The following is a 57,671-nucleotide window of genomic DNA, read 5'->3' as shown; positions in this document are numbered from 1 at the left end:
CATTCGCCGAGAAGCCCTGGTCCACGAACAGGGCGGCGAGGTGCTCGTAGATCTCGAGCGTCGCGTGGTCCGTCACGGCCTCGCCCACGAGCAGCGGGATGCACTTCGCGTGCTGCCCCAGCGCCCTACGGTAGCTCCGCGCCCACGCCGCCGCCCTGCCCTGCCAGTCCGGGCCCGCCGTGAAGAAGTCGCCCGACGCGAGGGCGTCGGCGCCGATAACCGACCGGATCCCGTTGATGATCTCCGGACGACCCTGCACATGGTGGTAGATCGATGACGGACTCACCGAGAGCCGCTTGGCGAGCCCGGGCAGGGTGAAGTCCCCGAACTCGTCGACCAGCTCCAACGCCGCCCGATAGATCTTCTCCGGCGACAGAATCGCCTGGCGTGGCCGCCCCATGCTCCCCCTGACCTCAGCGGCTGTGCCGCACCCGGTGTTGCTGACGGTGCGCCGTCGCAGTCGCGCGGCGTCGTGCGCGCCGTCGTCGCCCGACAAGCCACCGCTAGAAGATGATCACGCTGCGCGCCCGCTCTCCCCGCCTCATCGCCGCGAAGGCCTCGTTGACGTCGTCGAGCCCGATGCGATGCGAGATGAGCTGATCGACCGGGAGGCGCCCCGCCAGGTACAGCGCGGCCAGGCGCGGGAAATCGCGACCGGGCACGGTGGAGCCGTAGTTGGAGCCGATCAGCGACTTGCCGCTCTCCGCGAGCGCCAGCGCGTCGATGGACACGGGACTGTCCTCCGGCGGCAGACCCACGATCACGGCCTTGCCTCCCCCGGCGATGAGCGAGGGCAGGGACTCGATGGTCTGGACCCGCCCGATCGCCTCGAATGCGTAGGCTGCACCGCCCTGCGTGATGGCGGCGATCCTCTCCGCGAGGTCCGCCGAGGGCGTCAGCGTATGCGTGGCACCGAGGGCCCGCGCGGCTTCCAGCTTCTCCTCGCTCAGGTCCACCGCGATGATCGGGTTCGCGCCGACCAGCTGCAGCGCCATGATGATCGAGAGCCCCACGCCGCCGGCCCCCACGACGACGGCGGAGGTTCCCGCCTCCACCCCGGCGTCGTTCACGACAGCCCCGAATCCCGTGGCGATGGAGCAGCCGATCAGGCTCGCGACGTCGAACGGTACCTCCCGGGGTATCAGGATGGCTCCGGCCTCGGGGACCACCGCGTACTCGCTCATCGAGCCGACGGTCAGGTAGGGGAAGACCCTCTCGCCGTCGAGCGTGAGGGGGCTGCTGCCGTCCGGCAGGACACATTCCTCGGACCGGCTGCCCATACAGACGTAGGACCGTCCGGACAGGCACGCCGTGCACCGCCGGCACGGGTAGAACCACGAGAGGATCACGTGATCGCCCACTCCGACGTCGGTCACGCCGTCGCCGATCGCCTCGACGGTCCCCGCACCCTCGTGACCCATCACGGTGGGCGACGGCAGGGTCCAGTCGCCGTCGAGGACGTGGCGGTCGGACCCGCACACCCCGGAGGCACCCATGCGGACGAGCACCGTACCCGGCGCGGGGTCCGCCACCTCGACGACGGTCAGGTCCAGCTCGCGGGCACCGCTACGATGGACGGCTGCGCGTGACGGGCGGCTCATGCCCCGCCCCCGACCTGCTGCGCGGCTGTGGAGTAATCCCCGATGCCGCGGCGGACGTAGAGAACCTGGGCGAGCACGTAGTAGACGAGCGCTCCGACGACGGCCGACGGGAAGGAGGCCGTGATGTACCCGAAGATCGGCTGGGCCGTCAGGGTGACCGGGTTGTAGATCAGCAGGTAGAAGACAGCTCCGACCACGACGGCGCCCAACCCTGCCCAGTTCACTCCCCCGTGGAAGTGGTAGGCACTGTCGCTTCGGTGGCTGTAGAGGTCTCCCAGCGAGACGCGCTGGCGGCGCAGCAGGAAGTAGTCCGCGATGATCGCCCCGCACATCGGGGCCAGGAAGGCGCCGCTGAGGGTCACGAAGGTCATGAACCGCTGGTACATGAAGCCCGGGAAGAAGGCGAGCACGGCAGGCAGGACGAAGAAGGCAGCGCAGAGCCACGCCCAGCGGACACCGGAGAGCAGATTGCCGCTGGCCTGGCGGATGGCGAGCACCGTGGAGTAGACGATGGAGGAGGTGCTGGTGATATTGGCGAAGGCGATGAACAGCAGGATGAACGCGCCGATGACCGGTCCGCCGAACGGCAGCATCCACACCGTGGGATCCGAGTCACCGAGCGTCAGGGCAGCAGCCATGCCGACGACCTGCGCGATCAGGGTTGCGCCGAGCAGCCCGCCGTACGAGGGCCACAGCGCTGCCCTCGGTGTCTTCGTCAGCCGGGCGAGCGAGCCCATGACGGGGTACCAGGAGACGCCCACTCCCACATTGAATTCGACGGCCAGGGCGAAGTTGAGCCGCTCGTCCTCGAAGGGAGCCAACGGTGCAGCACTGAACAGCGTTTCCCACGAGGTGTTCAGGACGAGGAAGACCATCAGGGCGACGGTGACCACGATGAGGCCGGGTGCGATGAACTTGTTGAACCGGCCGATGGTGACAGGACCCCGGGAGAGGATCCACCAGGCGACCGCGATGGCCACCAGCGCGAAGAAGGTGACCATGAGACTCTCCGGCCCGAAGTCCGTACCGAGAGCGGAGTTGGACACCTGCGTGACCGCCCTGCCCACCATGATCGCCAGCAGCGAGGACCACCCCATCTCGGTGATGAGGATGACGGTGAAGACGAGGATCCCGACGCCGACGAGCCCGAAGACCGGGCGGAGGATCGTGTACTGCTCCACCCCGTACCGCTGGCTCGCAACGACGCTCGCCAGGATCATGAAGCCGAGCCCGATCGCGTTGCCGATGACCATTGCCGCAATACCCTGCTGGAAGCCGACGAGGAGCGCCGTCGAGCCCCCGACGAGGAAGGCCCACGTGGCGATCGCCAGGCTGATGTTGACGCCTGTGAAGTCGCCTGCGTTCCAGATGCGTTCGCCACGGAGCAGGGGCAGGGATCCCAGTGAGCCCCGCCCTGCGTCGACGGCCGATTCCCCGCTCCTGGCGCGGTCCGTACTCACAGTGCCAGCACCAGGAATCCGAGCAGGGTGATCCCGAGGGTCACGAGAGTGAACACGGCGAGGTCCCGGCCCGAGAGCGCGGCCCTCGAAGGATCCCGGTCCTCGTGCGCGGAAATGTCGTCGAGCCTCCGCTGGAGATCCGCTGCTGTCGTGGCGTCCGCTGAATCCATCGTGTCCTTCTCCAATAAACGAATGTCGTTCGGTTGGGTACATCGTTGTGCCTATCATGGGGACTGTCAATGGGTCTGCCCGGCCGACCCGCACTCGTGACGTGGTGGCTCTGCTGCCGTTCTGGAGGGAGAAACGGTGCCCGGACTGGCCGTGATGCAGGCTGCGGGGGTGGTCGGCGCGGAGGACGAGAACCTGCGGCGGATCGACGACTTCGCCGCGCGCGCTGTGGCACAGGGAGCCCAGATCCTCGTGACCCCCGAACTCTTCGCGACCGGCTATGCCCCGGCTCGTGTCGCAGTCTCCGACGGTGCAGGACTCCGGACCGCACTAGGTGGCATCGCGAAGCGCCACGGTATTGCCCTGGTCGGTTCCACGGTGGAGGACGGGCGGCACATCAGCGCCTCGCTGTTCGACCGCCAGGGCGCCGAGCTTGCCCGCTACCGGAAGTCGCACCTGTTCGGGGCGGAGGAGCAGGCGGTCTTCCTTCCCGGTGACGAGCTTCCGGAGCTGGTGCCGCTCGTGGGCCTGAGCGTCGCCCTCGGTATCTGCTACGACATCGAGTTCCCGGAATTCGCGCGGAGTGCGGCGCAGCGAGGTGCTGACGCACTCCTCATCCCGACTGCCGTCCCTGCAACGGGCGATGTGGGCGGTCGCCCACCGGAGCACACCTACAACGCGGAGCGCATCTCCACTCTGCTCGTCCCTGCGCGCGCCCTCGAGAACGGCGTGTACATCGCCTACGCGAACCACACCACCCCCGGGTTCACGGGTCTCAGCAGCATCACCAGCCCTTACGGGACCTTCCTCGCCCTCGCCGGATCCGGAGAGGAGCTTCTCGTCGCCGATGTCGATCAGCGGGAAGTGGGGCGCGCACGCGGGCTCAACACCTACCTGACCTGTCGACGACCGGAGCTGTTCGGCTGAGCCGATCACTACGGTCCCCAGTTGTGATCGGCATCAAAACACGAAGCTTCGTGTACTCCAGCCAGAGGAGTTCGCGCGCGCCTTCACCTCATCACGCAGAGGAGCTCCAGCGCTTGCGGTCGCGCCCTGACTCAGGATTCTGATGACGCATGGAGGAAACCGGCGTCGTCGGTGTGGAGCCGGCCGGAGTGCTCCGCGTACCGCACTGCCGAATCCAGCCGCTCGCCTATGCCAACGGTCACCCGCTTGCCACCGAACACCCGTATCACTCTCCGCTTGAGTTCCTCCGGCTCGACGCCGTGGGCCTCGCGGCATACAGCCACCATGGCGTTAATGATTTCCACTGGGCTGATGTGCTCGATCTTCCGATCGATCTCCGGTCCATTCTCGCGATACCCACGCCACCTGTCGGAGTAGAGCCCGATGGGCCACACGAAGCCATCGTCGTCGATCCGGTACTTCTGCTGGTCGACCAGCCGAAGGACCGCCTGGGCGCGTTGGCTGCTCATCTTGTTCAGCGAAAATTCGGCGCACGCGAGCTTCGCGAGGCGACCCCTATGGATCGGCCCTTCCGCATCGATGATCTGGCCGAGAGCGACGACAACTAGCGCCCTGGACTGTGCTGACGACGACAGCGCATCCAGCACCTCCACCCCTCCCAGCACCCGCGGGGTCCATGCTCGGTAGGTAGTGGCACCGGACGTCGGACGTGCGGCAATTTCTTGCGCCCGAACCGGCCCGAGATCCTCGATATCGAGTGTCTGCTCCATCTCAGGACCGGGCACCGGTACATCAGTGAGGCGTTCGGGTAAGGAACCGATCGATGGTGCTTCATGGCCCTTACCGAAGGTATCGTCGGGCCCGGTCTCCAGCTCCGACTCGGGGCGCTCCTCACCACGGTGTTGTGCGGACGCCATCGTGGTGCGGAGTCGCTCGACTACCGCTGCGGAATCGAGCAACCATTCGGGAAGCCAGATTCGCTCCACTGCCGGCCATCTCAGCATTCTGGAGAGCACATCGGACGGGAGGCCGTCCCGGTCCCCCACGGTCGCACGAGCAGCCCAGGCCGGAGAGTCCAGAAGCACCGCCATCAACGGCTTGTCAGGCTCCTCCGCGGTCGCCACACTAAGATCCACTTTGAAGTCCGAGAGCCCGACGTCCGTGGTGACGAAAAACCCATGTTCACGCAAGGCGCTGGCAATCTGTTCCCGATGACGGTCGACTGCAGGCCTTCGACGTCCGTCGAACGGCAACGCGGTGGGACCGTGCGCCGCGATCTCGAGGTAAGTCCGGAGGTGCTTGACGCCGACCGACGAGGTGTCCTCCGCCCGCAGGTCGGTCGGGTCAAAGCTGGAGAACACGACCACCTGACGTCGAGCACGAGTCACAGCGACATTGAGCCTGCGCTCACCACCACTGCGGTTCAGCGGACCGAAGTTCAGTGGCAGATATCCGCGGTCATTTTTGCTGAAGCCCGTCGAGAACAGGATAGTGTCCCGCTCGTCGCCCTGGACGTTCTCGAGATTCTTCACGAACAGCCCATCGGGAACATCGAGCGCATCGACGATTCGAGGGTCCTCCGAGTCACGCAAAAGCGCCTCAATGTGGGCCCGCTGCTGCAGGTTAAAGGTGACCACCCCTACAGAGGGTGCCACGGACGGCGAATCAAGGAAGCGACGCTTGATCTCCTCCACTACGGCGGCGGCCTCGACGGGGTTGGTGCGGAGGAGTTTGCCGGCCCCGGACCGGTGGAAATGCCCGTCCACGCGGACGAAGTTGATGCCGAAGCCTCCGGGGCCGGCGCTCGCCGGGCCATGGACCGGCGCGGGAAAGGACGACAGCTTATTGTCGTAGTACTGCTGGTTGCTGAATGCGATGAGCGATTCGTCCTGACTTCGGTAGTGCCAGGACAACCACTGCCGAGGGACTCGTGCCAGCACACATTCGGACAGGATCGATTCCTCGTCCTCCACTGTCTCGTTGACCAGCTCGGTCTCCTCATCGCGGTCCGTCGTGGTCTCCGCGAAGGACGTCGGTGGCATCTGCTTGCTGTCGCCCACGACGACGACGGCCCGGCCACGACCCATAGCACCCACGGCGTCCGCGACGCGGATCTGCGACGCCTCGTCGAAGACCACCAGATCGAAGAGCTCCGACGTAGCGGGGAAGAACCGTGCCACCGAGTCAGGGCTGACGAGCACGCAAGGCATGATCCTTGTGATGAGGTCACCATGCGTCTCCAGCAGTGCACGGACGCGCAGTCCGCCGGTCTTGTAGTTTAACTGGCGTTGCAGCAGACCCATGCGGCCTGCACTGGAATTCGCTCCGAAGGTGCGCGCTTTTAGCACGTCATCGGGCAACGCCGTCCTCAATTCCTGCCGCACCTGAGCCGACCGGGTTGTGAAGCGGTTGATCATCCGCTCGTGAGTACGGGGCTCGAAGCTGCTCAAACCCTTCGCCGCGCCCCGTTCACGTTGCGATGCTTCGGCGAGTCCACGCTCGAAGGCGCGAGCGGCGTCATCGGCATCCAGGCGGCCGAGCCTCAACTCCTCCCGTGCTTGAAGGAGACCTTCTACGCGCAACGGTTCTAACGCTTGCAGGAAGACGAGCCAGCGGCGGAGAGACGGCGACTCTGAGCCCTCGGCACCTCGATTCTGCGCGGTCTGCTCCCATCGAATGAGGAACGGCAGGCCGCTCAGCCACCTTCCTAGACCGGGCTCGTCCAACCCTGCCGCTGACACCAGATCGCGGACCGCACGGGACAGTGAGCCGACGACGTCGACCGTCGGCTGGTCCACGGCAGACCCGCGACGGAAGAAGGCCCGCATGGTTTGGACGAAGTCCTCCTCAGCGTGGGCAGGAGGAGCCTTGACCAATTGTGATGCCCACTCGAGCCACTGCACATTGCGTGCGAGGTATTGCTGTCCCTCAACTGTGAAGGGACTCCAGGAGGGCGGCAGTTCGATTCCGGGGATGGTGTTTGCACCTGACGCCAGTCCCCGGACAGCGCCCTGAACTGCCATCAGCGCACCGGTCAGCTCGGGCAGCGTGCTGGGCTTGACTTCCACGCCGGGCCGGATGTGGGGCGCGATCTTCTCGCGGACGTCGACGAGCCGTTTCTTCCGACCGAAGACGCTCGACGCGGCCGCCGCAACCGCTTCCGCATGGATGTCGGCGATCGGCAGGTCGAGGACCTCGGGTACCACCCTGTCAAGGCCCGGGTGTGACGCCGCGAGGAATACACTCAGGTAGGCCTGGAGATCCTTGGTGGCCGTGGCCCATCGTTCCGTCCCCGCTTCATCGAGCACGTCGAGGTCCACCGTCCGGGCAGGCAGCAGGGACGCGAATTTTTCGAAGTCACTCGCGTCTCGGGCAGCCCGGAGCACAGCAAGGAGCGGATCGGACACGGGCAACCTGTCCACTGCCGCTTGCAACCGCCGGGCAGCGTCGAGCACTGCTGCTCCCTCATCCTCGTCCAGCGGGGAGTCGAGGAAACCCCAGGGATGATCCTCGCTCAAGTGGGCCGGTTCTGCAGCGTCGGGTAGTTCCGCCAAGACGGTTCGGAGCTGCTGTAGTTTCCCCAGGGACACTGCCTCCACGAAGGCTTCGGGAACAGGAAGGGCGTGGATCTCATCGCCGATGGTGAGCTCCTGCGTCCGGGCTGAGTACAGCGAGAGCTCGGCACCGTTCTCCTCATGCAGCCGCGCCGCATAGCGCACCAGACCTCGACGCGCATTGTTGAGCTCGCCGAGCGCCGCACCAAGACCCTGGCGGTCCGGATGCGCTGTGTGGTCCAGGGCCTGCCGGATCTGACGGCGCACGGCTGCGGGCTTACTTCCCTTGTCGTGCAGGTCGAGCGAGAAGACCCCCATGCCGACCTCGTCAAGGCGTTTCTGCACGACGTCGAGCGCTGCCCGCTTCTCGGCGACGAACAGGACGCGCTTGCCGTCGGCGATCGCACGAGTGAGCAGATTCGTGATCGTCTGTGATTTTCCGGTTCCGGGAGGGCCTTCCAGAACGAAGGTCTTCCCGGCAACCGCCTCGGCGATGGCGAGCAATTGGGACGAGTCCGCCGGAATCGGCACCTTGGTGGCGAGGAGGTCGAGATCGTCGGCGGAGGCTGTGTGCACCGGATCGGTGAACGATTCCGTCGGTGAGTGGATCAGGTGGTGCACCAGCGGGTTCTTACCCAGTTCTCCCCACTGCTCGTCGAGATCCTTCCACAATCTGAACTTGGCGAACTGGAGGATGGACAGGTCCACCGTCGGCTCGACGCGGAACGGTAGACCCTTCTCCGCGACGGCTATCCGCACCGCTTCGAACGCCTTGTGCAGGTCGATGCCGGCATCGTCCTCCACTGGTTCGGCGAGTCCGGGGATCTCCAGACCCAGCGCGAGCCGGAGCTTCTCGAGGAGGCAGTAGTTAGGGGTGGAGGTGCCGGCGTCGTCGATACTGATCTGGTACGGGCCCTGCTTGGAGGTGGGGCGGAGCCGGACCGGCATAAGGACCAATGGCGATCGCAGCTCGCGTCCATCAAGATTCCAGACGAGCGAACCCAGTGCCAGGTAGAGGTTGTTGGCACCCGTTTCCTCGATCAGGGTCTTCGCCTTGTACGCGAGGTTGCGCATGCGGGTCTGATAAGCGCCTCGGGTGACGTCAGCGAACACCGCCTGATCGCTCGCGAGCACATCGGCGAGTTCGTCCTGGGGCAGGTCCCGCCCGAAGCGGACGCCGCGCTCGGCCTGCATTGCCGAGACGTCGTCGGAGGGCATCAACACGATGTCCTTGCCGCGGTTGATCATGTCCTCGAACTCGCCCACCTGCGCGTCAGGCACGGCGAGTGGGAATCGAGCTGTTGCGGTGAAGTTGATGAGGCGGTTTCTTAGGCTCAGGTCGAGGAGCGTGTTCTTCCACTGTGTGACTCGGCTGGGCGGTTCGGGCCGTTGCGTACGCCGACGATCCGTCTGCTCCTGCGCAGGCACTACAACGCGCTTCTCCCGGCGTGGTGGCGTGTACTCGATGACTGCGACAGTTCCGGAATCGTCAGTGAACCGGACGGGAATCGGGCGGATGCCGGAGTGCCTGGCCGCGTAGAGATCCACCACCCCCTCCACCTCGTCCAGTTCGCCGGTCAGCCACCGCGAGTAGGGCCGATCGTGCAGTTCCTGCATGCTGTGCTGTTTTCCATCGGTCAGCAGCGTGGTCTCGATGAGCCGGATCCGGTCGAGGTCGATCGCGTTGATCAACGACGCGGGGTCCTCGACGGCCGGCGTCTTGAAGTTGGCCTCGTCCCTCCAGTAGCCGAGGAAGATGTGCCCCTGCACGAGCCAGAGATTTGCTTGGAGTCCTGCGAACTCCATCGCTGCGGCCAGCACGACGACGGTATCGAGGCAGGTGCCGAAGCGGCCGTTGAGGACCTCGTCGGCTGTGCGGACACGCTGTGCGTCCTGGCCCCATGATGCGGGTGGCTCGCTATAACGGATATTGCGATTCCGCAGAGCGTGCGCGAGCGCTTCCGCGATCTGGTCAGCGCGCTGTGGCCCGGCCTGGTACCCCTCCAGCGAACCGCTGCCCGTCGCCGCAACCAGAAGGTCCGAGGCCTCCGAACAGACTGCCGTGATGGCCGGGTGATTCGGCTGGACGAAGGCGGCGAGGGATTCCAGAGTGAGCAGGCCGGAGTGGTGGCGCCAGTGATGCGCTGCTAGCAGTTCGATGGACCCAGTGTGATGGGCCAGGTGTTGACCGTCGACCTCGAGATCGGCTCGAATCACCCCCTGCTGTCGGTCCTGGAGTTGCAGCAGCACAGCAGGATCTGCACGTATCTCGGGTTCGGCGATCATGATCGTCTGCTGCCGTGGTAGGTCGAGGTAATGCTCCGACGGCTGTGTCACGAGACCCGAGTCTCCTATGACACTCAGCTTGAGAACCGCTCCCCTGATGTCGGCGCCGATATTGGTGATGGTGAGCCTGCTGATGATGCGTTGACCGTTCTAGGCCATGGCGTAGCTCAGCTCGGGGGCGGAGTCGAACGTGAGGGCGAGCGGTGCGTCGTGTCGCTCAGGCTCGGGCATCGACGGTAAATCATCGACTGCGCTCGGCTCGGCGTCTCGATCTTCGCTCTGGGTCATCGCCGGTGCACGATGGTCTGGGTCCTGCTCCGTCACCCGCCCTCTGAATTCGGCCAGGAGCGACCGGGCCTGGTCCACCTCGGTATCCAATGCCCCGAGAAGTCTGCAGGTCGTATCGAGGTACCGCTGCACGTCGTCGTCGGTGAACGGCTCGTTGTGCGCCCACAGATTGCGCACCTGGCGCATTTCACCTGCATAGGCGCGACCTTCCGGCGACAGATTGAAGGGGTAGCCCAGCTCACCGAGACGCTCGGTGAGCATCCGCAGTTGGACCTGCGGATCGGTGGCCTTGAGCTGCTTGGGCTCCCGGTGCTGAAGTTCGTCCTTGTGTTCCAAAATCCGCGGCCACTCCAAGCCTGGGACCACCTGCTCGATCGTCCGACCAATGACCGGTTCAAGCCCGTCGGCCATGATGTCGAGCGCGCGCCCGATGAACTCCCGATTTGATAGCCCCATGATGTCCCCTATTTCCCCAGCGGTGGCGTTCGTCACGTCACTGGGGAAAGCGTAGTACGAGGTCGTGACAGACCACACCGAAGCGTCGACATCGCAGCAATTGACGTCGCTTGTGCCGCTGGTTCTGTTTGACTTCGATATCGAATGTACGTAATGTGACTTCGATATCAGCTTCAAACAGGATGACTCCACTATCGATATCACTGAGGTGGGCCAGAATGACACTGCGAGGACAGGTCCGAAATGCCGAAGCCCTGGGCCGCATGCTCCAGCAGGGACGCATGCTCCACGGAATGAGCCAGCGGCAATTGGCCGAGCAGCTCGGCATCGGCCAGAAATGGGTATGGGAGATGGAGCAGGGGAAGCCCGGCCTGCTCACTGAACGACTCTTCGAGATGCTGCGCGCCACCGGCGTGCGCCTCTATGCAGAAGTCGACGAGCCGGAAGAGGATGCACATCCGTCGGAGCTTTCGAGCGATGAGTGAGCTACGCGTCGAGCTGTACGGGATCCTGGTGGGCCGGTTGACGGGCACGGACTGGCGGACCTTCGATTTCCGCGCCGACCGTTCATGCTTCGACCACTTCGACCTCGGCAGTACTGTTTTGTCCGAATCCGTTCCGCTCGAGCTCTCGGCGAACCGCACCCGAGCCTCACGCCGTCGAAATTTCTTCACAGAGCTGCTCCCCGAAGGGCGCATCCTCTCGAATCTCGCAGCACGGGTGGGAAGCCAGGAGTACGACACCCCCACGCTGCTCACCCACTTCGGACGCGATGTCGCGGGCGCCCTGCAGATCTGGGATCCCGAACGCCCAGGCGAGCCGCGCCGTCCCCGGACCGAGCGCCTGACGCCCGAGGGCATCAGGGAGTTGTTGCAGTCGACCTCGGCGCAGCCGTTGGCCAACAGTCCCCTCTCGGGGAAGACCTCCCTCGCAGGGGTACAGGACAAGATCGTCCTGGCACGGGTCGACGACGCTTGGCACCGCGTTCACGACGGATATCCGTCAACGCACATCATCAAACCTGCCCCACGCGATCACGCGACGATCATCTACGACGAGGAGTACGGCGCCCGAGCGGCCCGCGCGCTGGGGCTGTCCCGTAGCCGGACGTGGCTGGACGACTTCGCGGGCACCCCCGCCCTCGTCATCGAGCGCTTCGATCGATCAGCCTCCGCTCCCACGGGACGCATTCACCAGGAGGACATGAACCAGGTCCTCGGGGCCCACGGTAACGAGAAGTACCAGGAGCACGGCGGCAAGGTCAGTTTGCGGCGCATCGCGGACGTATTCCGCCGCGGTGGGGACAACGAGTCCCTCGAGCGCCTCCTCACGACGACCGTCCTCGCCGTCGCCCTCGGCAACCTCGATCTGCATGCGAAGAACCTGTCCCTGCTCCACCACCCCGACGGCCGCTCCGAACTCGCCCCCGCATACGACGTCGTGCCCATGCGCCACCAGCCCACGGACGGGCGGATGGCCATGTCCGTCAACGGCACCTACCGTCACACGGAGCTCACGCGTGCGGACCTCGTCGAGGAGGCAACCTCCTGGCGCCTCCGCTCGCCGGAGCCGCTCATCTCACGGGCGCTGGAGGCGCTGGAGACTTTCGCATCCTCCACCGAACCCGATCCGCGAGCGCACCCCGGGCTTCAGGAGGACGTGTTGGGCTTCACCCGGAACCTCCTCGCCGGGAAGCCGGTGGGCTAGCACACGCTATCGGGACGTCAGGGTTCCCCAGAGCCGTGAAGTCTTCGAGGGAGGCACTGAGGGCGATGCGAGCCCCGACCAGATCCGCCCGCTTACCCTCATGCTGAGCGCAGAACCTCGACCTCGCAGCGAAGCCCCGGAGCACGAGATAGCCGAGCGTCGGTGGTCAGCAGGAGAACATTCAACTCCTTGGCAAGCACCACGTAGGAGGCGTCGTACGTGGTCAGATTCTGCCGGAGCTCCCAGCATCGCGCCAGAAGTGGCAGGTGAGGGGCGCGACGGAGAGTAATCCCCCCCCAACACGAGGCGCCGCAGCACCGACAGCGCCTCGAGATCCACCAACTCGGGAGCACTCAGCACCTCGTGCCGCAGACGCTTCCGCGCGTGATCGCCGTCAGGTCCCTGATCCACGAGGGCTACGACGAGTACTCCGGCGTCAACGACTATCACGGTCAGCGCGCAATGCCTCGACCATCGCAGAGATCGGTGCGGAGCCGCCGTCGCCTTGCCCTGCCCGATCGAGAACTTCCTCCAGCGTGCGGCTCCCGGCCTCCTCGATGAGGCGTGAACGGAGGTACTCCTGCAGGGACTGGTGTGCTGCGCGTGCACGACGGCGAAGAACGGCGTGAGTCTCGGCCGGAACGTCCCTGATCTGGATGCTGGGCATGGCACCATTGTGGCGCCAAGGCGCTGGGGAGTAAACGCAAACGATGCCGAATCGAGGGAGTTCGAGCGTCGCGACACCGTGTCGCGGCACGTCACACCGGTCTACGGCAGGACCCGACGGGCAAAGACCCCGGATCCGAACACGCCGGGCCACCGAGACCGACGTAGCCGGCTCGAAATCCGTACTCAACCGCCCAGGATCGCGTCCAGTCCCACGACCTCGGCGTACTTCGCCTGCAGGTCGTACAGCGCCGACCGCTGTACGGCGTCGTCGCGATCGCCGACAGCCTCGCGCACCACGAGCGGCACGAAGTTGTGCTGCACGGCGTCCACCGCCGTCGCCCGGACGCAGCCGCTGGTACTCACGCCGACGATGATCACCGTGTCCACCTCCGCCGCGCGCAGTTGGTCGGCCAGATCCGTGCCGAAGAACGCGCTGGCCGACTGCTTCACCACCACAGTCTCCCCCGCAATCGGTGCAACCTGGGACATCAGCTCCCCCAGCGACGGAGTCTCCCCCGGTGAGGGACTGATCAAGAGGCGCAGCGCCGGGACCTTCCGCAGGAAGACGCCACCATGCTCGGCGTCGTCGAACCGGACCACCGTGTGGAACACCGGATATCCGGCCGCACGGGCCGAGGCGAGGACGGCCGCAGCGCCGGCCAGGCAGTCGTTCGACGGCAGGCACAGCGGACTCTCCTCGTCGAAGTACGCCCGCATCAGGTCCACGGCGATCACCGCCCGCCGCGGACCCGGTGTCAGTGCGCCGTCGAACCCTGACGAGAACCCACCCGAGGACTCAGCTGAGGACGCCGCATCAGGAGCAGCCACTACACCGCCAGCGGGGGCATCGGAGCCGGCAGTCCGGTCTCGGCGAGGCTGTTGGCCAGCAGATTCTCCATGGTGTCGCCCCGGTTGAACAGCGGCAGCGGCTCCTCGCGACCCTCACGCAGCGCATCACGCAATGCGGAGGTGGCTGCAGCGTCGAGGTCGCCGTCGTCGTCGCACACCACCCCATACGTGCGCGCACCCGCCTGCGTGACCAGGCCGCGCCGCACCTCCTTGCACACCAGCTCGGGGTCACGGGCCAACGGATCGCCCCAGCCGCCGCCACCCCACGTCACGAAGTGGAGGACGTCGTCCTTGCCGACGGCGACGTCGTGCACCTTGGACGGCAGTACCTCCCGGCTACCGTCCGCGCGGTCGATCCACTTGGTGCCGCGTGTTCCGGGCTCGCCGCCCTTCACACCCCACGGGTAGGTGAGCCAGCGGTCGTCGTGGATGGCGATGGTCCCGGCCTCCAGGAAGCGGTACGCGACGTCGACGCCGTTACCGCCGCGATGCAGGCCCGCGCCGCCGGTGTCCGGGATGGTCTCCCAGCAGTCGATGATCAGCGGATAGTAGCTCTCCAGGTACTCGCACGGGATGTTGACGAACGAGGGCCACAGCGAGTGGCCGTCCGGCCCGTCGCCCACCGGCCGGCCCGGGATACCGCCGAAGCCGATCGAGTAGAGCTGGAACCACTCGCCCTTCCGCTCGCCGGCGCTGTAATTCCCCGAGTACATGAAGTGCGGTGAGGAGGAGAAGCCGGCGGCGTTGAGCAGATCCGGGTTGGCCTGGCCGAGGAGCCCGCCGAAGAGGTCGAAGAGCCGGCCGATGCCGTGGTTGCGCCCGTTGAGGGCCGCCGGGTACGCCGGCTTCCAGAAGGAGTTCTCCGGAATCTCCACGTCCACCAGCGGGTAGAAACCGTCGTTCCAGAGGATCTGCGGATCGGCGACGGTGATCATGTAGATGCCGAAGAACATCCGGATCAGATTCTCGTTGATGTAGTAGTTGATGGGTCCCTGCGCCTGCGGAGCACTGCCCGTGAGGTCGATCAGCACCTTGTCGCCCGTACGCGTGAGCGTCATGGTCAGCTCGTACGGTCCGTAACCGCGGCCGTCGTCGTCGATGTAGTCGGTGAAGGAGAGCGGCTTGCCCTCCTCGAACACCATGGCCAGCAGCGCCTTCATGGCCCGGTAGTTGCGGTCCAGCAGGGCGTTCAGGGCGGAGGTGTAGGTGTCCACGCCGAACCGCGCGCACATCTCCTGCACGCGGCGCGACGCCGTGCGGCAGGCGGCCACGATCCCGTTGAGATCCGCCCGGTTCCAGTCGGGCTTGCGCACCTGGTTGAGGATGATCCCCAGCGAGGTGTCGTCGCGCTCGCCCTTCCGGTACAGCTTGAAGGGCGGGATGATCACGCCCTCCTCGAAGATGGTCCGCGCGTCCGTGGGCATGGACGCCGGGGTCTTGCCGCCGACGTCGGTCATGTGCCCGAACTGGGACGCCCAGCCCACGATCCGCCCGTCGAAGAAGATGGGCATCACCACCAGCCAGTCGTTCGCATGGCTGATCGCCGCTCCGCAGGAGTACGGGTCCGAGGTCATCAGGACATCGCCCTCCTCGATGGTCCCGTTGAAGTTGGCCAGGAAGTCCGGGATGGAGAGCCCGAACTGACCCACGATCATCTTTCCCTCAGGATCGGCGATCAGCGGGAACTCGTCATGCTGTTCCCGGATGCCCGGGGAGAGCGCCGTGCGGAAGAGTGTCTCGTCCATCTCGTAGCGGGCGCTGCGCAGGGCGTTCTCGATCAGGTCGAGGGTCACCACGTCCACGTCCACGGCGGTGAGCTCGGAGGTGGTGGTTTCGATCAGCTGTGCCATGGATCAGTCCTCACTGGTGGTGGACGAGGTGGTGGACGCAGTGGTGGTCTCGTCGAGGGGCCGGATGAGCAGGCTCCCGTGCTGGTGCACGGTGGCGGTGTGGCCCGGGAGCACCAGCGTGGTGGAGTCCATCTCCGCGATGACCGCGGGACCAGTGACCACATTCCCTGCGAGCAGCAGCTCACGGTCGTAGATGGACGCCTCCACCCGCTCCCCGGCCACGAAAATGCTGTAAGTAGTGCGCAGCGCCGCCTGCGGATCAGGGATGCCGGTCTCCAGGGTGACCGCCGCGACCTCGGGGCGGGGGCCGCTCACCGTGGCGCGGGCAGTGACGAGCTCGTGCTCGTTGTCCAGCAGGAACGCGAACAGCCGCTCGTGCTCGGCGTCGAAGCTGGAGCGCAGGGCCGCCAGGCCACCGTCGTCCGTGAAGGTTGCCAGGTCCACCCCGATGGGGATCTCGAAGCCCTGCCCGTGATACCGCAGATCCGCCGAGTAGGTGACGGTCAGCTCGTCCTCGCGCAGACCGGCGGCCAGCAACGACTCGCGCGCGGTGGCGGCCAGTTCCTCCAGGACCGCACGCACCTCGGCGTCGCCCAGCTCGCTGAAGCGCTTCACGAGGGTCCGGGCCGATTCGTCGCGCAGGCTCGTGGTCGCGTCCCCGTAGGCGCAGAGCACACCGGGCGACGGCGGGATGATCACCGGCCACGCACCGGTGAGCTTGCCGAGCGCATTGGCGTGCAGGGGCCCGGCGCCGCCGAAGGCCACCAGCGCGAAGTCCCGCGGATCGAAGCCCTGCTGGGTGGAAACGAGCTTCAGCGCGCCGTAGATGTTCTCGTTGACGATGTCGATGATGCCCTCGGCCGCGTTCTCGGCGCCGCCCAGGCCCAGGGCGTCGGCGATCGTGGCGACGGCGGTGGCCGCGGCGTCGACGTCGAGCGCTATCTCGCCGCCCGCGAGCTGCGCGGGCAGATACCCGAGCACCACGTTCGCGTCGGTGACCGTGGGTTCGGTACCGCCCTTCCCGTACGACGCCGGACCGGGTGCCGCGCCGGCGGACTGCGGACCCACGCGGAGCGCCCCCGTGAGTTGCGGGACGTGGGCGATGGAGCCACCGCCGGCCCCGACGGTGCGGACGTCCACGGAGGTGGCGCGGACCGTGAGATCGCCCACCGAGGTCTCACGGCCGATGCGCGGGGTGAGGTCCTGGACCAGCGCCACATCCGTGGAGGTGCCGCCCATGTCGAAGGTGAGCAGGTCCTTGAACCCCGCCTGCTCGGCGGCCCAGACCGCACCGGTCACGCCGCCGGCCGGGCCGGAGAGCAGCAGCGATACCGGGTTGTCCGCGGCGACCTTGCCCGAGACGAGCCCGCCGTCGCTGCGGAGGATGGACAGGGCGCCGTCGATACCCGCCGCCGTGAGTTTCTCCTCCAGACTGCCCACGTAGCGCGAGACCTGGCCCTGCACGTAGGCATTGGCCACGGTGGTGATGGTGCGCTCGTACTCGCGGAGCTCCGGCAGCACCACGGAGGACACGGAGACGGGGACGCCGGGCAGCTCCTCGGCGGCGAGCTCCGCGACGCGTGCTTCGTGGGCGCCGTAGGCGAAGGAGTTGATGAGGCTGATGCTCAGGGCCTCGATGCCGCGCTTCTTCAGGCGGCGGAGCTGGGTGCGGACGTCGTCGTCGTCGAGGGCTATGCGGACCTCACCGCTGGTGGTCACGCGCTCGGCCACCTCCACGGTGTCCTCGAGGTCCGCGAGAGGTTCCGGCTTGGGCCAGATGATCCACCCGGCCAGACCGCCGGGCACGAAGGAGCGGGCTATCTGCAGCACCTGCCGGAAGCCCTTCGTGGTCACCAGACCCACGCGGGCGCCCTTGTGCTCGAGGATCGCGTTGGTGGCCACGGTGGTGCCGTGCAGCACCTCGGTCACCTCCGACGTCGGCACACCGGCTGCCCGGCACACCTGCTCGATCCCGTGCAGCACGCCGATCGACTGGTCCTCGGGCGTGGACGCCGTCTTGAAGCGGTGGGTCTCCCCGGAATCCTCGTTGATCAGGAGGATGTCCGTGAACGTACCGCCCACGTCTACGCCGAGCCGAAACGCCATCAGGTCTCCTCTTGTGTACTGCCTCGTGAGCGTGGAAGCTCCCGGCCGCGCCCCAAAGGGGCGGGGTCGGGAGCCGGTGGGGCGGTGACGCCGGTCCGCCGGAACCCTAGGGGGAGAGCTCCAGCCGTGTGACCGGCATCACCGCTCCACTGCGAGCCAGCGTAGGGGTGGGGCCGTCCCGACGTCAAGACATTGCATACAACTTCACATGCATTCCCGGATTCTTCTTGACCGAGCGCGCTTTGAGGTGGCACGTTGTATACGTTCAGGGTGCCGCTACCGGCGACATCCCCTCGTCCCCGACCCGGAGGCCCGCCGATGACAGCCAGTGACACTCCCGCCACGGGCCCCCTCGCCGGCCTCCGCGTCGTGGAGCTGGGCCAGCTCCTGGCCGGCCCGTTCTGCGGACAGATGCTCGGCGATCTCGGGGCCGACGTCGTCAAGATCGAGGACCCGGCCACCGGGGACCCCCTGCGCCAGTGGGGCCGGCAGCTCCCGCAGGGCCAGTCGCTGTGGTGGTCCGTGGTGGGGCGTAACAAGCGCTCCGTCACCCTGAATCTCCGCGACCCCGAGTGCCAGGAGCTGGCCCGCACGCTGATCGCCGGAGCGGATATCGTGATCGAGAACTTCCGGCCCGGCACCATGGAACGCTGGGGCCTGGGCTACCCCGCCCTGGCCGAGCTGAACCCCGGGCTGATCATGGTCCGCGTCTCCGGCTTCGGCCAGGATGGTCCCTACTCCCAGCGCGCCGGGTACGGGGCGATCGGCGAGGCGATGGGCGGACTGCGCTACGTGGTGGGCGATCCGTCCACGCCTCCCTCGCGCGTCGGTATCTCCATCGGTGACACGCTGGCAGCCCTGTTCGCCACCATCGGAGCCCTCGCCGCCGTCCGCGAGCGCGAGGTCAGCGGCCGGGGACAGATGGTGGACTCGGCCATCTACGAGGCGGTGCTCGGCGTCATGGAGTCCCTCGTCCCGGAGTGGCAGGTCTCGGGCTACCAGCGCGAGCGGACCGGCGCCATCCTGCCCAATGTGGCACCGAGCAATGTGTACCCGACGGCCGACGGTACGTGGATGCTCATCGCGGCGAACCAGGACACCGTGTTCGCCCGCCTCGCCACGGCGATCGGCCGACCCGAGCTGGCCACCGATCCCCGCTACGCCACCCACGGCGCGCGTGGCGAACGCCAGGCCGAACTCGATGCACTGATCGGCGAATACACCTCCACGCAGGGCGCGGAGGTCCTCGAGGCCACGCTCGGTGAACACGGCGTCCCCGCGGGCAAGATCTTCCGCCCCGAGGACATGCTCACCGATCCCCAGTACCTGGCCCGCGAATCCATCACCGAGGTGGACCACCCCATCCTCGGGCCCGTGGCCCAGCAGAATGTCTTCCCGAAGCTCAGCCGCACCACCGGCAGCATCCGCTGGCCCGGCCCCGCCCTCGGCGAGCACACGCAGGCCGTCCTCGCGGAGATCGGGGTCGACGACGCCAGGCTCGCCTCCCTGCGCGAACGCAAACTGGCATGAGCATCCCCGGGCTTCCCCCGTCCATCCGTCTCGTGGAGGTGGGTCTCCGCGACGGCCTGCAGTCCGTCCCCGAGATGGTGCCCACCGCCGCCAAGCTCGAGCTGGTGCACCTGCTCATCGACGCCGGGGTGCGGGAGATCGAGGCCGTGAGCTTCGCCCACCCGAAGGTCCTCCCCCAGCTCGCCGACGCCGCCGAGCTCATGGCGGCGGTACCCCGCGTCCCCGGCGTGCGATACCGGGGGCTCGCTCCGAACTTCCGCGGCGCCGAGCGGGCGGTGGACTGCGGACTGGACGAACTCGTGGTGGTCGCCTCCGCGGACGAGGCGGTGAGTCTGAAGAACCAGCGCCTGGGCACCGACGAGATCCTCGCCGACATCGCGCGGATCGGGGTACTCGCCGCCGACGCCGGCACGCGGTTCGTCGTCGCCGTCGCCTGCGCGTTCTTCGCTCCCGCCCGGGGTCCCGTGACCCGAGAGGAGCGCCTGCGGGTGGTGCAGGCAGCGGTCGACGCCGGTGCCGGCGGCGTCTATCTGGCCGCGACCTCGGGTGAGGAGGAACCCGGGGAGATCTTCGACGGCATCGCCGAGGTGCGGAGCCTGCACCCGGGGCTCGACGTCGGCGTCCATCTGCACAACCGCAACGGCTTCGCACCCGCCAACGCACTGGCGGCGATGCTGGCCGGTGCCACCTGGCTCGAGGGCTCCTTCGCGGGGCTCGGCGGGGATCTGTGGTTCCCCGGGGATCCCTCTGTGCTCGGCAATGCGGCTCTCGAGGATCTGGTGCACCTGTGTGACGGGCTCGGCATCGCGACCGGGATCGATCTGGAGACGTACATGCTCGCCTCGCACCGGATCGTGGAGCTCACCGGTCGGGCGTCGTCGTCCTTCGTCTCCCGCGGCGGGACACGCGCCGGGTTGGCTGCGGCGAGCTGGCCCGACGCGCTAGCGTGAGCACGGTGAACAGCACGCCCTCCGACGCACCCAGCCGCGACGCTGCCGCTCGTGCTGTACCCGACCGCGATGTGAGCGCCTACGGGCAGGTGCGGGCCATGATCGCCTCGGGCGAGCTGGCCGCGGGCGCCTGGCTGCGCGAGACCACCCTGGCGGACCGCATCGGCGTGAGCCGAACCCCCATCCGTGAGGCCCTGAACCGCCTCGCCGCCGAGGGACTCGTGGACCTCAGCCGCAACAAGGGCGCGCAGGTGGTGGACTTCTCCACCGAGGACGTGGCCGGTCTCTACGACGTCCGTTCCGGATTCGAGCCCCACGCCGTACGGCTCTCCGTGCCCCACCTGACCGACGACGACGTCGCCGAACTCGCCTCCCTGAGCGTGCGGATGGAAGCCGTGGTGGCCAATGGTGGCGACATGGACGGGCTCAGCGCCCTGAATGCCGCCTTCCACGGCATCTTCATCGAGCGGTGCGGCAACCGGCACGTGGCCACCGCACTGCAGGCCGTGATGCGCCCCGCCGTCGTCGCGCACACCTTCCGCAAGTACAGCGAGGCAGCGCTGCGCCGCTCCATGCAGCATCACGCGGAGCTCGTGGCAGCGGCCGACGCGCGCGACGGCGAATGGGCGGAAGCCGTGATGCGCACGCACATCCTCGCGGCGCGCAACGCGGCGGGCGACGCTCCCTCCCCACGGTAGGGCCGCCCTGCTCCATCACCCACCGGGTCCAGGGCGCACCGAAGCTGGGCTTGCGGGTCCTGCACCGTACCGAACCGGGGCTTTCGGACCCCGCACCGTCGTGTCGCGGCAGGACACGCCGCCTTCCGGCTCGCCCCTGCCATCGAAAGCCCCCAGGTCGTACGGCCGAATTCAGCAGTCGCAGTGCGGCACAACAGAAGAGACCCACCCGATAACGAGTGTTGACAGCCGGTGTGGCGACGTTAGGCTTCTACAGGCCCAGGAACCGGGTGGATGTCAAGGACGTTCGATCATGGGGCGGGCTATTGGAAGGCGAGGCGATGTGGTGTACGAACGGAGCCTGCGCGTGATCCGACGGGCCGGCGTCGTCGCCGCCCAGACCCTGGTCTTCGTCCTCCTCTGGGTCGGCCTCGCACTGCTCATCGCTGCCATCGGGATCCGATTCTTCTGGGGCGAGATCTCCGTGGGCCAGATGCTCCTGAATCTCACCTCGCTGGAGACCGACGGCGGGGGCGGCGCCGTCGTCTGGATGGGGATCATCGGCGTCGGCGTGGTGCCCCTGCTGCTCACCGCAGGCATCGCCCTGTGGTGGTATCTCCGGCGCCGCACCCGCCGTCGCGCCGGGTACGCCGTACGTCCTCGCCGCTCGCAGTGGGTCACGCGAACGGTCGCCACGGCGCTGGTTGCCGCGGTGGTCGTCGGCGGCACCACGGCCTTCGCCGACACCGTGAACCTCGGGAAGTACATCCAGGCAGCCAACTCCGACTTCGACATCGGCGACTACTACGCGCAGCCCGTTATTACTGACGACGCGGGCAAGCGGAACCTCGTCCTCATCTACCTCGAGTCCGGCGAGGCCACCCTGGAGGACGACCAGCTCTTCGAGAAGGACGCCTTCGCACCCCTGAAGGATGCCACGAGGGCCTCCGACGGGTGGCAGAGCATCGAGGACCTCCAGCAGTACAGGAGTGGGGGCTGGACCATGGCCGGCCTCACCTCCACCCAGTGCGGCGTGCCGCTGCGCCCGGCCGGGAGTTCCGACAGCAGCAGTGTCTCCGACAAACCCAGCGACGACGTCGAGACGTACCTCGGCGGAACCACCTGCCTGGGTGACGTGCTGGGAGACCACGGCTACACCAATGTCTTCCTGGGTGGTGCGAACGCACGCTTCGCCGCGAAGGACACGTTCCTGCGCACCCACGAGTACTCCGTGGTGAAGGGCCTCACCGACTGGCGCGCCGCGGGCGAACCCGAGACGAGCTTCCGCAGCGACTGGGGCCTGAGCGACGAGCGCCTCATGTCCAATGCCGCGACCACCGTGGACGAGCTCCACGCGGAGTCCGAGCGGACCGGTGAGCCGTTCAACCTCTCGGTACTGACCCTGGACACCCACGAGCCCGTGCACGTCTACGATTACTGCGATGTGGACACGCAGGACGCCGTCACCTCCGTCTTCTCCTGCTCCATGACCCAGGTGGCCGGGTTCGTCGACCACCTGGAGGCCAGGGGTTATCTCGAGGACACCGCCGTGGTGATCATGGGCGACCACCTGAAGCACATGAGTGCGGGTGATGCCTTCCACGAGCAGTTGGACGACCACCCGAACCGCACCGTCTTCAACCGCATCTGGGTGCCGGGCGCCGAGCCGACCGGCACGGTGCGCCCCCGCGTGGACCAGCTGAACCTGTACCCCACCATCCTCGAAGCGGCCGGACTGACACTGCAGGACGGCGCAGCCGGCCTGGGCGTCTCCGCCTTCACCTCCGACATCCCGACACATTCGGCGCAGGCACTGGACCCGGACACCTATGCCGGGCTGCTGGAGTCCCACTCACCGCAGTTCTTCGCGGAGGCCTGGGCGGGCGAGGACGCCACGCGGTAGCACACGCCGGGTGAGTCATGGGCCGCGGCTACCCGCCGGGTAGACCACGCCGAGGCAGCACGCAACCACATCTTCGCGCGCAAGCTGTGCTCCCGATCCGTCGCGATCGTGCAGTACGGTCGGACAACCATCATCTTCCAGGTCTCAGGAGTTCCCATGAAGAAGACGTCCATCGCCCTTGCCACCTCAGCCGCAGCGGGCCTCGCCCTGTTCTCGGCCTCACCGGCCCTCGCGGTCGGCCTGCCGTTCGAGAACTGCACGGCAGCCGAGAACGTCGGGGTCTACAACATCCCGATGAACACCCCCGGCTACCAGCCCAAGCTGGACGCGGACAACGACGGGTTTGGCTGTGATGCCGCCGGCACGCCTGCCTACGATGCAAACGCAGTCGCTCTCATCGTCGCCCAGAACACGCCCACGACTCCGCCGGTCACGCCCATGCCGCAGCCCCAGCCCGAGGTGCAGCAGATGGGCCAGATGCCGGTGGGTGGTGCCGATACCGGCGTCGCGCAGGCTCCGGCAACCAACGACGCCGGGGCCCTCGCCCTCGGAGGCGGACTGGTCCTCGCAGCACTCGGCGGTGCGTTCGTGGTGCGCCGTCGGGCAACCGCCTGAGCGAGAACAACACGCACGACGATGCCCGGCACGCACTGTGCCGGGCATCGTCGTGTCCGGGTGCCGAAGGTCCGGCCGCGCCCCGCAGCCTTCGGACAGCGCCGCCGATCAGCCTGCGTTCGGCAGGCTGACCTCCACGGTCCCCGCGACGATCCGCGTCTCGAAGGACGGCTGCGGCGACGTGGCCGGACCGCGCAACACTTCGCCGTTCTTCAGCGAGAACATGCTGTTGTGCCAGGGGCAGGTGAGGCAGGGATCGCCGTCGTCGTAGCTGACCGTCCCCTCGTCCAGAGGCGCGGAGAGGTGGCTGCAGGTGGCGGAGAGCACCGACACCTCGTCGCCCTGACGGAAGACCACGAGGGGAACCTCGCCGAGCACCCGCTTCTCGAGCCTGCCGTCCGGCAACTCGGCGAGCGCTCCGATGGCGTGCCACCCCGGTTGCACCCGGTGCGGCACATCCTCCGAGTGGTTGGCCCCCAGCGCCTGCCTGTACGCCATGTGACCGCCGAGGAATCCTCCGGCGGAGACCACCACGAGCCCCGTGTACGAGAGCACCTTGCCCGACTTGCCGCGCAGCCGCTGCACCAGCGACAGCGAGTAGAGACCGACGGCGACGGCGTTCGCGGCGGCGTGGACCACGCCCACCCGCAGCTGCTGCTCGTGCCCTTCGGACCAGTCGGTCCATCCGCTGAGCGCCGTCGGTGCGGCGCTCACCACACCGGTACCGATGAGGATCGCCGATGCCGCCTTCGAGCCGGGCACTGCGTCCAGGACGGCAGCCGACAACCAGGTACCGGTCGGCACGAGGACCATCAGCGGATGCAGCGGGTGCCCGATCGGCACGCCGTGCAGGATGTCGCGAACGGCGCCGGGCTTGATGACGGCCTGCACCAGATCGCGCATCGGGTTCGCCACCGTATCCAGCCAGGTGGCGTTCTCGAGCTTCTCGACGGATTTCAGGGGTCGAAGGGTCTTCATGGTGTCTCCCGGGGTCCTGGGGCGAAGCGGCATGTTCAGTTGTCCGAAGCTTACTGAGGATTTGCCGCCGGCGGTCGGTCATCTGCCGTCGTCCGGCCGTCTTCCCAGCACGATGCGGTCCCGCCACGCGCCGGTGGACCACAGGGCCCACACCACGAGGACCGGCTGGAAGAAGAGGCGGGCGAGGCGGGCGCCGTCGGATTCGAGGCCGAAGGCGCTCACCCCCTCCACGTACTGGGCGATGTTCCCGGGAAAGACCGCCACGAAGAACCCCGCAACCACCCAACCGATCGGCACGCGGTACCGGCCGAGGGTGATCAATGCGGCACCGAGAAGGAGCTCCACGACACCCGACACCACGACGACGACGTCCGTGTCCAGCGGGAACCAGGACGGCACCTGCGCGGCGAAGGCCTCCCTCCCGACGGTGAGATGCGCGGTTCCGGCCACCATGAGGAATGCCCCGAGGGCCATGCGTGCGACGGTTCGGAGTGGGCCGGTGTGCGGGGGAGACGTCATCCGGCGGAGCGTAGCACCGGAACGAGGCGTCATCCGATAAAATCGACCTACCCAGGAAGTCGACGAAGGAGATTGTCATCGCCCCCCGGAATAACACCAACGCCCGCCTGCGTGCCACGCTCGCCATCCTGGCCGACCACCAGGCGTCAGGGTCTGGCGCCGCCCCCAGCGAGCTGCTGTCGCAGGTTGTTGCCGAGGTCCCATTCGACGACAAGGAAGCCGAGCTTCTCTCAGGCGGGATCCCCCGCGGTTTCAAGGCACTGACGACGGCGACGGCGAAGCTCGTCAAGGCCGGGTGGCTCGTCAAGGGCCGCAACGGCTGGACCGCCACCGAAGAGGGCGCTCGCGCCGTCGCGGCCTTCCCCGACGCCGACCGGTTCGCCAACGCCATGCTCACCGGCGAACCCGTGCCCGAGCAGCCCTCCTCCGTGGAGCACGCACCCCTGTCCCCCGAGCAGCTGGGAGAAGAGGCGCAGTCCACGCCTGCCGAGGACCCCACTCCACCGGATGTCGCCGTCGACCTCTCGTCCGCGGAGGCTGACTCGCCTATGGACGACGCCTGGCATGACCAGCCTCAGTCCGTGGCCCTCTCCGGCGATTTCGATCCCGTCTTCGGCGACGCAGGCCACTGGTCCACCGACCTCCGCGAGCTGCAGCTCTCCTACGACGCCGCGGCGAACTCCTGGCAGCAGACCCTGCAGCTGCCTGCCGGCACCTACCAGTACAAGGTCCTGGTCAACGGCTCCTGGGACGAGAACTACGGCCGTTTCGGTGTCCGCGACGGCGCCAACCACGAACTCCACCTGCTCTCCGACAGCGCGGTGACGTTCCGGTTCGACTACTCCTCGAAGGACATCGCCACCTCCTGACCCCAGGCCGATTCGGTGCGCGCCCTGCCGGCGTCGTGCCGGCCACCTGCTGATTCAGGCACTAGGAGGGCGGGCGGAGGATCTCCAGCCCCATGAGGCATGTTGCCTGCCCTTCGAGCGAGGCGAGCGAGAGGTTGAGCAGCGACTCCAGTTTCGCGAGACGCTGCGCCAGGGTGTTGCGGTGGATGAACAGGCTCGCCGCGGTCCGTCCGGGTTGCGCATCGTGGTCGAGGAAGGCCCGCAGCGTGCCCAGCAGGTCCACCGCATGGGTGTCGTCGTACGCGATCACCGGGGCCAGGAGCCGGCGCGCTCCGGTGCGGGCTCCCGACGAGGCGGTCGAGGCGATGAGGGTGCGGATTCCCAGCTCGGGCGCCCGCTGCGGCGTCCGGGCGACACCGACCATCGTGCCCGCCTGATGCAGCGCGAGGCGCACCTCGTCGATCGACCGGCACGGCCCCTTGACGACGAGCGGCTGGTCGGGGAGGTCGCGGATGCAGCGCACCAGGAACGCTTCCGTAGCCTCGGTCGCGTCGACGCCGTCGAGCGGTCCCTGAGCGAACGCGTACAGCACCCCTGACCGCACCTGGACGCGCACATCGCCGAAACGGGCCTGCAGGAGGATCCTGATCCTCCATGCGCTCGAGAGATTGCGGCGTCCCGTGGTCGCCGCGAGGACCACCGTGGACTGGTGGAGGTCCAGACCCGTGGACAGGAAGGTGGCGACGAACCCCTCCAGGGCGACACCTGCCCAGTCCGGAACCTGGTCCAGCAGGATCTCGAGTTCGCGCTCCTTGTGCGTGGTCGTGTGCAGCGCGGTCTGCAGCTGCACCGCGATGATCGATGCGGCCGGGGCGAGCAGGGTGCTGATGGGATGGTCCGACGCCGGATCCCTCACGATCAGCTGGAACGAATCGCCGCTCCCCATCGGCAGCGGGATGCTGCTCGGATCCGTTCGTGCGGGCTCGGTCGCGAGGTCCTCCGAGGTCCAGACCGCCGTCGAGGGTGAACGTGCGATCACGGTGCCCGTGGCGTCGACGATCGCCAGATCGCCCTCCGCGGACTGGGCTGCAGCATCGAGGATGACCTGCAGATGCGCCCCTGACGCTGCGAGCTGCGCGCATTCCCTCGCCAGCTCCCAGGATCTGTTCACAGCGGTGTGGCGCTCCACCTGCAGCACATTCGTCACGTGGCGATGGACCTGGAGGAAGGGAACCGATCTCGGAATTTCCAGGAGTGGCAGATCGAGCGACGTCGCGGCCCGGATCAGGCCGGGAGGCACGAGGTGATGTGCTGTTCCTGTCCCGAAGGCGATCGCCGACACCCTGACCCGCACGAGTCGCTCCACGTACGCCGTCCAGGTGCGCTCGTCCTCGATGTTCAATCCGATGCCGTTGGTCAGCAGTACCACGTTGTGGCTGAGGAAGGGGGTGGGGTCGATGGTCTCAGCAGGAGCACACCAGCTGATGTCCCACCCGAGGCGCGTCACGGACGACGGCGTATGCAGGCGCAGCTGGAGCGCGTCAGCGGCCAACAGATCAGCAACGATCATCGATTCTCCTCATGTGCATCCGCCCTCCAGGTGTCGGTAAACGGAGGCAGCTGACCACTATATAGGGGGTGCGACGCTCACTAGGGTGAAACGCATGGTGAATGTGACTGGGACTACTTCCGTGCCCATCGTGAATTCGGATCTCGGTGAGTCTCTCGGGCTGCACTCCTTCGGGAACGACCTCGCACTCCTCGACAGCGTCGATGCAGTCAACGTGGCATGCGGATTCCATGCTGGCGATCCCGATACCATGGCCGACACCGTGGCAGCCGCCCATGCCAAGGGAATCATGATCGGCTCGCACCCCGGCCTCCCGGATCTCGTGGGCTTCGGTCGGCGGGAGATGAAGCTGACCCCCGCAGAGGTCGAGCACATCATCCTCTACCAGGTCGGGGCACTCTCTGCCTTCCTGAAGCGCGAGGGTGCTCCGCTGAGCCACATCAAGCCCCACGGCTCGCTCTACGGAATGCTGGCCAGGGATTCGGAGCTCATGCGCAGCGCGGCGCGGGTGGCCCGTCTGTTCGAGGTTCCGATCTACGGTCTCGCGGGTACAGCGCACCAGAGTGTCTGTGCTGAGCTCGACGTCCCGTTCGTCGCCGAGCTCTACGTCGATCTCAACTACGGCCCGGGCGGCGAGCTCCTCATCCAGCGCCGGCCCGAGCCGACCGACCCCTCGCGCGCTGCTGAGCGGGTGACCCGAGCACTGAGGGACGGCCACGTCGAGGCAGCCGACGGGAGCCTGCTCACCATCGACTTCGACAGCGTGTGCGTCCACTCGGATGCACCCAACTCGCCCGACGTCGCAGCGGCCGTGCGGCACGCCCTCAACACCCTCTGATCAACCCACCGAAAGGACCATCATGGCGGACATCGTCTCCCCCCTGCCCGGCATCTTCTATCGCAAGCCGGGCCCCGACAAGGACCCCTATGTGAACGAGGGCGACCCCATCGAGGCGGGCCAGACCATCGGCGTCGTCGAGATCATGAAGCAGTTCTCCGAGATCCGCAGCGATGTCTCCGGAACGCTGGAAAGCTTCTCCGTCGAGGACACCGGGACCGTCAATCCCGGGGACGTCATCGCCACGGTCTCGGAGAACTGACCGTGGAGCGCCTCCTGATCGCCAATCGGGGCGAGATCGCGGTCCGGGTGATCCGTGCCGCACGCGAACTCGGGATCGGAACCGTCCTCGCGGCGAGCGAACCGGATGCCGGGTCCTATGCCGCATCGCTGGCCGATGCAGTCGAGGTGGTGGGCCCGGCGCCGGCGACGAAGAGCTACCTCGACGGAGCAGCACTCCTCGCAGCCGCCGAGCGCTCCGGCTGTGATGCCCTCCATCCCGGCTACGGGTTCCTCTCGGAGAACGCCGGGTTCGCGCGGGCGGTGGTCACGGCAGGACTGACGTGGGTAGGGCCCTCCCCCGAGGCCATCGAGCTGATGGGGAACAAGTCCCGTGCACGGCAGGCGGCCGATGATGCCGGGGTCCCCACCCTGCCCGGCAGCGACGGCGCCCTGGATCCCGACGTCGACCCGTTGCCGATCGCCCGCGCCGTCGGCTACCCCCTGGTGGTGAAGGCCTCCTCCGGCGGCGGCGGTCGCGGTATCCGCCTGGTCACCACCGAGGCCGACCTCCTCAGCACCCTCGATGTCGCTCGCGCCGAGGCCCAGGCCGCGTTCGGTGACCCGACCGTGTACCTCGAGCAGTTCGTCTCGCGTGCACGGCACGTCGAGGTGCAGATCCTGGGTGACGGCGAACGCATCATCCACCTGGGTGATCGGGACTGCTCCCTGCAGCGGCGCCAGCAGAAGATCATCGAGGAAGCACCCGCACCGATGGTTCCGGACAGCGTGCGGGAGACGATCCGGTCCTCGTCGATCGAACTGGGACGACAGTGCGGCTACTCCGGACTCGGCACCATCGAGTTCCTCTACGATCCGGACCGGGAACAGGCTGCCTTCATCGAGATGAACACCCGGCTCCAGGTGGAGCACCCGGTGACGGAGATGGTGACCGGCCTCGACCTCGTCCGGGAACAGTTGCTGGTCGCCTCGACGGGCCGCCTGCGGCTGGCGCAGGAGGATGTCACGTTCCGGGGCCATGCCTTCGAGTTCCGGATCAACGCCGAGGACCCCTCCCAGGGATTCATGCCGAGTCCGGGCACACTCGAACGCCTGGAGTGGCCGGGCGGGCCGGGCGTCCGGATCGATTCCGGGGTTGTCGCGGGCTCCGCCGTCGCCCCGTTCTACGATTCGCTGCTGGCCAAGCTGATCGTGTGGGACGAGGGCCGACCTGAAGCGATCCGACGGTCGGAGCGTGCCCTCGACGAGGTGCGCATCGAAGGGGTCAAGACCACGCTGCCACTCCTGGCCGCCGTGCTGCAGCGGCCCGAGGTTCAGGACGTCACCCACCATTCCAAGTTCATCGAATCCACCCCCGACCTCCTTGGAGCTGCCGTATGACACCGACGACCCAGCATCTGAGGGCCGCCCGCTACACCTGGGGTGGCGACGAGTTCCTCTTCGTCGAGATCGCCGAAGCCATGAGCCTGACAGCCAACTTCACCGCCAATGCGATGGCGAGCGCCCTGGCCGCGCGGACCGTCGACGGCATCGTGGACATCTGCCCGGCGAACGCGTCCCTGTTGGTGCGCTTCGACCCCGACGTGATCCCTCCCGGGAGCCTCGAGGAACTCGTACGCGACATCGAACACGAGGTGGCCCAGCTCAGCGAGCAGACGCTGGAGACCCGGATCGTCGAGGTTCCCGTCTGGTACGACGATCCCTACACGGGTGAGACCGTTGCGCGCTTCCGCAAGGGACACCAGCGGCCCGAGGGGACGGACCTCGACTTCGCGGCAGAGGAGAACGGGCTGCCCTCCGCCGCGGAGTTCATCCGCCGACACCACTCGTCTCCCTGGCTGGTGTCGATGGTGGGCTTCGTTGCCGGCCTCCCCTTCATGTTCCAGATCGTTCCGCAGGAGGAGCAGCTCGAGGTCCCCAAGTACCTGAGCCCGCGGACGGACACCCCCCCGTTGACCGTGGGGCACGGCGGCTGCTTCGCCTGCGTCTACTCGGTGCGGGGAGCCGGAGGCTATCAGATGTTCGGGATCGCGGCAGCGCCGATCTTCGATCCCGCGCAGCGGCTCGCCGACTTCGAGGACTTCATGATCTTCTTCAAGCCCGGAGACATCGTGAAGTTCAAGCCCGTCGGCGAGGAGGAGTACCGGGCCATCCAGGCCGAGGTCGCTGCCGGCACCTTCACCTATCGTCAGGCGCCCGTGACCTTCGATCTGCAGAGGGCACTGGACAACCCCACCACCTACAACCGGGACATCATGGAGACGCTCAATGGCCTTTAACATCCTCGAACCCGGCCTCGCGACCTCGGTCCAGGACCAGGGCAGGCTCGGGTACTACCACGTGGGCATCCCCCAGGGTGGTGCCATGGACCAGTTGTCCGCGTCGATGGCCAACGCGCTCGTGGGCAACGCAGCCTCGGACGCCGTACTGGAGTGTGCCTATCTCGGACCGAAGTTCACCACCGACGCGGACACCGTCATCGCGATCACGGGCGCTCCGGTGGCCATCTTCGTCAACGGCACCGCGGTGGAGCAGTGGACCCGGCTTCCACTGACCGCGGGCGATGAAGTGTCCTTCGGCATGCTGACGGGTGGCACACGCTATTACATCGCGGTGCACGGCGGCATCGACGTCCCCTCCGTCCTCGGCAGCCGCAGCACCTATGCACTGGGCGCCCTCGGCGGGCTGCACGGCCGCACTCTCGCCGCCGGGGACACGGTACCCGTCGGCGACGGAGCCGGCACCCCTCCCCGTGAGCGCAGGGAGTCCATCCCCGACGAGCTGCGGCCCGCCTATGCGAAGGACATCACCGTGCGGGTCCTGCCCGGCCTGTACGACCACCGGCTGACGGCGCACGGTATGGACACCCTCGTCACCGCCTCCTGGACCCTGACTCCTGTGGCGGACCGCACCGGCCTGCGCTATGCCGGTCCGGATGTCGAGTGGCAGCCGCGTACTCAGCCCTTCGGCGCCGGTTCGGACCCCTCGAACATCGTGGATGCCGGCTATGCTATCGGGTCGATCCAGGTCCCCGGTGGCAAGGAACCCATCGTGCTGCACCGGGACGCCGTCTCGGGCGGCGGCTACGCGATGGTGGCCACGGTCATCAGCGCCGATATGGACCTGGTCGCTCGAAGCGCTCCGGGCACGCAGACCCACTTCGAGCCCGTGACGATGGACCAGGCGCTGGCCGCACGGGCCGATGCCGCCCGGATCCGCCGCGCGGTCTGGGTATGAGATCAGCGAGGGAGGTCCCGGGTGTCATCCGGCCCTGAGGGCCCTGCCTGATTCGACCGCGCCCGGTGCGGAGCTCTCGCGTACTGCGAGCTCCGGCTGGAATCGGAGCGCCTCGACGTCCTCCCCTGCCATCACGCGGTGGAGCAGTCCCACGGCTGCTCGGCCGATCTCCAGCATCGGTGACCGCACGGAGGTCAACGGGATGGGTAATTGGGCCGCCAGGGAGGTGTCGTTGAAGCCGACGACGGCGATGTCGTGGCCCACGGTGAGACCGGCGGCCCGGAAGGCTCCCATGGCTCCGATGGCCGCGAAATCGTTGACGGCGAATACGGAGGTGGGCACGCCGCCGCCGAGGCGCAGAATTTCCTCCCCACCCCTTCTCCCGCCTGCCGTGTCGAAAGGTGAGGGAAGGATGTGGCTCTGCGGTATCTCCACACCCAGTTCCCTCCATCGCTCCACGAAACCGGAGGTCCGGTCGAGCCCTGTACTCGCATACGGTTCTCCGGCGATGATCCCGACGGACCGGTGCCCCATCGACCACAGGTGATCCGCCGCGAGCCGGCCCCCCGCTGTGTCGTCGCAGGTGGAGGACGGGAAACCGGGATGACGCCGATTCATCAGGACGAAGGGCACCTGCCGGGAGGCCAAGTCGCGGACCAGTGCGCTGTCTGCGTGGACATCGCCCAGGATCAGGCCGTCCACCCTGCGCTTCAGCATGATCTCCGTCTTGACCCGCTGCTCGTCGAGCCTGTCGTGGGAGTTCATCACGAACGTCGAGTAATCACTCTCCGCTGCCGCTTCCTCGACGCCCTCGTACATCGTGGCGAGGACCAGGTCCGAAAGCCGCGGAACGATGACGCCGATCGAGCGCGTTTTCCGCGTCCGAAGACTCGTGGCATGGGGATCCGGTGAGTAGCTCCGCCGCTCTGCCAGCTCCCGGACCCTGCGGGCCGTCTCCGGCGATGCAGCACCCCGGGCTTCGTCGGTGTCCGAGTGCAGCACGCGCGAGACCGTCGACACATGGATTCCGAGTTCCGCCGCGAGATCCTTCAGCGTGACCGCAGCTGGTCCCTTCCGGGGTCTGTTCATATCCTCGGCCCCCTCTTCCTGCTTCCATGAATGCTTCCGACCATGAAATTGTGGCAGATCACTTGACGAGACACACATCACATCTTATGGTTTCTTCAGTCGGCCAATCGATTGGGTACATCTCGGTGATGACATCTCACGGGGTACCGCCAGGCCCTTCGCCGAATCGCACGTCGGACACTCGCCCACTCCAAGGAGGAACATCGATGGGATCGGTCACCGAGGACCATGTGGTGCTGCTGGCAACCGGGGGCACGATCGCCTCACGCGCGGACTCCGTCACAGGCTCCACCCTCGCCGCAGACTCGGGAGCCTCGGTCCTCGCGGCCGCCGGAAGCAGCGCCGTCGGCATCGAGGTGGTGGACCTGATGCAGAAAGGGTCCTACCTCCTGACCTTCGAGGACATGCTCGGTATCCGTGAAGCCATCCAGAAAGCGCTCGCGGCACGCGGCACGCGCGGCGTCGTCATCACCCACGGAACTGACACGATGGAGGAGACCGCGTATCTGGCCGACCTCCTGCACGACGATCCACGCCCGGTCGTCTTCACCGGAGCCCAGCGGGCAGCCGACCATGCCGATCCGGACGGCCCACGGAATCTCCGGGACGCGATCGACGTCGCGATGGCCCCGGAAGCACGCCATCGCGGAGCCCTCATCGTGTTCGACGGCGAGATCCTCTCCGTTCCCGGTACCCGGAAATCGGAGACATCGAAAGCGAAGGCGTTCAGCAACCCGGACCTGGGGCGAGTGGGGTCGGTCGCGGAGGACGGGTCCATCCACTTCGGCCCTGCACGACGACGCGAAGCGCCCCTGAACTCCACCGGAACCGGGATGAGCGCTCACGGTCCGGTCCGGGTGGACATCATCGCCATCTATCCAGGAGCCGATGCCACGCTGTTCCGTGCGGCCCTTGCCGCCGGTGCACGCGGCATCGTCCTCGAGGCCACCGGGCTCGGCAATGCGAACGCGGCACTGAGCGAGGCCGTACGGACGGCGATCGAGGACGGCGTCGTGGTCGTCACCAGCACCCGGGTCCACGCCGGACCGGTTCGCGGGATCTACGGCGCCGGAGGCGGTAGGACGCTCGAGGATGCCGGCGCCGTCCCCTCGGGGCTGCTCCGCCCGTCCCAGGCGCGCATCCTCCTGCAGACCCTGCTGACCTGCGGCACGAGCCCCCAGGGCGTTGCCCATCAGTTCCTCCAGCGCGGTCAGCCTCCGTCCGCCTGATCACCGTTCCCGTTCCCGTTCCCCAGAAAGGTTCATTCATGACAAAAGATATCCAGATCGCTTTCGGTGTCGACGTCGACGCCGTTGCCGGAATGCTCGGCTCCTACGGCGGTGAGGACTCACCCTGTGACATCTCACGAGGGCTCTTCAGCGGGGAGGTCGGAGCACCGCGACTGCTGCGCCTCTTCGAGAAGTACTCCCTGCCCTCCACCTGGTTCGTACCCGGACACTCACTCGAGACGTTCCCCGATCTCACCCGGATGATCGTCGACGCGGGCCACGAGATCGGGGTCCACGGGTACTCCCACGAGAACCCCATCGCGATGACCCGCGAGCAGGAGACCGCCATCCTCGACCGGTCGATCGAGCTCATCGAGAAGGCGTCCGGGCGACGTCCTACCGGATACGTGGCGCCGTGGTGGGAGTTCTCTCCGATCACCAACGAGATCCTGCTCGAACGGGGCATCAAGTACGACCACTCCCTCATGCACAACGACTTCGAGCCGTACTACGTGCGGGTCGGCGACAGCTGGACGAAGATCGACTACACGAAGCCGGCCGAGGCCTGGATGAAGCCGCTGGTACGCGGTGAGGAGACCGACCTCGTCGAGATCCCGGCCAACTGGTACCTCGATGATCTTCCTCCCATGATGTTCATCAAGGCATCGCCGAACTCCCACGGCTTCGTCAACCCGAGGGACATCGAGCAGATGTGGCGCGACCAGTTCGACTGGGTCTACGCCGAGATGGACCAGGCCGTCTTCACCATGACCATCCACCCTGACGTCTCGGGCCGCCCGCAGGTACTGCTCATGCTGGAGCGGCTCATCCAGTACTTCAACTCCCACGAGGGTGTCTCCTGGCACACCTTCGACCAGATCGCCGATTCGTTCCTGGCCCGCAATCCCCGAGAGGAAACCAACTGATGTCGATCCAAGAAGCGGGTGTAGACCTTTCGACCCCGACGGGGAACGAGCGTCGCAAGTTCCCGGTCTTCTCGCGGAGGAAGACCAGCACCGCAACGGTGCTCGCACTGCTCGCCTGGACCGTCGCCGTCTTCGACTACGGACTGTTCGGGACCCTGCTCCCCGCCATGCAGGCGGAGTTCGGGTGGACGGCACCGGAGGCCTATGCGATCAACACCTGGATCGCCGTCGGAACAGCCATCGTCTGTTTCGGGATCGGCCCGGTCATCGATCGGCTCGGACGCCGCAAGGGCATGATGCTGACCGTGGGCGGCACGGCGGTCGTCTCGGGAATCACCGCGATCATCCCGGCAACACTGGGGTTCTTCAGCAACGCCATGCTCGTCTTCGTCCGCTCCTTCGGGGGCCTCGGCTTCTCGGAACAGGCCGTCAACGCCGCCTACATGAACGAGGTGTACCAGGTCACCGAGGACGAGCGGAAGCGCAAGCGTCCGGGCTTCCACTACTCGTTCATCCAGGGTGGCTGGCCGCTCGGCTTCCTCCTCGCGAGCGCCCTCGCCCTGGCGTTCCTCCCGGTCCTGGGCTGGCGGGCGCTGTATCTCATGGCAACCATCCCGGCGATCATCATCGTGCTGCTCATCTCCCGCAAACTGAAGGAGACCCCGCAGTTCGAGCTGCACCAGCGACTGCGTGAGCTGGAGAAGGACGGCCGGGGAGCAGAGGCACACGACCTCGCCCGCGCCTACGGCGTCGAGCACTCCTCGACCGCGCCGCTGAAGCGGATCTGGGAGCCGGAGTTCCGACGCAACACGATCGTCTTCTCCCTCGCATGGATCCTGAACTTCTTCGGGATCGCGATCTTCAGCGTGCTCGGAACCTCGGTTCTCGCCAACGCCAAGGGCGTTCAACTCTCGGATGCCTTCTGGATGCTGATCGTAATCAATCTGCTCGCCTACTTCGGCTATGTCTTCCACGGCTGGGTAGGCGACAAGTTCGGTCGCAAACGGACCATCATCGTGGGCTGGATCATCTCCGGACTGTCGTTCGCCGTGATGCTGAGCCCCCTCGTGTCCAGCCCGTTCCTCATCATCCTCACCTATGGCACCGGCCTGTTCTTCCTCGTCGGGCCGTATGCCGCGATCCAGTACTTCATGGCCGAGTGCTATCCCGTGAGCTGCCGCGCCACCGGGCTGGCCTTCATCGGGGCGATGAGCCAGCCCGGCACGATCATCGGCGGAGCCCTGTTCACCGTCATCGCCGCCCAGGCCGATACCGGTACGGCAGCACTGTGGGTGGGCGCTACCGGGACCCTCATCTCGGGTTTTCTCATGATGGCGGCCCGTCCGGTCGCTGCGGTGGCCCTGGAGGAACCCCATGCGATCGTCTGAGGTAGCAGTCGTGACAGGTGCCGCCAGTGGCATCGGTCGTGCAGTGGCCACGCACTATGCCGGCCGCGGTGTCCGGACCGTCATCGGTACATTCCCGGGCGACCCCTACGATCCTGGGGAAACACTCGCCTCCGTGCAGGATGCAGGGGGTGAGGCCGTCATCCACGAGGTCGACGTCCGGTCCACGTCGTCCGTGGATGCCTTCGCCCAGCGCGCCCTGGACGAGTACGGGCGGCTGGACTACGCCGTCGCCAATGCAGGGATCCTGCGGAACTCACCGCTCGACGAGCTGACGGACGAGCTGTGGAACTCGATGCTCGACGTCGACCTGACGGGCGTGCTGCGCACACTTCGGGCAGCTTCCCAGCGGATGGAGGGGCCCGGCGCACTGATCGCCGTGTCCTCGATCGCCGGCGGCGTGTACGGGTGGGAGGAGCATGCGCACTACGCCGCAGCGAAAGCAGGGGTACTCGGCCTGGTGCGGAGCGTGGCGGCGGAACTGGGGCCGCGACAGATCCGCGCGAATGCCGTGATCCCAGGACTGATAGAGACACCGCAATCGCTCGATCCCGTCAACTCCCTCGGACCGGAAGGCCTGGAGCGGGCCGGGGCGGACATCCCGTGGGGCAGGGTCGGCCGGCCCGAGGAGGTCGCCGATGTGATCGGCTTCCTCACCTCCGACGCCTCCCGATACATCACGGGGCAGTCGATCGTGGTGGACGGCGGCCTGACGATCAAGATGCGCGCATGAGCGTGACCACTCGCACCCCCGCCGGTCCGGCCCACAGGACCGGCGGGGGGCGCGCCGTCGTCGTCACCGGTGGAGCCAGCGGCATCGGTGCCGCCATCGCTGCCGCTTTCGAGGCACAGGGAGATTCCGTGATCATCCTGGACCGCTCCCCGGGCGGCGGCATCGAGGTCGACGTCGCCGATGAGTACAGCGTGAGAGCCGCCTTCGCCGAGGCCCGGCAGCAGCTCGGCATCATCGACGTCCTGGTGAACAGCGCGGGCCTGCTCACCGAGTCCAGGCTCGAGGACATGTCGCTGCACCGCTGGAACGAAACCATCTCGGTCGACCTCACCGGCATCTTCCTGTGCTGCCGCGAGGTCGTCGGTCCAATGCGTGATCAGCGGTGGGGAAGGATCATCAACATTTCCTCCCAACTCGGGATCAAGGGTGGCACCGGCCTCGCGCACTACTCCGCGGCGAAGGCCGGTGTGATCGGCATGACCAAGGCCCTGGCCCTCGAGGTCTCGGCGGACAACGTGCTGGCGAACTGCATTGCACCCGGGCCGATCGAGACCCCTCTCGTGGAAGGTATCTCGGAGGACTGGAAGGCGGCCAAGCGTACCGAGCTGCCTCTGCGCAGATTCGGTACACCTGATGAGGTAGCCCCCACGGCCCTCCTGCTCGCGAGCGATCCGGGCGGGAACCTGTTCGTCGGGCAGACCCTAGGGCCCAATTCGGGCGACGTCATGCCGTGACGGGACATCACGTGGCCGGGGACGCCGCCTGATGTGCGGAGCATGCGGCCGTCTCGTCGTCGCGGATCCGACGCTGGGGCCCCGGCGGACGGTGCGGAATCTGCTGGTGGTGGCGCAGGTGGTCAACTCCGTCACCTCGGGACTGGCCGGACTGCCCGTCGCGCGGGTGAGTGGGGATGCCTGGGTCCTGGTCGGCAGGACCGGCACCAGCAGGTCCTGCGACACCGTGGGACAACTCTGGGAAGTCCTGACCGATGGCGCAATCCGTGCGTATGGGGAGGCGGGACCCCTGACGCAGAACCTGGAGGCGGCCCTGCCCGGCGCAGCGGATCTCGTCGAACGTATTCTGCTCGCGGGCCTGGCGTGGACCGCACCAGGGGCACGTGCCGCGCAAAGTCCCCGATTGCGCTCCGTTAAGACCGCCTTGACCCCGCAATCCCCGATCCCTAGCGTGAAGCCATGACCCCCGACATCAGGTTCTACTTCGATCCCGTCTGCCCCTTCGCCTGGATGACCAGCAAGTGGGTCCGCATGGTGGCCCAGCAGCGGGAGTACTCGGTGGAGTGGCGCTTCATCTCGCTCCGCCTCCTCAACAGCCACATCGATTACGACGCACACTTCCCCGCCGGCTACGAGGCCGGCCACACCGCCGGGCTCCGCCTGCTCCGCGTCGCAGCACGCACCCGGGACGAGCACGGGGCCGACGCCGTCGCCCGCCTCTACGAACGCCTCGGCACCGAGATCTTCGACACCCGCGAGGACACCTCGGACGGCGGCTACCGCGGCACCGCCGGCTTCCTGCTGCCCCTTCTCGCCGAGCTGGAGCTGCCGGCGGAGCTCGCGGAGGCGCTGGAGGACTCGTCGCTGGACGCCGTGATCCAGGCCGAGACCGACGAGGCGCTGGCACTGACCGGCAAGGATGTCGGCACACCGATCATCCAGTTCGATCCGCCGCAGGGCGTCGCGTTCTTCGGGCCCGTCATCAGCAGGCTGCCCGCCGCCGACGACGCCGTGGAGCTGTGGGACCACGTGGTGGGCCTGGCCCGCTTCCCCGGCTTCGCCGAACTCAAGCGGAGCCTGCGGGAACGCCCGCAACTGCGCAGTTTCGGGGTGGACGACGGCGAGGCAGGCCTGCAGGAGGACTGGCACGGAGGGAGCCGCCGCACCAAGAAGTAAACCCTCGGGCACGAGCGGCTCCCCGGCAGCAGACCGGGGAGTCGACGTGCGCTGGGCTATGATTTTCTCCATGCGCCCGGGCCCCATCTACCTCATCGGACCCTCGGGCAATCCGAACTTCGGTGACGAGTTCATCGCTGCCGCCTGGCTGCGTCATCTGGCGAGGACCAGGCCCGACGACGACGTCTGGCTGGACTGCCCACAACCCGGACTCGCACAGATCCTCTTCGGGGACCTGCATCCCAGAGTGCGCTTCACGAACACGCTCTGGCGGCTGGTGCACGACCACCAGCACCTGCCCACCGACGAAGCAGCGGCAGCGATCACCGAGCGCGTCACGCACCTCGGCACTCCGACCTACGACCTCGGTCTGCTCACCCTGCGCGACGCCGGCACCCTCCACCTGATCGGCGGCGGCTACATCAACGCGGTCTGGACCCAACACGTCGGCCTCGTCCACGCGATGAAGGCCACCCAGGCGCTGAGCGGGGCGCGTCTGCTCGCCACCGGGCAAGGCCTGCTGCCGGCGATCACCGGGACGCTCCCGCCGACGGACCTGTTCAGCGGGTTCGAGCACGTCACGGCCCGGGACCAGGGCGGAGCCGAGGCGTACGGCGTCGAATTCGGCCTCGACGACGCGTTCCTCGGAGCACCCGCGGCGATCCGGTGGAGCGCGGAGACCGACGGAGATGCGGGAGGAAAGGCCGACGGCCTGTTCATCTGCATCCAGAGCGACACCGTGGATCCGGCCCGGATCGCCTCCGCGGTGGCCGTCGCACGGCGCGAAGCAGCCCTCGCCAAAGACCAAGGGCGGGACGTGTACTACCTCGAGGCGATTCCCGGTGGCGACCGGGCCGCGTACGAGCAGCTCGCCGACCTCATCCCCGAGGCGAACTTCCTGCCCTTCGCAACGCTCTGGAGGGAAGGGCTCCAGCTTTCCTCACGCCAGTCCTGGGTCACGAGCCGCTTCCACTTCCATCTGCTGGGTGCAGCCGCCGGTGGCGTGGGCATCGCCGTCGTCATGAATCCCGGCTACTACGACGTCAAGCACGGATCTGTCACCGCTCTGGGCAGCGGCTGGGCGATCGCGTCCGATGACGCCGCACCGACGATGCCCACGGGCACGGGTCAGCTGGCGTCCTCCCTTCCCGAGCTGGTGGCACGGAAGACCGCGGAGGCACTCGAGCTCTACCCCGAGACGCCTGTCACCGAGAACGCTCCGGAGCCACGGTCCCTGACCAGCCAGGTCGGTGACGCCCTGCGTCGTCGGCGGTTCCGCTGACCACCTGAGCGGCGCTGCGTCCATGCCCTTCCCTGATCTCCTCCAGAGCGCCCTGCCCATCCTCTTCATGATGGTTGCGTTCTTCCTCCCCGGGTTCGTGACCCTGCTCCCGCTCCGACCGGGGTGGCCGGCCGCCCTCGCCCTCGGACCCGCCGTGACCCTCCTGGTGCTGACGGCAGCTTCGCTTCTCTTCGACCTCCTGCACATCCCGTGGACTCTGTGGGCCGTTGCCATCGTCCTGCTCCTTCCACCTGTCGCCGTGCAGCTCCTGCCGCGCCGGTTCACCTTCGACGTCCCGCTCGTGCCGGCACCGGGCCCGCTGCGAGCGGCAGCGCTCGGAGCAGGCCTTTTCATGGGCGGCGCGCTCATCAGCCGGGCGCTGGTGGAGGGCATGGGGACACTGGGTACGGCGTCCCACGGCTGGGATCCGATCTTCCACGTGAACGTGCTGACCTGGATCCAGGAGTCGGGGCGGGCCACCCCGTGGGACGTCAACCCGATCTTCGGTACTGGACGGGGAACCTACTATCCGGCCGGCTGGCACGAGGTCGTGAGTCTCTATCCGGGGGGCGTCGTCGAAGCAGCGAATGCCTCCTCGATCGTCATCGGCGGGCTCATCTGGCCGCTCGGCCTGGTGTTCCTGGCGGCGGTGCTCCTGCCGCGCCTGCCGGCGGTCTGGGCGACGACGCCGGTGCTCGCCGCATCCTTCGTCAGCTTCCCGGCCTCCCAGCTGCTCCGCAGCGGTCAGTGGCCCAACGGCCTGGCCACAGCTCTGGTCCCAGCGGCCCTCGCCCTTCTCCTTCTGCTCGTAGGCAAGGCCCGAACACCTCGGTTGCAGGACAGGGTTCTGCTGTTCGTCCTGGCCCTCGCGGTGCTGGCCGGATGCGTCGCGGCACACCCGAGTGCAGCGTTCGGCCTGGGGGCGGCGGCGCTCCCCTTCCTGATCGCCCGTGCGGCGCCCGCCCTCGTCGCGGGGTTCCGGCGACATCGGCGTGCGACGCTGGTCATCGCGGCAGCGGCCACGACTCTCGCAGTGGTGGCCGTCGTCGGGCTCATGACCTCGCGCCTACTCGTCGGGGTGATGAACTATCCACGTGCCACCCGGGCGATCCTCCCCGATGCCCTCGCCCTCGCGCTCTTCGACCTCCCAGTGTTCCCCGCGCTGAGACCACCGACCATCGACGACGTCAATCTCGTGGGCGTGCTCGTCATCGCCGGGGTCATTCTGACGTTGATCCGCCGGGAGGCGCGTCCGCTCGCCGCATCCTGGCTGATCTTCGTCGCCCTGTATGTACTCGCTGCCGGGCCGGAGAACCCGCTGCGCTTCCTCACGGGCTTCTGGTACAAGGACACGCAGCGCCTGGCCCCCTTCATCGCCATGACGGGGACCATTCTCGCTGCCTTCGCGCTCGTAACGATCGTGCGAGGCCTCGTCCGGGTGCTCGCGGACCTGATCCGCCCACAACTGCGCCTCACGAACAGAGGAGTCCGCGTCACGGCCGCAGGTACGACCGTTCTGCTCCTGGCAGCCGCCTACGCCGGGTCTGCAGGCTTCCGGCTGGCCGAACGGACATCGGTGGCAGCACACAACTACGTCACGTCGCCCACTCCGGGCGTGGGTGTCCTGTCGCAGGGAGAGCAGGACTTCATCCGCCGGGCCGGAGAGCTCATTCCGCAGGACGCCGTAGTGCTCGGGGATCCGTTCAACGGGGAGACCTTCTTCTACACGCTGACGCAGCACCGGGTCGTCTACACCCAGCTCGGTTCCCCCTCGCCCACGGCCGCCCACCGGCTCCTGCGCTCGGACTTCAATCGCCTCGGCACGGATCCCACGGTGTGCGCGGCCCTCACGGAGGTGGGCGCCACGCACTTCTACCAGGATGCGCCGGGCCTCTCCCACGGCAGCGCCGGCCTCGACTCCTGGCCCGGTTTCTACGGTGTCGACACCGCACGGGGCCTGACGCCCGTTCTCGTCGACGGCAGCAGGGCGCTCTACAAGATCACCGGCTGCCCCTGAGCCGCCGCACCAAGAAGTAAATCCCCGGGCACGAAGAAGGCGGCGCCCGCTCCGGGCGCCGCCTTCCGATCGCGGTAGGACAACCGCGGGAGAACTACAGCGAGGCTTCGACGGCCTCGGCGATCGGGGTGTCCCCGCTGGTGAACTCGATGGTCCTGTCCACGGTCCCGAGGTTGCCCAGCACGACGGCGGCCACGTGGGCCACGTCCTCGCGCGGCACGGAATCGTTCTGGGGCTTGCTGGAGACCTCGATCTTCCCGGTGCCAGCATCCGTGGTGAGTCCACCCGGGCCGAGGATCGTCCAGGCGAGCTCCGAGTTGCGGAGGTGCTCGTCCGCAGCAGCCTTGGCCTCCGCGTAGTGGAAGAAACCGTTGTCCTCGGGGACACCGTGATCCTTGCCCGCTCCGAGGTAGGACACCATGACGTACCGGCCCACGGCGGCCTCCTTCGCTGCGTCCATCGAGCGGATCGCGGCGTCGCGGTCGACGGCGTATGTCGCCTCGGGGCTGCTGCCGCCGGAGCCTGCGGACCAGACCACGGCGTCGTGCCCGCGGAAGACCTCGGCCATCTGCTCCTTCGACAGCTCGGCCAGATCGGCGACGACAGGAGTCGCGCCGGCCTGCTCCACCTCCGGCGAATGATCCGGGTTCCGGAACAGCGAACTCACCTGGTGACCCTGACCCGTCAGGATCTTCGTGAGGTGCAGGGCGACTTTTCCGTGCCCGCCGATGATGGCTACGCGTGACATGTGAACTCCTTGGCGTCGAGCGGATATCTTCCCTTCGACGGTAGTCCCCGCGCCTGCACGCTGACCAGCCTTCCCCGGGTGTTCAGCCCCCGGCGGAGCCCTATTTTCGCGCCGCGGCGGCTCCGGTCCGACCACACCCCGGCGTTGACCCTCCTGCGAGCAGCAGCTCAGCGCCGGTCCGGCAGTGCGAATTCGTCGCCGCGTACATCCAGTGCCACCCCGACCACCAGGATCTGGTCAAGTAGCCCTGTAACGCTCCTAGGCCAGCCCTCGGAGGATCAGATTCCAGTAGATCTTGGGCAGCATCACACGTTCGGCGATGAACGTGAGCCGACGCTCCCGGGCCAGGTTGTTCCACCCCGGCACCGTCGGCATCGGTGAGTACTTGTCGTCGAACTCCGAGAACACCACGGTGTTCCGGCTGACCACGAAGGGGCACGCCGAGTACTGGTTGTACTTCGTGGTGGGCTTCCTGCCCCGGGTGACCGCCCGTAGATTCTTGGCGAGGACCTTGGCCTGGGTCCGCAGGGCCGCCCCGGACTTCGAGTTCAGCGTGGACGCGGAATCTCCCAGCGACCACACCTCCGGGAAGCGGGGGTGCCGCAGGATCAGGGGATCCACCTCCACGAAACCCGCGCGATTCCCCGGCGCCGGAAGATCGGTGGTCTTCAGCCACTGGGGTGCCGACTGCGGTGGAACCGCGTGCAGGACGTCGTAGGAGAGGGTCTCCGCCGCACCGGTCGCGGTGTTCAGCAACTGCACTGTTCGCGCCTGCGGCTCCACCGAGGCCAGTTCCGTGCTGAAGCGCACCTCGATGCCGTACTCGTCGATCTTCCGGTTCAGCTCCTCGTCGATGATCTCCATCCCGAAGATGGTCGGCGTGGGCACGGCCAGCACCACCCTGATGTCCTTGAGTACGCCCTCGCGCCGCCAGTGGTCGCAAGCGAGATAGAGCGGCTTCTGCGCGGCACCGGCGCACGACGCCGGTCCCGAGGGTTGCGTGAAGACCACGGTGCCGCCGGTCATCCCGCGGAAGAGGTCCCAGGCCTTCGGCGCGAGCTCGTACTCGTAGTTCGAGGCACCGTGCGGCCCCTCCATGGCCTCCTTCAGCCCGGGGATGGACGACCAGTCGTTCTGGATCCCGGGGCAGACCACCAGGTGGTCGTAGGTGATGGCAGAGCCCGACTCCAGGAGGACCGTGTGCGTGTCCGTGCTGACGTCCACGGCCTTGTCCCGGATCCAGGCAACACCCTGGGGCGTCACGGCGGACTGCAGCCGAACAGCCTCGAAGGCGTCGGCGGTCCCGCCGGCGATATGGGAGAAGAGCGGCTGGTAGAGGTGGCGGCTCTTGGGCTCGATGACGGCGATGTCCTTGAACCGGTAGCGGCGGAGGCGCGCGGCCAGGGAGATACCCGCGTTCCCGCCTCCGATGATGAGCACCTGATGATGCCGCTGCTCGCCGGAGGCGAGGGTGACGGGAACCGTGCGACCCGTCGGGGCGGTGCTCGTGGTGGTACGGATGACGGTTACCTCTTCCGGGTCAGCCCTGCTCTGCGCGTCCTCCGACACTACCGCCCGGGTCCGACGGAAGACAGGGACGCCGAGCGAGGCCCGTTCGAGGGCAGAAGCGCTGGGCGCGGACGCCGTCGGCCGGTGCGGGCGCCGTCGTCAGCTCCAGCAGGGCACGCGGCTGGTACACGGTGGAATCCGTCGCGTTCGGGGGTGCCTGCGCGAGCATTGTGACGAGCAGGTAGAGCGTGATGAGCCAGAACCCGAGGGTCACCCGGGTCGGCCGCCTGCGGGGGCCACGCATCCCCGGGACCACTCCTGCCGAGCCGGGGAGCGGACTGCGCCGACGCTGCCGCTCGAAGAGTTCGACGTCGATGCGCGCACGGGTCAGTTCCTCCACGAGGCGCGCTGCACGCTCGGCCGCCCTCCGGGCCCGCTCGTGCTGCTCGCCGTCCGCATGACCCACCGTCATGACCGCTGATCCCCCACCCCACAAGCGTAGGTGGCGCCTCCCCTGCCCGCGGGCGCCCAGCCGCAGGATTGGGGCAGGATCGCCGCACGCCGACGGACGGGACCACCGGGCGGAAACAGGCCACCGGACGGCACGGGGGTCAGTCGCGTGCGTACCGCATCACGAAGGAGCGCAGGATCGCCTCGGGCTGGTCCACGACCGTGGCCCGCGCCCGCTCCATGTACTCCTCGGCCTGCTCCGGCGGGAAGTAGCCCGCATGGCGGTAGGTGCTGATCCGGCCCACGAGCGCCTCGACGTCGAGTTCGGGGTGGAACTGCGTGGCGTAGACGTTGGACCCCACGCGGAACATCTGCACGGGACACGTCGCGGAGGAGGCCAGGAGCACCGCTCCCCGCGGCAGGGCGGCGCAGGCCTCCTTGTGCCCCACGTACGCCGCGAACGACGACGGCAGCGCGGCCAGCAGCGGGTCCGCGGCGCCGTCGTCGCTCACGGTGATCTGTACCGTACCGATGGGCTCGGCGTAGGTGGTGTCCACGACGGCTCCCTGGTGCCGACCGAGGGTCCCGACACCGTAGCAGGCACCCAGGAACGGGAAGTCCTCCGGCACGACCCGGTCCAGGAGTGCATCCAGTTCGCGCTCCACGCGCTGCTGCACACCGGTCTTCGCCTCCTCCGGATCAGAGGAGTTGAACGGACTCCCGCCGAGGAAGATCCCGGAGTAGTCGGCCAGCTCGAGCTCGGGCATGGGCCCCTCCTCCAGCCGGATCCTGTGGAGCTCGGACCCGGCGAGGCCGCCGAAGCGCAGGAAGCTGCGGTACTCGGCGTCGGCGGCGTGGTTCTCGGCGCGGGTGGCCAGCAGGAGGAACGGTTTCACCCCTCGATGCTACTGGCGCGGCGGCCGCACTCCGCCATGCGGTCGTCCCCCGAAGCTGCGGGCACTACTCGTGGTCGGGCTCTCCTGTGACCCGGTGATCGGCGTGGTTCATCCCTTCGAGGATGAGTCGGGTGAGGTGACCGTCGATGATGGTGTAGAGGACATTGCGCGCTTCCTTGCGCGTGGACACGAGCCCGGAGAGTCGGAGTTTGGCCAGATGCTGGCTCACCGCGGTACGGGCGGCACCCGTGGCCGCCACGAGCGTGCCGACGTCGGCGGTCCCCTGGGTGAGGAGCCAGAGGATGTGCAGCCGGGTCGGATCAGCGAGCATCCGGAACGTGGCCGCCCCCGCCTCGAGGCGCCGCGCGTCCGGCTCCACAGGATGGATGAGGCTCGGTGCGCTGCCCGCGGGACGCCGTCGGGAGGACCCGGGGTCCCCACTGTGGTCGATCATGACGGTCCCTCCCCTGCGTGCTCCGGTCAGCTGGACTGCCACGCTACCGTCCTGCCTGCTGGGTTTCCGGCTCCCCCGCCCCTGTGATCGTAGACGCCGGCCAGGACGAGACGGCGATGATGACGCCGGCGAGACCCACCCCCGCAAGGACGAGCCCTGCGGCGGGGAGCCCCGCTGCCGCTCCGACCCAGCCCGCAAGCGGGTAGGTCAGCATGAAGCAGGCATGCGACAGCGAGAACTGGGCGGAGAACAGATGGCTCCTCGTCCCGTCGGTGGCCGCGCGCCGGAGCAGGCGCGAGGACGGGGTGCTGATCATCGAGGTGGCGATGCCGAGAATCGCCCATAGGCCGAGGAACGCCGTCCAGGAGCTGCCGCCGACGAGCCCGGCTCCGAGCAGGCCGACGGGCAGGAGAGCTCCGCCGAGGAGCATGAACGCCCGTTCGCCCAGGCGCTCGAGCACCCAGGGCGTCATGAACGCGACCATCATGGACCCCGCACCGTAGAAGGCCAGGGCGATTGCGACATCGGTCATGGATCCACCGAAGAGGCCCCGTGCATACACCACCGTATTGACGACGACGTGCGCGGTGCCCGCCGCAACCACCAGGTTCAGTGCGAGGAGTCCCCGCAGCGCGGGCGTACGCAGGAAGATCCGGGTCCCGCGGGAGGTTCGCCGCAGCAGGCCACCTCGAGTCCGCGCTGTCGCTGCGGTGGGTAGAGTGGTGCCGAGAACCATGGCCGCGGAGACCAGGAAACCGATCATGGTGCCGACGAACAGATCGGAATACGACATCCGGACCAGCAGTGCGGCTGCCAGGAGCGGACTGACCAGGGATTCGAGGTCGTACGCGATGCGTGAGAGAGACAGCGCGCTGGTGTAGTCCTTCTCGCTGGGCAGCAGGACCGGGATCAGAGCCTGGAAGGCCGGGGTGAACGTGGCCGACGCCGCCTGCAGGACGAACACCAGCACGTAGATCTCCCAGACCTGGTCGACGAAGGGTAGACCCAGGGCGATTCCTGCACGGATCAGGTCCGCGCCGACGAGAACCGCCTTGCGGGGCAATCTCTCGACCAGCACCGACATCACCGGGGCGACGATCACATACGCGGCCATCTTGATCGTCAGTGCCGTGCCGAGCACAGCTCCCGCCTGCCCTCCCGCGAGATCAAAAGCCAGCAGGCCCAGGGCAACGGTCAGCAGCCCCGTTCCGAGGAGGGCGACCACCTGGGCCGTGAACAGATTGCGGTAAGCGGAATCTCGGAGGACGAACAGCACCGTGGGGACCTATCGGGTGGAGAAGCGGGGTCTCCCCACTATAAGTGCACACTTACGCACTAATGAACGTTTCAGCGAGTCCCGGTGCCATCCGCGAGGCACAGTCTCGTGGTGTCAGCGCCGCTCGGCCGCCGAAGGCCCCTCGCGGCCCGCGTCCAGCTCCGCCAGTTCACGCGTGACACGCTCGACGTCGGACTTCATGATGGTGACCGGTCCGGCGCTACGCCGGCCCCGTGAGGGCTGGGTGGCGAGGACCTCGGGGTCGTGCGCGGCGCCGCTGCCCACGGCTTCAGCGGTTGCGTCGTCAGCCGTCGCACCCTCGGCCGTCGAGCCGTCGGTCGCCGGCATGGCGCCGGGCGCCTCGGCCGCGATGGAGGACGCAGGACCAGCGGGGGCGGGCTGCACCAGATCGACCGTGCGTCGCAGCGGGGTCTCCTCGATGAACAGCACACAGATCAGGGCGATGACAGCGACGGCCGCCGTGATGATGAAGATGATGGCCGTGCTGTCCCCGAAGGCGCTGCGGACGATCTCCGCGATAGGTGCGGGGAGATCCACGAGGTCCAGGGAGCCGCCCGCAGCACCCCCGGCTCCGGCCGGCACCCCGGCTGCGGCGAGCCCGTCTGCCGTCCGGGTGCTCACCTGGGTCCCGAGGATCGCCCCGAGGACGGCGACGCCGGCGGCACCGCCGAGCGAGCGGAAGAAGGCCACGGAGGCACTGGCCGAGCCGATGTCCCGTACGGCGACGGTGTTCTGCACGGCGAGCACGAGGTTCTGGAGCATCAGGCCCAGACCCAGGCCGAAGACGAACGTGTAGACGCCCACGAGCCACAGGTCCGTGAGATGGTCGATCGTCCCCGCGAGGCCCAGGCCAACGATCAGGAGCACGGACCCCGCGATCAGGTACCGCTTCCACTTGCCGTACCGCGTCACGAGCGCTCCGGCACCGATGGAACCGAGCAGGTTGCCGGCGATCATGGGCAGGGTCAGGAGCCCCGCCTCGGTGGGCGTGGCCCCGCGGGCCACCTGGTAGTACTGGCCGATGTAGCTGGAGCTGGCGAACAGGGCGATACCGACGGCGATGGACGCGATGATCGCGAGGGCCGTGGTGCGCTGGGAGATGATCTTGAGCGGGATGATCGGCTCGGGCACCTTGGATTCGACGACGAGCAGCAGCACCAGCAGGATCACGCTGCCGCCGACCATCAGGGCGCTCTCCCTCGAGAACCAGTCGTAGTAGCCCTCCTTGCCTGCGAAGGAGACCCAGATGAGCAGCAGGCTGACCCCCGCGGTGAGCAGGATGGAGCCGAGCCAGTCGATGCGGGCCTTGCGGCGGGTGTCGGGCAGCTTCAGGGTGAGCTGCAGCAGCACCAGCGCGATGATCGCAAAGGGGACACAGACGAAGAAGGTCCAGCGCCAGCCCAGCGGGGAGTCCACGATGAGCCCGCCGAGGAGCGGTCCGCCGGCTGTTGCGACAGCCATGACCCCGCCCATGTAGCCGGCGTAGCGGCCGCGTTCCCGCGGAGCGATGATGGTGCCGATGATGGCCTGGGCCAGGGCGGTGAGCCCGCCCATGGCGACACCCTGGATGACGCGAGCCGTCAGCAGCAGCGGGATGCTCTCGGCGAAGCCCGCCAGGACCGAACCGGCCACGAAGATGACGATGCTGACCTGCACCAGGAGCTTCTTGTCGAACAGATCGGCGAACTTGCCCCAGATGGGTGTTGTCGCGGCATTGGCCAGCAGCGCTGCGGTGATGACCCAGGCGAAATCCGTCTGCGAACCGTTGAGCTCACTCATGATGGTGGGTAGGGCATTCGCCACGATGGTGCTGCTCAGGATGGCGGTGAACAGTCCCGCGAGGAGACCCGTGAGGGCCTGCAGGACCTGCCGGTGACTCATCGGCTCGCTCGCCTGCGCAGCTGGTGTCATGGGCGGCTGTGCAGCCTCGGTCGGCTTCGCCGTAGGGGGATGGAGGGCCATCAGTAGGATTTCCTTCGAGTTCTTGGACGCAGGGCCCGGATGATGGCCATGCCCGTTCGCAGTGGGTTGGGAGCGAAACCAGCACTGCAGCCTCGGCAGCTCCTCCGGTGTGACGACGCGTACCACCTCGGGCATGTCGTTGCTCCAGGTAACTGTACGCGCAGGTTTTGGTTAGGTCAACTAATCAAATCGCCGATGGGGAGGGTGACCGCCACCTCTCGCCGGCCGCGTCAACCCACCCCTTGACAGGGTCGAGGCTTGCGATGAGCTCCCTCCTCCTGCTAGGCCTAGTACAAACGACACGGTGGATCATCTGTCGAGGAGCGCCCGGAACAGGGCACGGAAGAGGACGTTCGTCATGACGCGCAATGAAGCCCACGTAGAGGAAGTCGACGAGAAGGATCTCCACGTGGAGGACCACCCGAAGGAATGGGCCGCCGGCGTCCCCGGCGTCTACCACTCCATGAAGCCCGCCATCGAGCACATGGGTGTTGAGCGCACCGCCAGGACCGTGCTGAAGATGAACCAGAAGAAGGGCTTCGACTGCCCCAGCTGTGCCTGGCCGGATCCCGGCAAGCGCAAGACCTTCGAGTTCTGCGAGAACGGCGCCAAGGCCGTTACCTGGGAAGCAGCGCCGCTGGTCATCCCCACCGAGTTCTGGGCCGAGAACTCCCTCACCGAGCTCCGCGAGCGCTCGGAATTCTGGATGGGCATGCAGGGCCGCCTCACCGAACCGCTCTACAAGCCCGAGGGCGAGGACCACTACCGGCCGGTCAGCTGGGACGAGGCCTTCAAGATCATCAGTTCCAGGCTGAACGGCCTGGACTCCCCCGACGAGGCCGCGTTCTACACGAGTGGCCGCGCCTCCAACGAGGCCGCGTTCCTCTACCAGCTCTTCGTCCGCGCCTACGGCACCAACAATCTGCCGGACTGCTCCAACATGTGCCACGAATCCTCGGGCTGGGCCATGGGCCAGACCATCGGGATCGGCAAGGCGACCGTGACGTTCGACGACTACGCCGACGCGGACCTGATCATCCTCATGGGACAGAACCCGGGCACCAACCACCCACGCATGCTCACCGAGCTGGAGAACTGCAAGCAGACCGGCGGGCAGATCGTCGCCGTCAATCCGCTCCCCGAGGCAGGCCTCAAGCGCTACAAGAACCCGCAGACCGTCCGCGGCGTGGCCGGCAAGGGCACCGAGCTGGCGGACCAGTTCCTCCAGGTCCGACTCGGCGGCGACATGGCCCTGCTCCAGGCCGTGTCGAAGCGCGTCTTCGAGGCCGAGGCCAAGAACCCCGGCACAGTCCTGGACCACGCCTTCCTCGACGAGTACTGCGAGGGCCTCGACGAACTCCGTGAATACCTCCTCAAGCTCGACGACGCCACCGTGGTGGAGGCCACCGGACTCCGTATCGAGGAGATCGACGAGCTGGCCGCCCGGTACATCGCCGCCGACAAGGTGATCATCACCTGGGCGATGGGCATCACGCAGCAGAAGAAGGGCGTCGCGACGATCAAGGAGATCATCAATCTCCTCCTGCTGCGCGGCAACATGGGCAAGCCCGGGGCAGGTGCCTCGCCGATCCGCGGGCACAGCAACGTCCAGGGAGACCGCACCATGGGTATCTGGGAGCAGATGCCCGCCACGTTCATGGACGCCCTCGGCAAGGAGTTCGACTTCCAGCCGCCGCAGGAACACGGCACGGACGCCGTGGAGACCATCAGGGCGATGACCGACGGGCGTATCAAGGCCTTCGTGGCCCTCGGCGGCAATCTGGTCTCCGCCATCTCCGACACGATCGTGGCGGAGAAGGCCTTCGAGAACACCGACCTGACCGTGCAGATCTCCATCAAGCTGAACCGCTCCCACGTGGTGACCGGCAAGGAAGCGCTGATCCTGCCGTGCAAGGGCCGCACGGAGATCGACCGCCAGGCCACGGGCGAGCAGTTCGTCTCGGTCGAGGACACGGTCTGCGCCGTCCACCCGTCCTGGGGCAGCGTGGAGCCCGTCTCCGAGAATCTGCTCTCCGAGACGGCGATCATCAGCCGCCTCGCCCGGGCAACGGTCGGCAATCGCATCAACGCCGACTGGGAAGGCTTCGAGCAGGACTACGACCTCATCCGCCGTCACATCTCCCAGGTCGTGGAGGGTTGCGAGGACTACAACCGGAAGATCCGCCAGGACGGCGGCTTCGTGCTGCCCAACGGGCCGCGGGACTCGCGGACGTTCAATACCCCGACGGGCAAGGCCGTGATCACGGTCAACGATCTGCACTACATCGAGCGGCCGGAGGGAACACTGATCCTGCAGTCGCTGCGCTCGCACGATCAGTTCAACACCACCATCTACGGGCACAATGATCGCTACCGCGGCATCAAGAAGGGCCGCCACGTAGTGTTCATCAACCCGGAGGACATCACCGAACTGGGCCTGGAGGACGGTCAGAACATCGACATCCACGGTGTGTACGACGACGGCGTGCAGCGCGTACTCCGCGCCTTCCGCGTGGTCTCGTATCCCACCGCGCGGGGATGCGCTGCCGCCTACTACCCGGAGGCCAATGTGCTCGTTCCCCTCGACGAGGTGGCCCAGGGCAGCAACACCCCGTTGTCCAAGCAGGTCATCGTCCGCTTCGAGCCGAGTTCGCACCGCGCGCCGACCGAGCACGACGCCGCTGCGACCTCCGAGGCTCCCCGGAACGAGCCGGACGGCTTCGCACCGGCCGACGCGGGCGCACCGGTGAGGGAGACCGCCAACGCCTGAGGACACCGGACCCCTCCTCGCGGCTGAATCCTCTACCGGCGCATCCTCGGATGCGCCGGTAGAGTTCTGTGGTCAGCACGCACAGCGGAGGGTGCCCCATGGAGCAGGACCAGGCAGCGGACAGCCGAGCCACCCGGCCGCCGGCTGACCCGCGGGATCAGCAGCGCAACGTCATCCGGGTGCTCGTCCTCGCCCAGGTCCTGGGTGGGATCGGCGCCGGGGCCACCCTGTCCCTCGGGGCGCTCCTCGCGGCCGAGCTCTCGGGCTCGAGCGCCTGGTCGGGAATGGCCGCCACCATGGCCACGCTCGGCGCCGCAGCCGCTGCGGTTCCCCTCGCGACACTCGCCCAGCGCAGGGGACGCAGTGTCTCCCTGTCCACAGGCGCGGTGGTGGCAGGCTCGGGTGCGCTGCTGGCGATCACGGCGGCCTCCCTGTCCCTGTTCCCGCTGCTGCTCGCTGCGCTGGTCCTCCTGGGCGTCGGTTCGGCCACGGGCCTGCAGGCCCGTTTCGCCGCGACGGATCTCGCGTCCGACGCGACGCGTGGTCGCAGCCTCGCCGTCGTCGTGTGGTCGACCACCATCGGGGCGGTCCTCGGGCCGAATCTCTTCGAACCCGGCGAGGTCGTGGCGGGGATCCTGGGTATTCCCGCGCTCAGCGGCGGCTTCGTCTTCTCCGCGGCGGCGCAGGTGGGCGCTGCCCTGCTGTACCGGCTGGGGCTGCGGCCCGACCCCCTGCTGGCCGCGCTCCGGCTCCGGGTCGGCGAGCGCGCTGTTGACGGCCCCGGGGTCGAGTCCACTCCGGCGAAGCGCCGCGGGCTCGCCATCCTCGTGCACACCCCGGCGGCGCGCTACGCCGTGGTGAGCATCGCCGTCGCCCACGCGGCGATGGTCTCTCTCATGGCGATGACCCCGGTACACCTCCACGATCACGGCGCCGGCCTCTCGGTGGTCGGTCTGACCATCAGCCTGCATGTCGCCGGCATGTACGCGCTGTCGCCGGTCTTCGGGTGGATCGCGGATCGCGCCGGGACCACTCGCGGGATCCTGTGCGGCCAGCTGCTCCTCCTCGCAGCACTCCTCACGGCCTGGCGCGGCGCCGAGTCCGAGGCCATGGTGACCGTGAGCCTGATCCTGCTGGGGCTCGGCTGGTCGGCGTGCATCGTCTCGGCGTCGGCCCTGCTCGCCGGTGCGGTCGGGGTCACCGAACGCGCACCGGCCCAGGGGTCCTCCGACCTGCTCATGAATCTCGCGGGCGCCACCGGTGGCGCACTCGCGGGACCCGCCCTCGTGCTGTTCGGCTACGCGGGGCTCGGCCTCGTCGCGGCCGTCCCGGTCGCCGTCGTCCTGGGGTGGACGCTCACGCGACTGGTCGCGGCCCGACGACGGGTACCTCTCGCCGCGTGAGCCCGCTCTACTGGGCCGTGCCGGTCCAGCCCTTCTTCTCCTGGGCCTGCTCGTCCTTGTCGATGACGGCCAGCACCGTGCTCGTGGCCTTCTCGACGGCGGCACTCGCCTCGTCACGCCCCTCTGTGGTCACCGATCCGGCGGCGTACCCGACCATGAAGGCGCTGATCGCCGCGGCATCGGCGGACATGTAGTGGGACGACCGCTGGGTGAGCTCCAGGATCCGGGCATGGTCGAGCTCCAGATCGAGGATCTGGAGGGCCTGGGCCAAGGTGCGGCTCCACTCGGTGAGCGTGCGGCTTTCGTCGTCGTACGTGGTCATGGGGTTCCTCTGGTCGGAGTACGGGGGATGCCGCAGCTGTGCGAGCACCTCTGCCTCAAGATGTAGCACCGAAATCGGAGTGCTTCAACGCACGCGGAGCGGTAGCCCGTTCACCCCCACCCTTGACGCGCTCCGTCCCGGGTGCCTCACCACCCCGATCGCCGCTGCAGTGCCGCGCAGGTAAGGTGACCACAGGCTCGGGTCCCGCGCCACGCGAGGGAGCGGCCCACGCCGCCGCTGCCCACGCCTCTCGCTGAAGGATTGGAACGTGAGATGTCCCTTGTGACCCGGAGGACGCCCGCGGGCCCCGCACGGCTCGGTATGGCCTTCGTCGGCGTGCTGCTCATCGCCGTCAATCTCCGGGTGTCCTTCATCAGCGTGGGGCCGGTGCTCGGGAACATCAGCGACGATCTGGGACTCTCCAGCGCCGAGGCCGGCTTCTTCACGGGCCTGCCGCTCATCGCTTTCGCCGTCTTCTCGCCCGTGGCGCCCGTCTTCGCCGCCCGGCTGGGCCTGGACCGCGCCCTGTGGGTCTCGCTGCTGATCCTCGCGGTGGGCATCGTGCTCCGCTCCCTGCCCCTGGCCGGCGTCATCTGGTCGGGCACCGCCCTGATCGGCGTGGCGATCGCCTTCCTCAACGTGCTGCTGCCGTCCCTCGTCAAGCGCGACTTCCCCCTCCGGGTCAGCCAGGTCACCGGGATCTACACCGCGGCGCAGGCCACGATGGCCGCGATCGGTGCCGCCGTCGTCGTACCCGTGGCCCAGACCTCGCCGGCGGGGTGGCGCCTGGCCCTCGGGATCTGGGTGGGCGTGGCCCTGATCGCGATGGCGGTGCTCCTGCCGTGGCTGCTCCGGCGTACCGGGGACAGCAGCGGGGCGTCCGCGCCGGAGGTCCCGTACCGCTCGCCCTGGGCCTCGGCCCTCGGCTGGCAGGTCACGCTCTTCATGGGTCTGCAGTCCATCTCCTACTACGTGCTGATGGCCTGGCTGCCCACCATCGAACAGAGCCGCGGCATCTCCGCCGCCACGGCCGGTGTGCATCTGTCCGTCTTCCTGCTCATCAGCGTCTTCGCCAGTCTCGTGGCCGGGGGGATCCTGCATCGGGGGTCGGACCAGCGGCTCATCTCCCTCGTCAGTTCCGTCTTCGCCGTCGCGACCTTCCTCGGCCTGGCCTTCGCCCCGGGCCTGATCCTCCTGTGGGTGGTGCTGGGCTCGATCAGCTCCGGCTTCCTCATCGTGATCGCCCTGTCGCTGTTCAGCCTCCGGAGCGTCAACTACACCCAGGCGGGCTCCCTGTCCGGGATGGCGCAGTCCGTCGGCTACGGCCTCGCCGCCGTGGGGCCCGTGCTCTTCGGGGGCCTGCGCGATCTGAGCGGGGACTGGACACTCCCCCTCGTCGCCACGGCAGGCATCATGGTGGTGCTCGCCGTCATGGGAGTGCTCGCCGGGCGGAACCGCGTGATCGGGGTGCGCTGACCACGGACGCGACACCTGTCCGCAGACTGCTCGGCGTCCTGCCGTACCAGCGGTGGACGCACCTGGTCAGGGCTGACTGCTCGGACAGACCGACGAGGCCGGCGATCTGCTGCAGCGGCAGATCCGTCCGGGTCAACAGGCGGTGCGCGGCGTCGCGGCGCGCGTGGTCGAGCAGCGCCTCGAACGAGGTTCCCTCGGCCGCGAGTCGACGCTGCAGGGTCCGCGGGTGCATGCCGAGGAGCCGGGCCGCTGCATCGATGCGGGGCGGGGACGTACCCAGCATCCGCTCGATCGAGATGCGGACCGTCGGCGCCACCACGCGACCCGGCTCGGGGAAGTGGTGCCGCAGGTAGTCGAGCGCGATCTCCCGCAGCGTACCGTCCACCGCCTGCAGCGGCCGGTCGAGCAGGCTCCGCGGTACCCGCAGTAGTGAGGCGTCCTGCCCGAAGCGGACCTCGGCGCCGAAGAATCCGGTGTAACGGCTTGCGGGGGCCTTCGGCAGATGGGACAGGTGGACCGAGTGGAGCGCGTACGGTCCGTCCACGAGGAACCGGAGCATGCGATGGACGAAGGCCAGGATGGCGTCGCTCGCCTGTCGGGGCGGCGCCCCCTCGGAGGATCCGTAGCACAGGCCCACGTCGCCGGTCCGGCCCTCCGGGTCCGGCACGATGGTGAAGCGCAGGGCCGGGCTGTGGAGGAAGAGGAACTGCGAGGCGCACTCCAGGGCAGCTCCCACCGTCGGGGAGTTCTGCACCGCCACCGCGAGCGGACCGAGGATGCTGATGTCCTGGTACTCCGAGATGCGCAGTCCCAGATCCGGGCAGGGCAGCGTGCGTGCGGCGCCCTCGAGGAGCTTCGCCATCGCGACGTCGGAGACGAGGACGTCGTCGTCGTCGATGGCCTCCAGCGGTACGTGGTGGAGCGCAGCGAGCGCAGCGGCGTCCCCGCCGAACTCCTCGACCACCTGCCTGAAGCCGCGCATGCCGGCGGAGCGGATCACGGAACCCATGTCACCCAAGGGTAAATAGCTGTCGCGCGAAGTCAAGCGCGCGTGTCCCCGAGGCCGGAATACTGGAACCATGGACATACTGACCGAACACCTCGACGTCGTGATCGTGGGCGCCGGACTCTCCGGCATCGGCGCGGCCTATCGCGTCTCGACCATGCTCGCGGGCAAGAGCTTCGCCGTGCTCGAGGCCCGCGACACCGTGGGCGGCACCTGGGACCTCTTCCGCTACCCCGGGGTCCGCTCCGACAGCGACATGTTCACCCTCGGCTACCCGTTCCGTCCGTGGACCGAGGCGAAGGCCATTGCCGACGGCTCCTCGATCCTCTCCTACGTCCGCGCCACCGCGGAGGACGAGCGGATCAGGGAGAACATCCGGTTCCGCACCAAGCTCGTCAGCGCCGCGTGGTCCTCGGAGGACGCCCGCTGGACACTCGAGCTCGACGTGCGCGACGACGACGGCGCCACCGAGCGCCGCACGGTAACCTGCGGATTCCTGTACATCTGCAGCGGCTACTACAACTACGACCACGGCTACGAGCCCACCTTCGAAGGCCTGGAGTCCTTCCAGGGGCAGATCGTCCGCCCGCAGTTCTGGCCCGAGGACCTCGACTACCGGGACAAGCGCGTCGTCGTGATCGGCAGTGGAGCCACCGCCATCACGCTGCTGCCCTCGATGGCCGAGGAAGCCGCGCACGTGACCATGCTGCAGCGCTCCCCCACCTACGTCACGGCCGTGCCGAGCCGCGATACGTTCTCCGACGCGGCACGGCGCTATCTGCCCGCCGGTCTCGCGCACCATGTGGCCCGCACCAAGAATGTGCTGTTCACCCAGGCCTTCTACCAGCTGTGCCGTCGCCGACCGGAGCTCGCGAAGAAGATCATCCGCACCCAGACGGAGCGGATCGTCGGGGACGAGAAGCTCGTGGCCGAGCACTTCACCCCCGCCTACAACCCGTG

General features: G+C 67.7%; 50 protein-coding genes (2 of these 50 cut by a window edge). 27 read left to right on the top strand and 23 right to left on the bottom strand.

All coding sequences use genetic code 11. From position 1 onward, the window contains the following. The 4 genes in view from FQ377_RS12200 to FQ377_RS15150 are tightly spaced (at most 7 nt apart) and all read right to left on the bottom strand, a layout consistent with a single transcriptional unit that may run on beyond the window. Positions 1 to 496: the 5' portion of a TetR/AcrR family transcriptional regulator gene (locus FQ377_RS12200; RefSeq protein ID WP_148601536.1), read on the bottom strand. The gene continues 212 nt to the left of window position 1, outside the view; 496 of the gene's 708 nt are visible here — the first part of the coding sequence; it begins with the start codon at positions 494 to 496; its stop codon lies off the left edge, out of view. A 7-nt stretch (positions 497 to 503) separates the two neighbouring features. After that, positions 504 to 1,601 carry an alcohol dehydrogenase catalytic domain-containing protein gene (locus tag FQ377_RS12195; protein WP_148601535.1) on the bottom strand — a complete coding sequence of 366 codons (1,098 nt, stop codon included), beginning with the start codon at positions 1,599 to 1,601 and terminating at the stop codon, positions 504 to 506. Next, a complete protein-coding gene (locus tag FQ377_RS12190; protein ID WP_262364436.1) occupies positions 1,598 to 3,061 on the bottom strand; it encodes a purine-cytosine permease family protein in 1,464 nt (487 codons plus the stop codon). The genes FQ377_RS12195 and FQ377_RS12190 overlap by 4 nt, the downstream gene beginning before the upstream one ends. Beyond that, positions 3,058 to 3,231, bottom strand: a complete 174-nt coding sequence (locus FQ377_RS15150) for a hypothetical protein (RefSeq protein ID WP_262364435.1) — start codon at positions 3,229 to 3,231, stop codon at positions 3,058 to 3,060. Before FQ377_RS15150 ends, FQ377_RS12190 begins: the two co-directional genes overlap by 4 nt. Before the next feature lie 136 nt (positions 3,232 to 3,367). On the opposite strand from FQ377_RS15150, the gene FQ377_RS12185 reads away from it, so the two are divergent. Next, a complete protein-coding gene (locus tag FQ377_RS12185) occupies positions 3,368 to 4,156 on the top strand; it encodes a nitrilase-related carbon-nitrogen hydrolase (protein ID WP_262364434.1) in 789 nt (262 codons plus the stop codon). 131 nt (positions 4,157 to 4,287) lie between these two features. On the opposite strand, the gene FQ377_RS12180 is transcribed toward FQ377_RS12185, so the two are convergent. Together FQ377_RS12180 and FQ377_RS12175 are read right to left on the bottom strand one after the other, a co-directional pair. Next, positions 4,288 to 10,047 carry a DUF4011 domain-containing protein gene (locus FQ377_RS12180; RefSeq protein WP_148601533.1) on the bottom strand — a complete coding sequence of 1,920 codons (5,760 nt, stop codon included), beginning with the start codon at positions 10,045 to 10,047 and terminating at the stop codon, positions 4,288 to 4,290. A 99-nt stretch (positions 10,048 to 10,146) separates the two neighbouring features. Continuing rightward, complete coding sequence (locus tag FQ377_RS12175) at positions 10,147 to 10,776, bottom strand: Swt1 family HEPN domain-containing protein (protein WP_148601532.1); 630 nt, start codon at positions 10,774 to 10,776, stop codon at positions 10,147 to 10,149. A 146-nt stretch (positions 10,777 to 10,922) separates the two neighbouring features. Between FQ377_RS12175 and FQ377_RS12170 the strand changes: the two genes are divergently transcribed. Both FQ377_RS12170 and FQ377_RS12165 read left to right on the top strand, forming a co-directional pair. Next, entirely contained in the window at positions 10,923 to 11,225 is a 303-nt protein-coding gene (locus FQ377_RS12170; protein ID WP_316245928.1) for a helix-turn-helix domain-containing protein, read from the top strand. Beyond that, positions 11,218 to 12,447, top strand: coding sequence for a type II toxin-antitoxin system HipA family toxin (locus tag FQ377_RS12165; RefSeq protein ID WP_148601530.1), 1,230 nt, complete (start codon positions 11,218 to 11,220; stop codon positions 12,445 to 12,447). Before FQ377_RS12170 ends, FQ377_RS12165 begins: the two co-directional genes overlap by 8 nt. Before the next feature lie 436 nt (positions 12,448 to 12,883). Here FQ377_RS12165 and FQ377_RS12155 read toward each other — a convergent pair whose 3' ends face one another. The 4 genes from FQ377_RS12155 to FQ377_RS12140 form a co-directional block, all read right to left on the bottom strand. Further along, positions 12,884 to 13,114, bottom strand: coding sequence for a FitA-like ribbon-helix-helix domain-containing protein (locus FQ377_RS12155; protein WP_148601529.1), 231 nt, complete (start codon positions 13,112 to 13,114; stop codon positions 12,884 to 12,886). 185 nt (positions 13,115 to 13,299) lie between these two features. Then, positions 13,300 to 13,944, bottom strand: coding sequence for an isochorismatase family protein (locus tag FQ377_RS12150; protein ID WP_148601528.1), 645 nt, complete (start codon positions 13,942 to 13,944; stop codon positions 13,300 to 13,302). Beyond that, positions 13,944 to 15,815, bottom strand: a complete 1,872-nt coding sequence (locus FQ377_RS12145) for a hydantoinase B/oxoprolinase family protein (RefSeq protein ID WP_148601527.1) — start codon at positions 15,813 to 15,815, stop codon at positions 13,944 to 13,946. The genes FQ377_RS12150 and FQ377_RS12145 overlap by 1 nt, the downstream gene beginning before the upstream one ends. 3 nt (positions 15,816 to 15,818) lie before the next feature. Beyond that, positions 15,819 to 17,921, bottom strand: a complete 2,103-nt coding sequence (locus tag FQ377_RS12140) for a hydantoinase/oxoprolinase family protein (RefSeq protein ID WP_148601526.1) — start codon at positions 17,919 to 17,921, stop codon at positions 15,819 to 15,821. 318 nt (positions 17,922 to 18,239) lie between these two features. Here FQ377_RS12140 and FQ377_RS12135 point away from each other — a divergent pair, with 318 nt between their 5' ends. From FQ377_RS12135 to FQ377_RS15005, 5 genes are all read left to right on the top strand, one after another. Beyond that, positions 18,240 to 19,451, top strand: a complete 1,212-nt coding sequence (locus FQ377_RS12135; RefSeq protein ID WP_148601525.1) for a CaiB/BaiF CoA transferase family protein — start codon at positions 18,240 to 18,242, stop codon at positions 19,449 to 19,451. Beyond that, on the top strand, positions 19,448 to 20,401 hold the full coding sequence (locus FQ377_RS12130) for a hydroxymethylglutaryl-CoA lyase (protein WP_148601524.1): 954 nt from the start codon (positions 19,448 to 19,450) through the stop codon (positions 20,399 to 20,401). The genes FQ377_RS12135 and FQ377_RS12130 overlap by 4 nt, the downstream gene beginning before the upstream one ends. A 5-nt stretch (positions 20,402 to 20,406) precedes the next feature. Further along, complete coding sequence (locus tag FQ377_RS12125) at positions 20,407 to 21,099, top strand: GntR family transcriptional regulator (RefSeq protein WP_148601523.1); 693 nt, start codon at positions 20,407 to 20,409, stop codon at positions 21,097 to 21,099. Between the two features lie 325 nt (positions 21,100 to 21,424). Further along, entirely contained in the window at positions 21,425 to 22,981 is a 1,557-nt protein-coding gene (locus FQ377_RS12120; RefSeq protein WP_262364433.1) for an LTA synthase family protein, read from the top strand. A 156-nt stretch (positions 22,982 to 23,137) separates the two neighbouring features. Further along, the gene (locus FQ377_RS15005; protein WP_222861871.1) at positions 23,138 to 23,596 is read left to right on the top strand and encodes an excalibur calcium-binding domain-containing protein; all 459 of its coding nucleotides are present in this window, start codon (positions 23,138 to 23,140) and stop codon (positions 23,594 to 23,596) included. A gap of 108 nt (positions 23,597 to 23,704) precedes the next feature. On the opposite strand, the gene FQ377_RS12105 is transcribed toward FQ377_RS15005, so the two are convergent. Next, positions 23,705 to 24,574: a Rieske (2Fe-2S) protein gene (locus tag FQ377_RS12105; protein WP_148601521.1), complete on the bottom strand. Its 870-nt coding sequence runs from the start codon at positions 24,572 to 24,574 to the stop codon at positions 23,705 to 23,707. 78 nt (positions 24,575 to 24,652) lie between these two features. Next, positions 24,653 to 25,093 carry a DoxX family protein gene (locus FQ377_RS12100; protein WP_148601520.1) on the bottom strand — a complete coding sequence of 147 codons (441 nt, stop codon included), beginning with the start codon at positions 25,091 to 25,093 and terminating at the stop codon, positions 24,653 to 24,655. Positions 25,094 to 25,482: 389 nt separating this feature from the next. Here FQ377_RS12100 and FQ377_RS12095 point away from each other — a divergent pair, with 389 nt between their 5' ends. After that, positions 25,483 to 25,962 carry a pullulanase X25 domain-containing protein gene (locus FQ377_RS12095; protein WP_148601519.1) on the top strand — a complete coding sequence of 160 codons (480 nt, stop codon included), beginning with the start codon at positions 25,483 to 25,485 and terminating at the stop codon, positions 25,960 to 25,962. Between the two features lie 61 nt (positions 25,963 to 26,023). Here the strand turns inward: FQ377_RS12095 and FQ377_RS12090 are convergent, their stop codons facing one another. Beyond that, positions 26,024 to 27,511: a PucR family transcriptional regulator gene (locus FQ377_RS12090; protein ID WP_148601518.1), complete on the bottom strand. Its 1,488-nt coding sequence runs from the start codon at positions 27,509 to 27,511 to the stop codon at positions 26,024 to 26,026. Between the two features lie 121 nt (positions 27,512 to 27,632). Between FQ377_RS12090 and pxpA the strand changes: the two genes are divergently transcribed. Genes pxpA through FQ377_RS12065 form a run of 5 tightly spaced genes read left to right on the top strand, consistent with a single transcriptional unit; the run spans position 27,633 to position 31,826 of the window. Beyond that, complete coding sequence (pxpA, locus tag FQ377_RS12085) at positions 27,633 to 28,349, top strand: 5-oxoprolinase subunit PxpA (RefSeq protein WP_262364432.1); 717 nt, start codon at positions 27,633 to 27,635, stop codon at positions 28,347 to 28,349. 22 nt (positions 28,350 to 28,371) lie between these two features. Continuing rightward, on the top strand, positions 28,372 to 28,611 hold the full coding sequence (locus tag FQ377_RS12080) for an acetyl-CoA carboxylase (protein WP_148601516.1): 240 nt from the start codon (positions 28,372 to 28,374) through the stop codon (positions 28,609 to 28,611). A gap of 2 nt (positions 28,612 to 28,613) precedes the next feature. Continuing rightward, complete coding sequence (locus FQ377_RS12075) at positions 28,614 to 29,969, top strand: acetyl-CoA carboxylase biotin carboxylase subunit (RefSeq protein WP_148601515.1); 1,356 nt, start codon at positions 28,614 to 28,616, stop codon at positions 29,967 to 29,969. Next, positions 29,966 to 30,868 carry a 5-oxoprolinase subunit B family protein gene (locus FQ377_RS12070; RefSeq protein WP_148601514.1) on the top strand — a complete coding sequence of 301 codons (903 nt, stop codon included), beginning with the start codon at positions 29,966 to 29,968 and terminating at the stop codon, positions 30,866 to 30,868. The genes FQ377_RS12075 and FQ377_RS12070 overlap by 4 nt, the downstream gene beginning before the upstream one ends. Beyond that, complete coding sequence (locus tag FQ377_RS12065; protein ID WP_148601513.1) at positions 30,858 to 31,826, top strand: 5-oxoprolinase subunit C family protein; 969 nt, start codon at positions 30,858 to 30,860, stop codon at positions 31,824 to 31,826. Before FQ377_RS12070 ends, FQ377_RS12065 begins: the two co-directional genes overlap by 11 nt. A gap of 24 nt (positions 31,827 to 31,850) precedes the next feature. Here the strand turns inward: FQ377_RS12065 and FQ377_RS12060 are convergent, their stop codons facing one another. Beyond that, the gene (locus tag FQ377_RS12060; RefSeq protein WP_148601512.1) at positions 31,851 to 32,915 is read right to left on the bottom strand and encodes a LacI family DNA-binding transcriptional regulator; all 1,065 of its coding nucleotides are present in this window, start codon (positions 32,913 to 32,915) and stop codon (positions 31,851 to 31,853) included. A gap of 206 nt (positions 32,916 to 33,121) precedes the next feature. Between FQ377_RS12060 and FQ377_RS12055 the strand changes: the two genes are divergently transcribed. The 9 genes from FQ377_RS12055 (at position 33,122) to FQ377_RS12015 (ending at position 42,418) form a co-directional block, all read left to right on the top strand. Continuing rightward, entirely contained in the window at positions 33,122 to 34,144 is a 1,023-nt protein-coding gene (locus FQ377_RS12055; RefSeq protein ID WP_148601511.1) for an asparaginase, read from the top strand. Between the two features lie 38 nt (positions 34,145 to 34,182). Then, positions 34,183 to 35,070 (top strand): polysaccharide deacetylase family protein, encoded by an 888-nt coding sequence (locus FQ377_RS12050; RefSeq protein WP_148601510.1) that lies wholly within the window; start codon positions 34,183 to 34,185, stop codon positions 35,068 to 35,070. Next, complete coding sequence (locus FQ377_RS12045; RefSeq protein WP_148601509.1) at positions 35,070 to 36,458, top strand: MFS transporter; 1,389 nt, start codon at positions 35,070 to 35,072, stop codon at positions 36,456 to 36,458. Before FQ377_RS12050 ends, FQ377_RS12045 begins: the two co-directional genes overlap by 1 nt. After that, the gene (locus tag FQ377_RS12040; RefSeq protein ID WP_148601508.1) at positions 36,445 to 37,209 is read left to right on the top strand and encodes an SDR family NAD(P)-dependent oxidoreductase; all 765 of its coding nucleotides are present in this window, start codon (positions 36,445 to 36,447) and stop codon (positions 37,207 to 37,209) included. Before FQ377_RS12045 ends, FQ377_RS12040 begins: the two co-directional genes overlap by 14 nt. Further along, positions 37,206 to 37,943, top strand: coding sequence for an SDR family oxidoreductase (locus FQ377_RS12035; RefSeq protein WP_148601507.1), 738 nt, complete (start codon positions 37,206 to 37,208; stop codon positions 37,941 to 37,943). The genes FQ377_RS12040 and FQ377_RS12035 overlap by 4 nt, the downstream gene beginning before the upstream one ends. 31 nt (positions 37,944 to 37,974) lie before the next feature. Further along, positions 37,975 to 38,406, top strand: coding sequence for a hypothetical protein (locus tag FQ377_RS12030; RefSeq protein ID WP_148601506.1), 432 nt, complete (start codon positions 37,975 to 37,977; stop codon positions 38,404 to 38,406). Then, positions 38,403 to 39,119: a mycothiol-dependent nitroreductase Rv2466c family protein gene (locus FQ377_RS12025; RefSeq protein ID WP_148601505.1), complete on the top strand. Its 717-nt coding sequence runs from the start codon at positions 38,403 to 38,405 to the stop codon at positions 39,117 to 39,119. Before FQ377_RS12030 ends, FQ377_RS12025 begins: the two co-directional genes overlap by 4 nt. Before the next feature lie 70 nt (positions 39,120 to 39,189). Further along, a complete protein-coding gene (locus FQ377_RS12020) occupies positions 39,190 to 40,401 on the top strand; it encodes a polysaccharide pyruvyl transferase family protein (RefSeq protein WP_187393352.1) in 1,212 nt (403 codons plus the stop codon). Positions 40,402 to 40,423: 22 nt separating this feature from the next. After that, a complete protein-coding gene (locus tag FQ377_RS12015; RefSeq protein WP_148601503.1) occupies positions 40,424 to 42,418 on the top strand; it encodes a DUF6541 family protein in 1,995 nt (664 codons plus the stop codon). A gap of 94 nt (positions 42,419 to 42,512) precedes the next feature. Here the strand turns inward: FQ377_RS12015 and FQ377_RS12010 are convergent, their stop codons facing one another. From FQ377_RS12010 to FQ377_RS11980, 7 genes are all read right to left on the bottom strand, one after another. Beyond that, entirely contained in the window at positions 42,513 to 43,166 is a 654-nt protein-coding gene (locus FQ377_RS12010; protein WP_148601502.1) for an SDR family oxidoreductase, read from the bottom strand. Between the two features lie 258 nt (positions 43,167 to 43,424). Continuing rightward, positions 43,425 to 44,606 carry an NAD(P)/FAD-dependent oxidoreductase gene (locus FQ377_RS12005; RefSeq protein WP_262364439.1) on the bottom strand — a complete coding sequence of 394 codons (1,182 nt, stop codon included), beginning with the start codon at positions 44,604 to 44,606 and terminating at the stop codon, positions 43,425 to 43,427. 100 nt (positions 44,607 to 44,706) lie between these two features. Next, complete coding sequence (locus FQ377_RS12000) at positions 44,707 to 45,147, bottom strand: hypothetical protein (protein WP_148601501.1); 441 nt, start codon at positions 45,145 to 45,147, stop codon at positions 44,707 to 44,709. A 139-nt stretch (positions 45,148 to 45,286) separates the two neighbouring features. Beyond that, positions 45,287 to 46,021, bottom strand: coding sequence for a glutamine amidotransferase (locus FQ377_RS11995; protein WP_148601500.1), 735 nt, complete (start codon positions 46,019 to 46,021; stop codon positions 45,287 to 45,289). Between the two features lie 64 nt (positions 46,022 to 46,085). Next, complete coding sequence (locus tag FQ377_RS11990) at positions 46,086 to 46,517, bottom strand: ArsR/SmtB family transcription factor (RefSeq protein ID WP_472974037.1); 432 nt, start codon at positions 46,515 to 46,517, stop codon at positions 46,086 to 46,088. Position 46,518: 1 nt separating this feature from the next. Beyond that, the gene (locus FQ377_RS11985; RefSeq protein WP_148601499.1) at positions 46,519 to 47,751 is read right to left on the bottom strand and encodes an MFS transporter; all 1,233 of its coding nucleotides are present in this window, start codon (positions 47,749 to 47,751) and stop codon (positions 46,519 to 46,521) included. Between the two features lie 114 nt (positions 47,752 to 47,865). After that, positions 47,866 to 49,653 (bottom strand): MFS transporter, encoded by a 1,788-nt coding sequence (locus FQ377_RS11980; protein WP_148601565.1) that lies wholly within the window; start codon positions 49,651 to 49,653, stop codon positions 47,866 to 47,868. Positions 49,654 to 50,092: 439 nt separating this feature from the next. On the opposite strand from FQ377_RS11980, the gene FQ377_RS11975 reads away from it, so the two are divergent. Together FQ377_RS11975 and FQ377_RS11970 are read left to right on the top strand one after the other, a co-directional pair. After that, positions 50,093 to 52,504, top strand: a complete 2,412-nt coding sequence (locus tag FQ377_RS11975; RefSeq protein WP_148601498.1) for an FdhF/YdeP family oxidoreductase — start codon at positions 50,093 to 50,095, stop codon at positions 52,502 to 52,504. 98 nt (positions 52,505 to 52,602) lie between these two features. After that, positions 52,603 to 53,907 (top strand): MFS transporter, encoded by a 1,305-nt coding sequence (locus FQ377_RS11970; protein WP_148601497.1) that lies wholly within the window; start codon positions 52,603 to 52,605, stop codon positions 53,905 to 53,907. 7 nt (positions 53,908 to 53,914) lie between these two features. Here FQ377_RS11970 and FQ377_RS11965 read toward each other — a convergent pair whose 3' ends face one another. Further along, entirely contained in the window at positions 53,915 to 54,229 is a 315-nt protein-coding gene (locus FQ377_RS11965) for a DUF6457 domain-containing protein (RefSeq protein WP_148601496.1), read from the bottom strand. A 273-nt stretch (positions 54,230 to 54,502) separates the two neighbouring features. Between FQ377_RS11965 and FQ377_RS11960 the strand changes: the two genes are divergently transcribed. Further along, entirely contained in the window at positions 54,503 to 55,705 is a 1,203-nt protein-coding gene (locus FQ377_RS11960; protein ID WP_148601495.1) for an MFS transporter, read from the top strand. On the opposite strand, the gene FQ377_RS11955 is transcribed toward FQ377_RS11960, so the two are convergent. Then, complete coding sequence (locus FQ377_RS11955; protein WP_148601494.1) at positions 55,659 to 56,714, bottom strand: AraC family transcriptional regulator; 1,056 nt, start codon at positions 56,712 to 56,714, stop codon at positions 55,659 to 55,661. The genes FQ377_RS11960 and FQ377_RS11955 overlap by 47 nt on opposite strands. Positions 56,715 to 56,784: 70 nt before the next feature. Here FQ377_RS11955 and FQ377_RS11950 point away from each other — a divergent pair, with 70 nt between their 5' ends. After that, positions 56,785 to 57,671, top strand: the 5' portion of a protein-coding gene (locus FQ377_RS11950) for a flavin-containing monooxygenase (protein ID WP_148601493.1). It continues 625 nt past the right edge of the window; only the first 887 of its 1,512 coding nucleotides appear in the window; the start codon lies at positions 56,785 to 56,787; its stop codon lies beyond the right edge, outside the window.

Origin of the sequence: Arthrobacter echini (assembly GCF_008107445.1) — a bacterium.
In the GTDB taxonomy this organism is placed as follows: Bacteria; Actinomycetota; Actinomycetes; order Actinomycetales; family Micrococcaceae; genus Arthrobacter_D; species Arthrobacter_D echini_A.
Note: the sequence above shows the minus strand (reverse complement) of the source record. Positions and strands in the feature narration are given on the sequence as shown.

Bases quoted from the DNA above. Each gene is read 5' to 3' on its own strand.
- FQ377_RS12195 (WP_148601535.1), bottom strand. From the start codon at position 1,601: ATGAGCCGCCCGTCACGCGCAGCCGTCCATCGTAGCGGTGCCCGCGAG.
- FQ377_RS15150 (WP_262364435.1), bottom strand. From the start codon at position 3,231: ATGGATTCAGCGGACGCCACGACAGCAGCGGATCTCCAGCGGAGGCTC.
- FQ377_RS12170 (WP_316245928.1), top strand. From the start codon at position 10,923: ATGACTCCACTATCGATATCACTGAGGTGGGCCAGAATGACACTGCGA.
- FQ377_RS12165 (WP_148601530.1), top strand. From the start codon at position 11,218: ATGAGTGAGCTACGCGTCGAGCTGTACGGGATCCTGGTGGGCCGGTTG.
- FQ377_RS12155 (WP_148601529.1), bottom strand. From the start codon at position 13,114: ATGCCCAGCATCCAGATCAGGGACGTTCCGGCCGAGACTCACGCCGTT.
- FQ377_RS12145 (WP_148601527.1), bottom strand. From the start codon at position 15,815: ATGGCACAGCTGATCGAAACCACCACCTCCGAGCTCACCGCCGTGGAC.
- FQ377_RS12140 (WP_148601526.1), bottom strand. From the start codon at position 17,921: ATGGCGTTTCGGCTCGGCGTAGACGTGGGCGGTACGTTCACGGACATC.
- FQ377_RS12135 (WP_148601525.1), top strand. From the start codon at position 18,240: ATGACAGCCAGTGACACTCCCGCCACGGGCCCCCTCGCCGGCCTCCGC.
- FQ377_RS12130 (WP_148601524.1), top strand. From the start codon at position 19,448: ATGAGCATCCCCGGGCTTCCCCCGTCCATCCGTCTCGTGGAGGTGGGT.
- FQ377_RS15005 (WP_222861871.1), top strand. From the start codon at position 23,138: ATGAAGAAGACGTCCATCGCCCTTGCCACCTCAGCCGCAGCGGGCCTC.
- FQ377_RS12105 (WP_148601521.1), bottom strand. From the start codon at position 24,574: ATGAAGACCCTTCGACCCCTGAAATCCGTCGAGAAGCTCGAGAACGCC.
- FQ377_RS12100 (WP_148601520.1), bottom strand. From the start codon at position 25,093: ATGACGTCTCCCCCGCACACCGGCCCACTCCGAACCGTCGCACGCATG.
- FQ377_RS12095 (WP_148601519.1), top strand. From the start codon at position 25,483: ATGCTCACCGGCGAACCCGTGCCCGAGCAGCCCTCCTCCGTGGAGCAC.
- FQ377_RS12090 (WP_148601518.1), bottom strand. From the start codon at position 27,511: ATGATCGTTGCTGATCTGTTGGCCGCTGACGCGCTCCAGCTGCGCCTG.
- FQ377_RS12080 (WP_148601516.1), top strand. From the start codon at position 28,372: ATGGCGGACATCGTCTCCCCCCTGCCCGGCATCTTCTATCGCAAGCCG.
- FQ377_RS12070 (WP_148601514.1), top strand. From the start codon at position 29,966: ATGACACCGACGACCCAGCATCTGAGGGCCGCCCGCTACACCTGGGGT.
- FQ377_RS12065 (WP_148601513.1), top strand. From the start codon at position 30,858: ATGGCCTTTAACATCCTCGAACCCGGCCTCGCGACCTCGGTCCAGGAC.
- FQ377_RS12060 (WP_148601512.1), bottom strand. From the start codon at position 32,915: ATGAACAGACCCCGGAAGGGACCAGCTGCGGTCACGCTGAAGGATCTC.
- FQ377_RS12055 (WP_148601511.1), top strand. From the start codon at position 33,122: ATGGGATCGGTCACCGAGGACCATGTGGTGCTGCTGGCAACCGGGGGC.
- FQ377_RS12050 (WP_148601510.1), top strand. From the start codon at position 34,183: ATGACAAAAGATATCCAGATCGCTTTCGGTGTCGACGTCGACGCCGTT.
- FQ377_RS12045 (WP_148601509.1), top strand. From the start codon at position 35,070: ATGTCGATCCAAGAAGCGGGTGTAGACCTTTCGACCCCGACGGGGAAC.
- FQ377_RS12040 (WP_148601508.1), top strand. From the start codon at position 36,445: ATGCGATCGTCTGAGGTAGCAGTCGTGACAGGTGCCGCCAGTGGCATC.
- FQ377_RS12035 (WP_148601507.1), top strand. From the start codon at position 37,206: ATGAGCGTGACCACTCGCACCCCCGCCGGTCCGGCCCACAGGACCGGC.
- FQ377_RS12030 (WP_148601506.1), top strand. From the start codon at position 37,975: ATGTGCGGAGCATGCGGCCGTCTCGTCGTCGCGGATCCGACGCTGGGG.
- FQ377_RS12025 (WP_148601505.1), top strand. From the start codon at position 38,403: ATGACCCCCGACATCAGGTTCTACTTCGATCCCGTCTGCCCCTTCGCC.
- FQ377_RS12020 (WP_187393352.1), top strand. From the start codon at position 39,190: ATGCGCCCGGGCCCCATCTACCTCATCGGACCCTCGGGCAATCCGAAC.
- FQ377_RS12015 (WP_148601503.1), top strand. From the start codon at position 40,424: ATGCCCTTCCCTGATCTCCTCCAGAGCGCCCTGCCCATCCTCTTCATG.
- FQ377_RS12010 (WP_148601502.1), bottom strand. From the start codon at position 43,166: ATGTCACGCGTAGCCATCATCGGCGGGCACGGAAAAGTCGCCCTGCAC.
- FQ377_RS12000 (WP_148601501.1), bottom strand. From the start codon at position 45,147: ATGACGGTGGGTCATGCGGACGGCGAGCAGCACGAGCGGGCCCGGAGG.
- FQ377_RS11980 (WP_148601565.1), bottom strand. From the start codon at position 49,653: ATGAGTCACCGGCAGGTCCTGCAGGCCCTCACGGGTCTCCTCGCGGGA.
- FQ377_RS11975 (WP_148601498.1), top strand. From the start codon at position 50,093: ATGACGCGCAATGAAGCCCACGTAGAGGAAGTCGACGAGAAGGATCTC.
- FQ377_RS11970 (WP_148601497.1), top strand. From the start codon at position 52,603: ATGGAGCAGGACCAGGCAGCGGACAGCCGAGCCACCCGGCCGCCGGCT.
- FQ377_RS11965 (WP_148601496.1), bottom strand. From the start codon at position 54,229: ATGACCACGTACGACGACGAAAGCCGCACGCTCACCGAGTGGAGCCGC.
- FQ377_RS11960 (WP_148601495.1), top strand. From the start codon at position 54,503: ATGTCCCTTGTGACCCGGAGGACGCCCGCGGGCCCCGCACGGCTCGGT.
- FQ377_RS11955 (WP_148601494.1), bottom strand. From the start codon at position 56,714: ATGGGTTCCGTGATCCGCTCCGCCGGCATGCGCGGCTTCAGGCAGGTG.